The sequence below is a fragment of the Pseudomonas sp. B13(2017) genome, assembly GCF_002113245.1.
GTDB lineage: Bacteria > Pseudomonadota > Gammaproteobacteria > Pseudomonadales > Pseudomonadaceae > Aquipseudomonas > Aquipseudomonas putida_Z.
This window is the reverse complement of record NZ_NEJX01000010.1, coordinates 115,344-171,136: the sequence shown is the minus strand read 5'-3', so window position 1 is coordinate 171,136 and position 55,793 is coordinate 115,344. Positions and strand designations below refer to the sequence as shown.

The 55,793-nt window shown below is 62.0% G+C and carries 52 protein-coding genes, 1 tRNA gene and 1 pseudogene (2 of these 54 cut by a window edge); 32 read left to right on the top strand and 22 right to left on the bottom strand.

Features of this window, described 5'->3' with window-relative positions; translation table 11 throughout:
- Window positions 1-70, bottom strand: the beginning of a protein-coding gene (gene efp / locus CAG44_RS15220) for an elongation factor P (RefSeq protein ID WP_013971530.1). The gene continues 500 nt to the left of window position 1, outside the view; the window shows 70 of its 570 coding nt (coding positions 1-70); the start codon lies at window positions 68-70; the stop codon falls past the left edge of the window.
- A 48-nt stretch (window positions 71-118) separates the two neighbouring features.
- On the bottom strand, window positions 119-1,246 hold the full coding sequence (gene earP / locus CAG44_RS15215; RefSeq protein WP_085692437.1) for an elongation factor P maturation arginine rhamnosyltransferase EarP: 1,128 nt from the start codon (window positions 1,244-1,246) through the stop codon (window positions 119-121).
- Window positions 1,247-1,376: 130 nt separating this feature from the next.
- Here earP and CAG44_RS15210 point away from each other — a divergent pair, with 130 nt between their 5' ends.
- Together CAG44_RS15210 and CAG44_RS15205 are read left to right on the top strand one after the other, a co-directional pair.
- Complete coding sequence (locus CAG44_RS15210; protein ID WP_085590087.1) at window positions 1,377-1,775, top strand: hypothetical protein; 399 nt, start codon at window positions 1,377-1,379, stop codon at window positions 1,773-1,775.
- Between the two features lie 2 nt (window positions 1,776-1,777).
- Window positions 1,778-2,248, top strand: a complete 471-nt coding sequence (locus CAG44_RS15205) for a GreA/GreB family elongation factor (protein ID WP_085692436.1) — start codon at window positions 1,778-1,780, stop codon at window positions 2,246-2,248.
- A 115-nt stretch (window positions 2,249-2,363) separates the two neighbouring features.
- On the opposite strand, the gene CAG44_RS15200 is transcribed toward CAG44_RS15205, so the two are convergent.
- Window positions 2,364-3,302, bottom strand: coding sequence for a LysR family transcriptional regulator (locus CAG44_RS15200; RefSeq protein ID WP_075044101.1), 939 nt, complete (start codon window positions 3,300-3,302; stop codon window positions 2,364-2,366).
- A 118-nt stretch (window positions 3,303-3,420) separates the two neighbouring features.
- Here CAG44_RS15200 and CAG44_RS15195 point away from each other — a divergent pair, with 118 nt between their 5' ends.
- From CAG44_RS15195 to CAG44_RS15180, 4 genes are all read left to right on the top strand, one after another.
- A complete protein-coding gene (locus CAG44_RS15195; RefSeq protein ID WP_075044100.1) occupies window positions 3,421-4,170 on the top strand; it encodes a 3-oxoacyl-ACP reductase family protein in 750 nt (249 codons plus the stop codon).
- Window positions 4,171-4,330: 160 nt separating this feature from the next.
- Window positions 4,331-5,518, top strand: coding sequence for an MFS transporter (locus CAG44_RS15190; RefSeq protein WP_085692435.1), 1,188 nt, complete (start codon window positions 4,331-4,333; stop codon window positions 5,516-5,518).
- Window positions 5,519-5,738: 220 nt separating this feature from the next.
- Complete coding sequence (locus tag CAG44_RS15185; RefSeq protein ID WP_085692434.1) at window positions 5,739-6,119, top strand: hypothetical protein; 381 nt, start codon at window positions 5,739-5,741, stop codon at window positions 6,117-6,119.
- A 202-nt stretch (window positions 6,120-6,321) separates the two neighbouring features.
- Window positions 6,322-8,454 (top strand): TonB-dependent siderophore receptor, encoded by a 2,133-nt coding sequence (locus CAG44_RS15180; protein WP_085692433.1) that lies wholly within the window; start codon window positions 6,322-6,324, stop codon window positions 8,452-8,454.
- Between the two features lie 170 nt (window positions 8,455-8,624).
- Here the strand turns inward: CAG44_RS15180 and CAG44_RS15175 are convergent.
- Window positions 8,625-8,714: transfer RNA gene (locus CAG44_RS15175), tRNA-Ser, on the bottom strand.
- A gap of 198 nt (window positions 8,715-8,912) precedes the next feature.
- Between CAG44_RS15175 and CAG44_RS15170 the strand changes: the two genes are divergently transcribed.
- The 3 genes from CAG44_RS15170 to CAG44_RS15160 all read left to right on the top strand — a co-directional run bounded on the left by CAG44_RS15170 (window position 8,913) and on the right by CAG44_RS15160 (window position 11,539).
- Complete coding sequence (locus CAG44_RS15170) at window positions 8,913-9,602, top strand: crotonase/enoyl-CoA hydratase family protein (RefSeq protein ID WP_085590072.1); 690 nt, start codon at window positions 8,913-8,915, stop codon at window positions 9,600-9,602.
- A 181-nt stretch (window positions 9,603-9,783) separates the two neighbouring features.
- Entirely contained in the window at window positions 9,784-10,503 is a 720-nt protein-coding gene (locus tag CAG44_RS15165) for a 1-acyl-sn-glycerol-3-phosphate acyltransferase (protein WP_025338167.1), read from the top strand.
- A gap of 64 nt (window positions 10,504-10,567) precedes the next feature.
- On the top strand, window positions 10,568-11,539 hold the full coding sequence (locus tag CAG44_RS15160; RefSeq protein ID WP_085590070.1) for a magnesium and cobalt transport protein CorA: 972 nt from the start codon (window positions 10,568-10,570) through the stop codon (window positions 11,537-11,539).
- A gap of 132 nt (window positions 11,540-11,671) precedes the next feature.
- Here the strand turns inward: CAG44_RS15160 and CAG44_RS15155 are convergent, their stop codons facing one another.
- The gene (locus CAG44_RS15155) at window positions 11,672-12,403 is read right to left on the bottom strand and encodes an amidotransferase (RefSeq protein ID WP_085692432.1); all 732 of its coding nucleotides are present in this window, start codon (window positions 12,401-12,403) and stop codon (window positions 11,672-11,674) included.
- A gap of 219 nt (window positions 12,404-12,622) precedes the next feature.
- On the opposite strand from CAG44_RS15155, the gene CAG44_RS28040 reads away from it, so the two are divergent.
- Window positions 12,623-12,865, top strand: coding sequence for a hypothetical protein (locus tag CAG44_RS28040; RefSeq protein WP_128637193.1), 243 nt, complete (start codon window positions 12,623-12,625; stop codon window positions 12,863-12,865).
- Window positions 12,866-12,931: 66 nt separating this feature from the next.
- The gene (locus CAG44_RS15150) at window positions 12,932-13,732 is read left to right on the top strand and encodes a cytochrome c (protein WP_085590066.1); all 801 of its coding nucleotides are present in this window, start codon (window positions 12,932-12,934) and stop codon (window positions 13,730-13,732) included.
- Between the two features lie 115 nt (window positions 13,733-13,847).
- Here CAG44_RS15150 and CAG44_RS15145 read toward each other — a convergent pair whose 3' ends face one another.
- The 4 genes from CAG44_RS15145 to CAG44_RS15130 all read right to left on the bottom strand — a co-directional run bounded on the left by CAG44_RS15145 (window position 13,848) and on the right by CAG44_RS15130 (window position 17,309).
- Window positions 13,848-14,180: a ribonuclease E inhibitor RraB gene (locus tag CAG44_RS15145; RefSeq protein WP_003260395.1), complete on the bottom strand. Its 333-nt coding sequence runs from the start codon at window positions 14,178-14,180 to the stop codon at window positions 13,848-13,850.
- A gap of 176 nt (window positions 14,181-14,356) precedes the next feature.
- Window positions 14,357-14,593 carry a hypothetical protein gene (locus CAG44_RS15140; protein ID WP_025338164.1) on the bottom strand — a complete coding sequence of 79 codons (237 nt, stop codon included), beginning with the start codon at window positions 14,591-14,593 and terminating at the stop codon, window positions 14,357-14,359.
- A gap of 207 nt (window positions 14,594-14,800) precedes the next feature.
- A complete protein-coding gene (locus tag CAG44_RS15135) occupies window positions 14,801-16,876 on the bottom strand; it encodes an LTA synthase family protein (RefSeq protein ID WP_025338163.1) in 2,076 nt (691 codons plus the stop codon).
- A 241-nt stretch (window positions 16,877-17,117) separates the two neighbouring features.
- Complete coding sequence (locus CAG44_RS15130) at window positions 17,118-17,309, bottom strand: PLDc N-terminal domain-containing protein (protein ID WP_012271091.1); 192 nt, start codon at window positions 17,307-17,309, stop codon at window positions 17,118-17,120.
- A gap of 124 nt (window positions 17,310-17,433) precedes the next feature.
- Here CAG44_RS15130 and CAG44_RS15125 point away from each other — a divergent pair, with 124 nt between their 5' ends.
- The gene (locus CAG44_RS15125) at window positions 17,434-18,372 is read left to right on the top strand and encodes a ZIP family metal transporter (protein ID WP_085590062.1); all 939 of its coding nucleotides are present in this window, start codon (window positions 17,434-17,436) and stop codon (window positions 18,370-18,372) included.
- A 122-nt stretch (window positions 18,373-18,494) separates the two neighbouring features.
- Here CAG44_RS15125 and CAG44_RS15120 read toward each other — a convergent pair whose 3' ends face one another.
- The gene (locus CAG44_RS15120) at window positions 18,495-19,025 is read right to left on the bottom strand and encodes a hypothetical protein (RefSeq protein WP_075044091.1); all 531 of its coding nucleotides are present in this window, start codon (window positions 19,023-19,025) and stop codon (window positions 18,495-18,497) included.
- A gap of 60 nt (window positions 19,026-19,085) precedes the next feature.
- Complete coding sequence (locus CAG44_RS15115) at window positions 19,086-19,610, bottom strand: ankyrin repeat domain-containing protein (protein WP_085590060.1); 525 nt, start codon at window positions 19,608-19,610, stop codon at window positions 19,086-19,088.
- A gap of 265 nt (window positions 19,611-19,875) precedes the next feature.
- On the opposite strand from CAG44_RS15115, the gene CAG44_RS15110 reads away from it, so the two are divergent.
- The gene (locus CAG44_RS15110) at window positions 19,876-20,148 is read left to right on the top strand and encodes a DUF3509 domain-containing protein (RefSeq protein WP_025338158.1); all 273 of its coding nucleotides are present in this window, start codon (window positions 19,876-19,878) and stop codon (window positions 20,146-20,148) included.
- A 123-nt stretch (window positions 20,149-20,271) separates the two neighbouring features.
- Here the strand turns inward: CAG44_RS15110 and CAG44_RS15105 are convergent, their stop codons facing one another.
- The 3 genes from CAG44_RS15105 to aroC form a co-directional block, all read right to left on the bottom strand.
- Complete coding sequence (locus CAG44_RS15105; protein ID WP_085590058.1) at window positions 20,272-20,808, bottom strand: oxidase; 537 nt, start codon at window positions 20,806-20,808, stop codon at window positions 20,272-20,274.
- Entirely contained in the window at window positions 20,808-21,962 is a 1,155-nt protein-coding gene (locus CAG44_RS15100) for an MFS transporter (protein WP_085692431.1), read from the bottom strand. The genes CAG44_RS15105 and CAG44_RS15100 overlap by 1 nt, the downstream gene beginning before the upstream one ends.
- 132 nt (window positions 21,963-22,094) lie before the next feature.
- On the bottom strand, window positions 22,095-23,186 hold the full coding sequence (gene aroC / locus CAG44_RS15095; RefSeq protein ID WP_025338155.1) for a chorismate synthase: 1,092 nt from the start codon (window positions 23,184-23,186) through the stop codon (window positions 22,095-22,097).
- 236 nt (window positions 23,187-23,422) lie between these two features.
- Here aroC and CAG44_RS15090 point away from each other — a divergent pair, with 236 nt between their 5' ends.
- Entirely contained in the window at window positions 23,423-24,385 is a 963-nt protein-coding gene (locus tag CAG44_RS15090) for an alpha/beta hydrolase (RefSeq protein ID WP_085692430.1), read from the top strand.
- Window positions 24,386-24,585: 200 nt separating this feature from the next.
- Entirely contained in the window at window positions 24,586-25,368 is a 783-nt protein-coding gene (locus CAG44_RS15085) for a hypothetical protein (protein ID WP_085665305.1), read from the top strand.
- Between the two features lie 123 nt (window positions 25,369-25,491).
- Here CAG44_RS15085 and prmB read toward each other — a convergent pair whose 3' ends face one another.
- On the bottom strand, window positions 25,492-26,400 hold the full coding sequence (gene prmB / locus CAG44_RS15080; RefSeq protein ID WP_015269350.1) for a 50S ribosomal protein L3 N(5)-glutamine methyltransferase: 909 nt from the start codon (window positions 26,398-26,400) through the stop codon (window positions 25,492-25,494).
- Window positions 26,401-26,580: 180 nt separating this feature from the next.
- Here prmB and CAG44_RS15075 point away from each other — a divergent pair, with 180 nt between their 5' ends.
- The 5 genes from CAG44_RS15075 (at window position 26,581) to CAG44_RS15055 (ending at window position 29,349) form a co-directional block, all read left to right on the top strand.
- On the top strand, window positions 26,581-27,171 hold the full coding sequence (locus CAG44_RS15075) for a cysteine hydrolase family protein (RefSeq protein WP_025338152.1): 591 nt from the start codon (window positions 26,581-26,583) through the stop codon (window positions 27,169-27,171).
- An 86-nt stretch (window positions 27,172-27,257) separates the two neighbouring features.
- Window positions 27,258-27,578, top strand: a complete 321-nt coding sequence (locus CAG44_RS15070; protein ID WP_024086500.1) for a hypothetical protein — start codon at window positions 27,258-27,260, stop codon at window positions 27,576-27,578.
- A gap of 163 nt (window positions 27,579-27,741) precedes the next feature.
- Window positions 27,742-28,302 carry a Smr/MutS family protein gene (locus CAG44_RS15065; protein WP_024086499.1) on the top strand — a complete coding sequence of 187 codons (561 nt, stop codon included), beginning with the start codon at window positions 27,742-27,744 and terminating at the stop codon, window positions 28,300-28,302.
- A 70-nt stretch (window positions 28,303-28,372) separates the two neighbouring features.
- Window positions 28,373-28,918, top strand: coding sequence for a GTP cyclohydrolase I FolE (folE, locus tag CAG44_RS15060; RefSeq protein ID WP_013971502.1), 546 nt, complete (start codon window positions 28,373-28,375; stop codon window positions 28,916-28,918).
- Between the two features lie 59 nt (window positions 28,919-28,977).
- Entirely contained in the window at window positions 28,978-29,349 is a 372-nt protein-coding gene (locus tag CAG44_RS15055) for a glutaredoxin (protein ID WP_003260822.1), read from the top strand.
- A gap of 130 nt (window positions 29,350-29,479) precedes the next feature.
- Here CAG44_RS15055 and CAG44_RS15050 read toward each other — a convergent pair whose 3' ends face one another.
- A complete protein-coding gene (locus tag CAG44_RS15050; protein ID WP_061302973.1) occupies window positions 29,480-30,082 on the bottom strand; it encodes a glutathione S-transferase family protein in 603 nt (200 codons plus the stop codon).
- A gap of 145 nt (window positions 30,083-30,227) precedes the next feature.
- Here CAG44_RS15050 and CAG44_RS15045 point away from each other — a divergent pair, with 145 nt between their 5' ends.
- On the top strand, window positions 30,228-31,418 hold the full coding sequence (locus tag CAG44_RS15045) for a benzoate/H(+) symporter BenE family transporter (protein ID WP_084785075.1): 1,191 nt from the start codon (window positions 30,228-30,230) through the stop codon (window positions 31,416-31,418).
- Between the two features lie 144 nt (window positions 31,419-31,562).
- Here CAG44_RS15045 and CAG44_RS29315 read toward each other — a convergent pair whose 3' ends face one another.
- From CAG44_RS29315 to CAG44_RS15035, 3 genes and pseudogenes are all read right to left on the bottom strand, one after another.
- A complete protein-coding gene (locus tag CAG44_RS29315; protein ID WP_371858040.1) occupies window positions 31,563-32,426 on the bottom strand; it encodes a methyl-accepting chemotaxis protein in 864 nt (287 codons plus the stop codon).
- Window positions 32,424-32,951 (bottom strand): annotated as a pseudogene (locus CAG44_RS29310) (HAMP domain-containing protein); the annotation flags it as partial. The pseudogene CAG44_RS29310 and the gene CAG44_RS29315, both read right to left, overlap by 3 nt.
- A 668-nt stretch (window positions 32,952-33,619) precedes the next feature.
- On the bottom strand, window positions 33,620-35,017 hold the full coding sequence (locus CAG44_RS15035) for a PLP-dependent aminotransferase family protein (protein ID WP_085692428.1): 1,398 nt from the start codon (window positions 35,015-35,017) through the stop codon (window positions 33,620-33,622).
- Between the two features lie 226 nt (window positions 35,018-35,243).
- On the opposite strand from CAG44_RS15035, the gene CAG44_RS15030 reads away from it, so the two are divergent.
- Window positions 35,244-36,419: an MFS transporter gene (locus CAG44_RS15030; protein ID WP_085692427.1), complete on the top strand. Its 1,176-nt coding sequence runs from the start codon at window positions 35,244-35,246 to the stop codon at window positions 36,417-36,419.
- Between the two features lie 59 nt (window positions 36,420-36,478).
- On the opposite strand, the gene CAG44_RS15025 is transcribed toward CAG44_RS15030, so the two are convergent.
- Window positions 36,479-37,240, bottom strand: coding sequence for an SDR family oxidoreductase (locus tag CAG44_RS15025; protein WP_025338144.1), 762 nt, complete (start codon window positions 37,238-37,240; stop codon window positions 36,479-36,481).
- Between the two features lie 175 nt (window positions 37,241-37,415).
- Here CAG44_RS15025 and CAG44_RS15020 point away from each other — a divergent pair, with 175 nt between their 5' ends.
- Together CAG44_RS15020 and CAG44_RS15015 are read left to right on the top strand one after the other, a co-directional pair.
- Window positions 37,416-38,417, top strand: a complete 1,002-nt coding sequence (locus CAG44_RS15020) for an NADP-dependent oxidoreductase (RefSeq protein WP_085692426.1) — start codon at window positions 37,416-37,418, stop codon at window positions 38,415-38,417.
- Between the two features lie 470 nt (window positions 38,418-38,887).
- Window positions 38,888-39,163, top strand: coding sequence for a DUF3077 domain-containing protein (locus CAG44_RS15015; RefSeq protein WP_085692425.1), 276 nt, complete (start codon window positions 38,888-38,890; stop codon window positions 39,161-39,163).
- Between the two features lie 188 nt (window positions 39,164-39,351).
- On the opposite strand, the gene pyrF is transcribed toward CAG44_RS15015, so the two are convergent.
- Window positions 39,352-40,053, bottom strand: a complete 702-nt coding sequence (gene pyrF / locus CAG44_RS15010) for an orotidine-5'-phosphate decarboxylase (RefSeq protein ID WP_010952851.1) — start codon at window positions 40,051-40,053, stop codon at window positions 39,352-39,354.
- Window positions 40,054-40,234: 181 nt separating this feature from the next.
- Here pyrF and CAG44_RS15005 point away from each other — a divergent pair, with 181 nt between their 5' ends.
- Window positions 40,235-40,402, top strand: a complete 168-nt coding sequence (locus CAG44_RS15005) for a DUF2897 family protein (RefSeq protein WP_010952850.1) — start codon at window positions 40,235-40,237, stop codon at window positions 40,400-40,402.
- A gap of 247 nt (window positions 40,403-40,649) precedes the next feature.
- On the opposite strand, the gene CAG44_RS15000 is transcribed toward CAG44_RS15005, so the two are convergent.
- Complete coding sequence (locus CAG44_RS15000) at window positions 40,650-40,985, bottom strand: ComEA family DNA-binding protein (protein WP_085590160.1); 336 nt, start codon at window positions 40,983-40,985, stop codon at window positions 40,650-40,652.
- A gap of 691 nt (window positions 40,986-41,676) precedes the next feature.
- On the opposite strand from CAG44_RS15000, the gene wecB reads away from it, so the two are divergent.
- From wecB to CAG44_RS14965, 7 genes are all read left to right on the top strand, one after another.
- Entirely contained in the window at window positions 41,677-42,819 is a 1,143-nt protein-coding gene (wecB, locus tag CAG44_RS14995) for a non-hydrolyzing UDP-N-acetylglucosamine 2-epimerase (RefSeq protein WP_085692424.1), read from the top strand.
- Window positions 42,816-44,078 carry a UDP-N-acetyl-D-mannosamine dehydrogenase gene (gene wecC / locus CAG44_RS14990; protein ID WP_085692423.1) on the top strand — a complete coding sequence of 421 codons (1,263 nt, stop codon included), beginning with the start codon at window positions 42,816-42,818 and terminating at the stop codon, window positions 44,076-44,078. Before wecB ends, wecC begins: the two co-directional genes overlap by 4 nt.
- A gap of 13 nt (window positions 44,079-44,091) precedes the next feature.
- On the top strand, window positions 44,092-50,172 hold the full coding sequence (locus tag CAG44_RS14985; protein WP_085692422.1) for a glycosyltransferase: 6,081 nt from the start codon (window positions 44,092-44,094) through the stop codon (window positions 50,170-50,172).
- A 166-nt stretch (window positions 50,173-50,338) separates the two neighbouring features.
- The gene (locus tag CAG44_RS14980; protein ID WP_256575283.1) at window positions 50,339-52,549 is read left to right on the top strand and encodes a heparinase II/III family protein; all 2,211 of its coding nucleotides are present in this window, start codon (window positions 50,339-50,341) and stop codon (window positions 52,547-52,549) included.
- Window positions 52,550-52,566: 17 nt separating this feature from the next.
- Window positions 52,567-52,950, top strand: a complete 384-nt coding sequence (locus CAG44_RS14975) for a hypothetical protein (RefSeq protein WP_085692421.1) — start codon at window positions 52,567-52,569, stop codon at window positions 52,948-52,950.
- Window positions 52,951-52,998: 48 nt separating this feature from the next.
- Complete coding sequence (locus CAG44_RS14970; protein WP_085692420.1) at window positions 52,999-54,762, top strand: hypothetical protein; 1,764 nt, start codon at window positions 52,999-53,001, stop codon at window positions 54,760-54,762.
- A protein-coding gene (locus tag CAG44_RS14965) for a glycosyltransferase family 4 protein (protein ID WP_085692419.1) crosses the window boundary here: on the top strand, window positions 54,750-55,793 show its 5' portion. Its footprint extends 201 nt past the window's final position; the window shows 1,044 of its 1,245 coding nt (coding positions 1-1,044); it begins with the start codon at window positions 54,750-54,752; the stop codon falls past the right edge of the window. The genes CAG44_RS14970 and CAG44_RS14965 overlap by 13 nt, the downstream gene beginning before the upstream one ends.

Below are 55,793 nucleotides of genomic sequence, written 5' to 3'. Positions count from 1 at the left end.
TTTGAACCAGCCACGGGTCGTTGTCGATCCGCAGGACGGTACCGGGTTTCAGTTCTTTACCAGTTTTCATTACGAAGTATCCGAATCTGGATGGATTTATAAAAATCGAGGCCGCGTATCATAGCGAATTTCGGTAAAAGTGTACTAGCGCTGTGGCAAGGTCCGGCTGAGCGGCCTGTCGCGCTGCCCAAAGCCGGGCATGCTGCTGCAGTTCCGGCCAGTGCTGGCGGGCCGCCTGCCAGGCCTGGCCCATGTCGCGGTCCATGTTCCAGGCACGCCACAGGCCAAGCAGGGCGGCATCGGCATCGCCTGACAACCCCTGTCGATAATGCGCGAGAAACGCTTCGAGCTTTTCCCAATGGGCATTCTCGTCCTGCACGTAGATGTGCCACAGCATCGGCTGCCCGGCCCACTGCGCGCGCACGAACGAATCTTCGCCGCGCACGGCATTGAAATCACAGCTCCACAGCAACCGGTCGTAGTCGTCCTGGCTGACGAAAGGTAGCACCTGCACGGTCAGCGCCCCTCGCTTGCGCACGCTGCCCACTTGCAGGGCCGCCTCGCCAAGCCACTGGCCGAGCCCCGCGACAACGCGCCCTTGCGGCACCAGCAGGTGGCAAGGTTGCTCGCCTGAGGCCAGGGCATCAAGCCAGTTGCCCAGTTGCGGGTTTTCGTAGGCGAACAGGGAAATCAGCAATGTCCCCGCTTCAGGGTTTACGCCAAGCCCCTGCAAGAAGGCCTGCCGTGCCCCTTGCTGGAACGCATCACGCCGCGCCAGCAGCGAGCCCTCGCGCAGCAGGCCACCGGTCTTTTCGGTAAAGCCGGGAAAGAAAAACACCTTGCGCAAGCCATTGGGCTGCGGCGAAGGCAAGCCATGGCAGCCCTCCACCCAGTCCTCGGCACTGAGGTATTCGAGGTTCAACCACAGCGGCGGCGTGGCGCGAGCGCGCATTGCCTCTACATAAGCTACTGGCAACTGGCAGGCGAAGGCACCGATTACCACATCAGCCGGCGCCACCGGCAACCAGGTCACCGGCCACTGGCGCACTTCCACACCGTGTTGCCACTGCTGCGGGGCGGTGGCATCGGCCCCGGGGCACATGGGCGTGAACGCATTGAGGTCATCCACCCACAGGCGCACTGCCAGGCCGTGCTCGGCCACCAGCTGCCGGGCCAGGCGCCAGGTCACGCCTATATCGCCGTAGTTGTCGACGACGCTGCAGAAGATGTCCCAGGTGGCTTTCATGTGCCCTGCCCTCGCCCAGCGGAAAAACCGCGCATTCTGCGCATAAATTGTCGCTGACAAAAGCACCTGCACGGAAAAATGCCCAGGCGCATGCGACAATGCACCCCGAACACCCTGCCAGGAGGCTGCCATGCCGCGCCACCGTGAACTGAAGATCACCCTCAAGCCGCTGCCGTTGATCGCGTGCGTTGCCTTTGGCCTGTGGCTGGGCGCCGTGGCGATCGCCGCCAGCCTGTGGCTGGCCCTGCAACTGTGGCCACAGCAGGTACAGCCACTGGCCCAGGCCGTGGCCCCCGCCGCGTACCGGCCTGCCGCGCCGCCAGCGCCAGCCCCTGCGGCGGATGCCCAGGCGGAAATGTTCGAACGCTACAAGGACATCCTGCACAAGCAGGAGCTGCAACAGGCCGCCGAGGCCGCCCAGGGCAACCCGCGCAACCTCAACAGCCCCAAGTGCCAGTTCTGGCTGCAGCAGAACCGCACCGCGCCCACCGACAAAAGCCAGGCCAACGTGCTGGAGTTCTGTTACTGACCATGGACAAGCCCAGCCTGCTGGCGCAGATCGTCGCCACCCTCGAGCATGACCTGGATGTGCTGACCCGCGCGGCGCAAACCGCGTACGAAGCCGCCACTGCCGAAGAGAACATCGCCGAGAACAAGTACGACACCCTGGGCCTGGAAGCCTCGTACCTGGCTACCGGCCAAGCCCGCCGCAGCGCCGAGATCCGCAAGGCGCTGGTGACCTACCAGCAACTGCTGCTGCGTGATTACGACCCGACACGCGGGGTGCAGGTGAGCAACCTGGTAACGCTGGAGGATGAAGATGGCGGGCAACGCCGACTGTTCCTCGGGCCCGAGGCGGCGGGGTTGAAGATTGGCGAGGGGGATGGGCTGGTGACGGTGATTACCCCGCGCTCGCCGCTGGGGCAACAGTTGGTCGGCAGGAAGGTTGATGATGAGGTGAGCCTGGGGGCACAGGCATTGTTCATAGTCGATGTTGTCTGAACCGGCCCTATCGCCGGCAAGCCGGCTCCCACTAGTGCAGCGTTGATCTCGGGGTTGTCGCTGTACCTGTGGGAGCTGGCTTGCCGGCGATAGGGCCGCTACAGGCAATACACCTCTAAAGGGTTTGCAAGGCATCGAACCGCCGCGCCAACCCCTGCTCTTCGAACTGTTCCACCACAAAATCGATAAACGCCCGGGTCTTGCCCGGCAACAGCTTGTGCTCGGCGAAATACAGGCTGATATGCCCATCGTCCACGTACCAGTCCGGCAGCACCCGCTGCAGCCGCCCGCCTTCCAGGTACGGCACTGCAAACGGCAGGCTCACCAAGGCAATCCCCAAGCCCTGCTCGGCCACCGCGCAAGCCGCATCCGAATCGCTCATGGTCATCGTCTGGCGCAACTGCAATGGCTGCTGCACCTGCCAACGGCTGGTCAACGGCCATGAACGCACCCGCCCGGTCTGCGGCGAGCGGATCAGGATACCGTCATGCCGTTGCAATACCTGCGGGTCGTCAATCGGCGCGTGCCGGCCCAGGTACGCCGGCGCCGCCACCAGCACCCGGTGCGCCGGGGTCAGCTTGCGCGCCACCACCCCCGGCGGCAGATCGAAGCCACCACCAATCGCCGCATCGAAGCCCTGGCCGATCAGGTCGACCTGGCGGTTGTCGAAATGCCAGTCCGGGGTAATGGCCGGGTAGCGACGCAGGAACTCGGCCAGCAATGGCAACACATACAAGCGCCCGAACACCGTGCCCATGCTCACCCGCAACAACCCGGCCGGCTGGCCTTCGCTGCTGGCCAGGTTGGCCACGGCGTACTGGATGGTGCGGAAGCTGTCACTGACCTCCCCCAGAAATCGCTGCCCGGCCTCGGTCAGGGTCAGCTTGCGGGTACTACGCTGGAACAACCGCACCCCCAGGCGCGCTTCCAGCTGGGCAACATGCTTGCCCACGGCAGCCGGGGTAATGCTGAGGCGCCTGGCGGCCTCGGCAAAGCTGCCGACTTCGGCACTGCGGATGAAGCATTCCAACGCGTTGAACGATTCCATGGCCATGATTGGCAACCAAAGGTTTACTCTGCTGATAGTGATTGCCATCTTATCAGCAGGTAATCAAGCGCCGATACTGCGCCCATCCAAGGCATTCCGGCCTGGCTTCCAGCAGGAGATCAGCATGTCCAAGCAACACACCCTCGAAGGCAAAGTAGCCCTGGTACAGGGCGGTTCCCGCGGCATTGGTGCAGCCATCGTGCGACGCCTGGCCCGCGAAGGCGCACAGGTGGCCTTCACCTATGTCAGTTCCGCCGGCCCGGCGCAGGCGCTGGCTGAGGAAATTACCGAAAACGGCGGCAAGGCCCTGGCCCTGCGGGCCGACAGCGCCGACGCGGCGGCCGTGCAACTGGCCGTGGATGACACTGTGAAGGCCTTCGGCCGGCTGGATATCCTGGTCAACAACGCCGGTGTGCTGGCGGTAGCGCCGGTGACCGAATTCGACCTGGCCGACTTCGACCACATGCTGGCGGTGAACGTGCGCAGCGTATTCGTCGCCAGCCAGGCCGCGGCACGCTACATGGGCCAAGGTGGGCGCATCATCAACATTGGCAGCACCAATGCCGAACGCATGCCGTTTGCCGGCGGCGCCCCCTATGCCATGAGCAAATCGGCGCTGGTCGGCCTGACCCGCGGCATGGCCCGTGACCTGGGGCCGAAAGGCATTACCGTGAACAACGTGCAGCCAGGGCCGGTGGACACCGACATGAACCCGGCCAGCGGCGAGTTCGCTGACAGCCTGATCCCGCTGATGGCGATCGGGCGCTATGGCGAGGCGGATGAGATTGCCAGCTTCGTGGCTTACCTGGCGGGCCCTGAGGCGGGGTATGTCACTGGGGCCAGCCTGACGGTCGATGGCGGGTTTGCAGCCTGAATGAAGGGTTGCCTGTGCTGGCCTCTTCGCGGGCGCGCCCGCTCCCACAGGTATCCCACCGGCCTCAAACCCTGTGATAATCCTGTGGGAGCGGGCAAGCCCGCGAAGGGGCCGGCACAGGTTGACCCCGCTCCTACCTCCCGTCTGCCACGAGAACCCCATGAATACCCCCACGCTCAGCCGCGCCCTGATCCTGCTGATGGCCACCGCCACCGGCCTGGCCGTGGCCAGCAACTACTATGCGCAACCACTGCTGCACAGCATCGCCCAGCAGTTCGGCCTGAGCACCGCCAGTGCCGGCAGCATCGTCATTGCCGCGCAACTGAGCTATGGCGCCGGCCTGTTGCTGCTGGCGCCGCTGGGCGACCTGTTCGAGCAGCGCCGGCTGATCACCGTGATGACCGCCATTTCCACTTTGGGCCTGATGATCAGCGCCTGCGCACCGAGCCTGCCCTGGCTGATCCTTGGTACGGCGCTGACCGGGCTGTTCTCGGTGGTGGCGCAGATCCTCGTGCCCATGGCCGCGACCCTCAGCGAGCCACACCAGCGCGGGCGCGCGGTCGGCACGTTGATGAGCGGGTTGCTGCTGGGCATCCTGCTGGCACGTACCGCCGCCGGGTTCATGGCCGAACTGGGTGGCTGGCGCAGCATCTACGTGCTGGCTGCAGTGCTGATGGCCATCACCGCCGTGGCGCTGTACCGCAGCCTGCCGCAACACCACAGCCATGCCGGGCTGAAATACCCGGCGCTGATCGGCTCGGTGTTCCGCCTGTTCGTCGAAGAACCGGTGCTGCGCCTGCGCTCGCTGCTCGGCCTGCTGGCATTCAGCCTGTTCGCGCTGTTCTGGACGCCACTGGCGTTCCTGCTGGCGAAAGGCCCGTACCACTATTCGGACGCGGTGATAGGCCTGTTCGGCCTGGCCGGTGCAGCGGGTGCGCTGTCGGCCAACTGGGCCGGGCGCCTGGCCGACCGTGGCAAGGGTTCGCTGGGCACCACCGTGGGCCTGGTGGTATTGCTGCTGTCGTGGGTGCCGCTGGGCTTTGCCGAGCAATCGTTGCTGGCCTTGCTGCTGGGCGTGCTGATGCTCGACCTGGCAGTGCAACTGATGCACGTGAGCAACCAGAACGCGGTGATTGCCCTGCGGCCCGAGGCGCGCACGCGGCTGAATGCCGGGTATATCACCTGCTACTTCATTGGCGGGGCATTGGGGTCGTTGCTGGGCACGCAGTTGTTCCAGCGCCAGGGCTGGATGGGGATTGTGGTGGCCGGGTTGGTGATTGGCGGGCTGGCGTTGCTGGCGTGGGGTTTGGCCGAGCGCAAGCGCAGGAACGCTTTGCAAGCGGCCTGAAAAATCTTTGTTGGATTCTTCGCGGGCACGCCCGCTCCCACACGTTTGTCACTGGCATGAAGCATGTGATGTACCTGTGGGAGCGGGCGTGCCCGCGAAGAGGCCATCAGCCATGGCGACAATGCACCGCACGACCCTCCGTCGCATGGCCGTTGACTTGCCTGCCCGGGCAGCGCTCAGTAGGCGCTGGTCAATGCCCTTTCCCTGACAGGACGACGTTATGACAAGACTCACGGTGCAATCCGGCGATTTCTTGCAAGGCGAAGGCGAGTATCGCAATGGATCGCTCACACTCAAGACCCCGCGCAGCCCCTCCCCGGGCGAGCGGATTTCCCTGGCACGCATCAGCGAGCTGCGGCTGGCCAGCCTGGAATCCAGCCGTAGCCTGGGCAGTGCCCTGGGCTGGGGCATGGCCGGGGCCCTGGTGGCCGGGCCGGTGGGGTTGCTGGCCGGGCTGTGGCTGGGTGGCAAGGAAGAGGAAGCCACCTTCCTGGCCACCTTCAAGGACGGGCGCAAGCTCATGGCCATTACCGATGGCAAGACCTGGTCGAAGATCGATGACAACTGGCGGCAGCACAGGCGGCCTGCCCGCAAAGGCTGACTGGATATCGCAGGGCCCGGATCGTTTTATGATGAAGGCGGCTGTAAGATGCCGCCTTTTTCATGGCCTGTGCCGGCCTCTTCGCGGGTGAACCTGCTCCCACAGGGATATCACTGCACCTGAGGATAGTGATTTTCCTGTGGGAGCGGGTTCACCCGCGAAGAGGCCGGCTCAGGTGTCGCGCATCCAGGAGCCCCACCGCATGCCCCCGCGTCACCCCCGCCTGCCCCTGAGCCTGCTCAGCCTGGGCCTGGCCCTGCATTGCCCCCATGTGCTTGCCGAAGACAGCGTGCTACTGGCCCCGCTGCAGGTGTCCGACACCTACACCAACGACGGCTACCAGGCACGCCAGGCAGCAGTAGGCGGCTTCCAGCCCGCGCCCCTGCTCGACACCCCGGCCTCGATCAGCGTGTTCAGCCAGCAACTGCTGGAAGACCGCCAGGTGCGCCAGCTCAGCGAGGTGCTGCAAAGCGACGCCTCGGTGGGTGAAAGCTATGCCCCCATCGGCTACTACGAAAACTTCAACGTGCGCGGCTTCGAGCTGAATGCCACCAGCAGCTACCGTATCAATGGCCAGACCATCGCCGGCGAGCAGAACGTGGCCCTGGAGAACAAGCAGCAGGTGGAGCTGCTCAAGGGTTTGTCCGGGCTGCAGAGCGGCGTGTCGGAGCCGGGCGGCCTGATCAACTACGTGACCAAGCGCGCCGAAGACGTGCGCAGCGTCACGGTCTCGACCAACGAACAAGGCGAGCGCTACCTGGCCACCGATCTGGGCGGCTGGTTCGGCAGCGAGCGGCAGTTCGGCCTGCGGGCCAACCTGGCCCATGAAGACATCCGCTCCTACGTCGACCACGCCGACGGCAAGCGCGACTTCGCCTCGCTGGCCTTCGACTGGCAGATCAACCCGGATGCCACCCTGCAGCTGGATGCCGAATACCAGCACCGCGAACAGCGCTCGGTGCCGGGTTACCAGCTGCTCGGTGGCAGCGAAGTACCCCATGGCATCGACCCCGACGACCGCCTGGCCTACCAACACTGGGCCAAGCCGGTGCAGAACGATTCGCTGAACCTGGGTGGGCGCTTCGAGTACCGTTTCAACGAAGCCTGGACCGGGACCTTGAGCGCCTCGCGCAGCAAGGTGGTTATCGATGACTACAGCTCGTTTGCCTGGGGTTCGAGCGAAGGCGCGTTCTTCGGCAGCAACGGCGACTACGACATCTACGACTTCCGCAGCCCCGACGACACCCGCCGTACCGACGAGGCGCAGGCCATGCTCAACGGGCGTTTCGATGCGCTGGGCGTGGGGCATGAGCTGACCGTGGGCACCAGTGCGCAGCGGCGCACGCTGGATCAGCGCCCCAGCTATATGGAATGGGTAGGTACAGGCAACATCTACACGGGTGCACCGGCCTTTGATCCATCCGACAAGCCCATCAGGTCTAGCGAACGTCGCCTGGACAGCCGCCAGTACGGGTTGTTCGTGAGCGACCGCATCAGCTTCAACGAGCACTGGCAGACCGTACTGGGTGCCCGTGAAGTACGCCTGGACGAGAAAACCTGGAATGAGGACGGCGTTGCCGGTCGCCATACCCGGCAGTACGAGTTGCTGCCCAACGCCGCGCTCATCTACAAGCCGCAGCCGGATACCACGGTATATGCCAGTTATTCCAAAGGCCTGTCGGCAGGCGGCACCGCACCGTGGTTCGCCGAGAACAAATTCGAAATCCTGGCACCGACGACCTCGCACCAACTGGAACTGGGCCTCAAGCATGACTGGCAAGGCCTGAGCTTCAGCGCCGCACTGTTCCAGATACGCCAGGCATACCAGTACGCCCGCCCGGACGGCGCCGGCCACTTCACCTACGTGCAGCAAGGCCAGCAGAAGAACACCGGCCTGGAACTGGGCGCCAGCGGCTGGGTGACCTCGAACCTGCAGGTGCAGGCCAGCGCTGCGGCGATTCGGGCGCGGGTGCAGAACAGCGATACCGATGCCTATGAAGGCCACCAGGCGATCAACGTGCCCAGGTTCCGGGCGGCGCTGCAGGCGGAATACACCCTGCCGGTACCGGGCTTGGCACTGCTGGGCGGGGCGCGCTACAGCGCCAGCAAGTATGCGAGCCAGGCGGGGAATGTGGAAGTTGGTGGGTATACGGTGTTCGATGTGGGTAGCCGCTACCGCACGCGTATCGGGGGGTATGACACGGTGCTGCGGCTGACTGTGGATAACGTGTTCGACAAGCGTTATTGGCGCGATGTGGGGGATTACCTGGGGGATAACTACCTGTTCCAGGGGGCGCCGCGGACGGCTCGGCTTTCGGCTTCGGTTACCTTCTAGATTTTTTGGGGCTGCTTTGCAGCCCTTTCGCGACACAAGGCCGCTCCTACAGGAGACCGCGCACGCTTGTAGGAGCGGCCTTGTGTCGCGAAAGGGCCGCAAAGCGGCCCCCAAAGGCCCCAAAAACAAAAAGCCCCCGGCTTCTCAGCTCGGGGGCTCTTCGTAGAATGTGGCGGTGAAGAAGGGATTTGAACCCTTGATACGATTTCTCGTATACACACTTTCCAGGCGTGCTCCTTCGACCACTCGGACACTTCACCGTTTCTCTTCAAGCCTTGCAGCCTGTCGAGGTGCGCTAATTTAGTGAAAGACCTTCCCTTTGGCAAGCATTTTTTTCAATTTTTTCATGCATTTGCATTTGAGCCCCGGCGAACGCTGACCGACCAGTCAGCCTTACTGCTTTACCTCGCCCCTGGCGCTGGGTAACGTCGTCGCCACGCCAACAAAAGGACTCTGCCATGAGCGAGCTGATTACCTACCACGCCGAAGACGGCATCGTTACCCTGACCCTGAACAACGGCAAGGTCAACGCCATCTCGCCAGACGTCATCGCCGCCTTCAACGCCGCGCTAGACCGCGCCACGCAGGAGCGTGCGGTGGTGATCATCACCGGGCAGCCGGGCATCCTGTCTGGCGGCTACGACCTCAAGGTGATGACCAGCGGCCCCAAGGAAGCAGTCAGCCTGGTCACCGCCGGCTCCACCCTCGCCCGCCGCCTGCTTTCGCACCCGTTCCCGGTGGTAGTCGCCTGCCCGGGCAATGCCGTGGCCAAGGGTGCCTTCCTGCTGCTGTCGGGCGACTATCGCATTGGCGTCGAAGGGCCGTACAAGGTGTGCCTGAACGAAGTGCAGATCGGCATGACCATGCACCATGCCGGTATCGAACTGGCCCGCGACCGCCTGCGCCGCTCGGCCTTCCACCGCTCGGTGATCAATGCCGAGGTGTTTGACCCGCAGGGCGCGGTGGACGCAGGCTTCCTCGACAAGGTCGTGCCGGCCGAGCAGTTGCAGGAAGCGGCACTGGCGGCGGCGCGAGAGCTGAAGAAGCTGAACATGCTGGCGCACAAGAACACCAAGCTGAAGGTGCGCAAAGGGCTGCTGGAAGCGCTGGACAAGGCGATCGAACTGGACCAGCAGCATATGGGTTAGCCGGGCCGGCCTCTTCGCGGGCTTGCCCGCTCCCACAGGGACAGCGCCAGAGCCGAGGGCAACGCTGTACCTGTGGGAGCGGGCAAGCCCGCGAAGAGGCCGCAGCAGGCTTGCACCAGGGTTTGCCCCAACCAGTGCACATCCGTACACTGCCCGACGACTGTCTGGTGTGAGTCGTACCATGCTTTATTCATTGCGCATGTTCCTGCTGGCGCTGCATTTCCTTGTGGTTGGTACCCTGGGCCTGGTCATTGGCCTGTGCCGTCCCTTCAACCCCGACAACAGCCGCCTGTTCGCCCGCCTCTACAGCCTGCCGGCCACCTGGCTGATGCGCATCAGGGTCAAGGCCGAAGTCGGTCCGCTGTGGGATCAGCCGCCAGGCTGCGTGATCGTCGCCAACCACCAGTCCAACTTCGACCTGTTCGTGCTAGGCCAGGTGGTGCCGCAGCGCACCGTCGCCATCGGCAAGAAAAGCCTGGGCTGGATCCCGCTGTTCGGCCAGCTGTTCTGGCTGGGTGGCAACGTGCTGGTCGACCGCAAGAACGCCTACCAGGCACGCAAGGCCATGCAGAAGACCACTCGGGTGCTGCAGGACGATACCTCGATCTGGATTTTCCCCGAAGGCACGCGCAATCCCGGCGAGCACCTGCTGGCCTTCAAGAAAGGCGCGTTTCACATGGCCATCGAGGCCGGTGTGCCGATCGTGCCGGTATGCGTCAGCCGCTATGCCGGGCGCCTGAGCCTGAACAGCTGGCGCCAGCGCACGGTGATCGTGCGCTCGCTGCCACCGATCGCCACGGCGGGCATGACCCTGCAGGACCTGCCGGCGCTGATCGAACAGTGCCGGGGGCAGATGCAGCAATGCATCGACCGCATGGAAGGGGAACTGGCCAAGCGCTAGGTTGCTCTTGAGCCCACTACAGCCCAAGCTGTAACCCGTGTCCAACCGGAATAAGCGAACAACCATGGGTCGAGTCGTGGCATCGGCGGTGTACAGCGCCGGCAGAAAGGTCACCAACATCAGCATCGATGAAGGCAGCGAGTGGGCGCGCAAGCCGGGGCACTTTGTATGGATCGGCCTGGAAGAGCCCAACGCAGAGGAGCTGGCCAACCTGCAGTGCCAGTTCAACCTGCACGAACTGGCTATCGAAGACGCCCTGGAAAAGCACAGCCGGCCCAAGCTGGAAACCTTTGGCGACGCCCTGTTCATCGTCACCTATTCGCCGGTGCGCCACGAAGGCAAGCTGGAGTTCATCGAAACCCACATCTTCGCCGGCAACGGCTACATCATCACCTGCCGCAACGGCCACTCGAAATCCTATGCCCTGGTGCGCCAGCGCTGCGAGGCGCGGCCGTTGCTGCTGGAGCACGGCGAAGACTTCGTGCTGTACGCCCTGCTCGACTTTGTCACCGAGAACTACCAGCCGGTCAGCGAGGCCATTCATGGCGAGATCGAAGAGCTGGAGCAGAGCGTGCTTGGCGGTTCGCTGCAAGAGGACGATATCCGCCGCTTGCACAGCCTGCGCCGCGACATCCTGCGCCTGCGCCGCTACGTGGCACCGATGGTGGAAGTGAGCGAGGAACTGCAGCGCCTGAGCTTCCCGTTCATCGACAAGAACATGCGCCCGTACTTCCGTGATGTGCAGATCCACGTGACGCGGCAGATGGAGGACCTGGCAGGCATCCGCGACATCGCCAGCCAGACCATCGAGATCGGCATGCTGCTGGAGTCGTCACGGCAGAGCATCGTGCAGCGCAAGTTTGCAGCCTGGGCGGCGATCCTGGCGTTCCCCACGGCAATTGCCGGGGTTTACGGGATGAACTTCGAGAACATGCCGGAGCTGGGGTGGCACTATGGGTACTTCGGGGTGCTGGGGGTGATTGCGGCGGGGTGTTCGGGGTTGTATGCCAGCTTCAAGAAATCGGGCTGGCTTTGAGATTGTCGGGGCGCTTTGCGGCCCTTTCGCCGGCAAGCCAGCTCCCACAAGGACCGCACAAGTCTCAGGCCTGTGATGCCCCTGTGGGAGCTGGCTTGCCGGCGATTGGGCTGCGAAGCAGCCCCCGGCCCCTCACGCCGCGTCGTGTTTGCTCACCGGTTGCTGGATAAACCGCAACATCCACTCCCCCACCAGGTCGCCCTGGTGCTCGGTGGCCAGGCTGGCCACGGCCTTGTGGTACACCTCATCACCCAGATACTGCTGGCGCGCATCGAGCAGTGCGCGGGAGTAGTCGTGCACGAACTCGGGGTGCCCCTGGAAGCACAGCACCTGGTCACGAATGTGGTACGCAGCGTTCGGGCAGAAATCGCTGGAGGCGATCACCGTGGCGCCTTCCGGCAGCTCGGTCACCTGGTCCTGGTGGCTGATCAGCAAGGTCAGCTCCGACACCTCCGGGTCCATCCACGGCGCATGGGCCGCCAGCGAATAGCGGTGGATACCCACGCCCCAGCCCTGCTCGGCACGCTCGGCCTTGCCACCCAGGGTCAACGCCAGCAACTGGTGGCCGAAACACACACCCAGCAGCTTCTCGCCACGCTCGTACAACTTCAGCAGGTAGACCTTGAGGGTCTGGATCCACGGGTCGGTACCAAACGAGTCGGCCTTGCTGCCCGTCACCAGGTAGGCATCGAACACTTCGTTGTCGGCGGGGTAATCGCCATTCATCACGTTGTACACACGAAATTCGGCTGCGATCGGCTGACGCGAGAAGAGCTGCTCGAACATCCTGCCGTAGCCCTGGTACTGCGCGGTCAACTCCGGTCGCAGGACATCGGTTTCAAGGATGCAGATGCGTAACGACATAGGGGTAGTCCTGAACGACATGGGTGGGAATCTGCTGTAGAGACTGACGCGAAAGGCACGTACAAGCAAGTAGGCCGCACTGACGAACGGTCACATTTCGTCGGTGCCCTGCTGGCACTTGCGCCACCGTCTAGCCAGAGCATGCCAGCTGGCTGGCACTTGGCCTCATAGCCAGACGAAATCAACGAACTACAGTATTAGAACAAAGGGTTCTCAAACATGGATGACGCACACCCTACTGTTGGTTGTATATCCACTTTCAAGAGGCAGGCAGTTCAGGCGTCACGCAACGCCACTGCGATCGACCCGAAGCGCGACAGGGAAGCCAACGGGTATTCAGGAATAACAACAAGAAGGCGGTCCGCCATGTTCAGACAATCGAAAATTCGCCAAGCTGGGCTCATTCTCTTCGCCACGACTTTGCTGCTGATCCTGCCGAACCTCACACGTTTGTTCGGCTGACTGCCGCTGTGGCGCCAACAGGCAACGCACAGGTAACCTGCTGGCCTTGATGGTCGGAGATTATCCATGCGCCACTGCCTTGCACTGTTAGTGTTGCTTCTGAGCCTGCCGCTGTCGGCGGCGCAACTGCACCTTGAACTGGGCTCCACGACGCGCCAGTGGAGCAGTGCCGAACTGCTCGACCACCCGCAGGCCCGGGACATCAGCATCGACCAGGACGTTTCCTACAAGCAGCCCATGCATTATCGGGCGGTGCCGCTGGCCGCGCTGCTGGATGGCGTGAACGCCAGCGACCACCTGCAGGCGGTGGCGCTGGACGGTTTTGCCGCCGAAATGCCGGCGGCGCCACTGTTGCAGCACGGGCCGGCACAGGCCTGGCTGGCGGTGGAGGAGCCGGGCCGGCCGTGGCCACCACTGGGCCAGGGCAAGCCGAGTGCGGGGCCGTTCTACCTGGTGTGGACTGCACCGCAGGCAGGCGGCATCCGCCCGGAGCAGTGGCCGTTCCAGATTTCCACGATTCGCAAGCTGGCTTCTGTCGAGGCGCGTTTTCCGGCGCTGCTGCCCGACCCGAAGCTGCCGGCCGACAGCCCGGTGCGCCGGGGCTTTGCCTTGTTCCAGCAGAACTGCCTGGCGTGTCACCGGCTGAACGGCGCGGGGGATGCCCAGGTGGGGCCGGACCTGAATGTGCCGCATAACCCGACCGAGTATTTTCGGCCTGAATATCTACGCCAGCTGATTCGTGACCCACAGAGCCTGCGGCAGTGGCCGCAGGCGAAGATGCCGGGGTTTGCAGAAAGTGTCTTGAGTGAAACGGAGCTGGATGAATTGCTGGCCTATTTGAGGCATATGACTGGGCGCAGGCCTTGAGGGCCGTGTGTGCTTCTTCGCGGGCTTGCCCGCTCCCACAGGATCACCACAGGCTTGAAGGCCGTGAGATACCTGTGGGAGCGGGCAAGCCCGCGAAGAAGGCAACACAAAACTCTCAGGCTATGGGCCGCTCCTGCTTGACCCCCCACCCTTCCACCTCACCGCCATAAGGTGTCACCAGCTGCTCGAAGGCCTCTTCGAAGTCGCCAATCCCGCCATGGGTGGCATACATGACCTTGCTCAGCTCCAGATGCCAGGCACCGTCGCCCAGCTCCTTCACCTGGGCATTCAGCGATTCACCGCGAAACTGCCCGGCCGCGCGGCGGGCCCCTGCTTCGTCGGGGAATATGGCGTAGAACTCGATGGGGTGGATCTGGGTGAAGTCGAAACCGCCTGCCTTCATCTGGCGCAGGACGTTGCTGCTGATATCGTCGTTCTGGCTGCTCATGAAACGTCCTCCTGAATAATGCGATGGATAGACTTTCCGTGCACTACGCACCTGCCGGCAGCGGCCGGGCAGTTCGAGCTGATGCAAGACGCGAAGGGATGCGGTGCCGACCCGCAGAATAGGCCGGCACCTTCTTGCAGCGTAGTGCCTGCCAGGGCACCACGCAAACGTGTGGTTCAGGGCGTTTCGTGGATGCTGGTGATGGTCACGCCACTCTGTTCCTTGAGCCAGCGTGCGGTGGGTGAAACAGTGCGGTCCTGGAAGTCGTTGAGGTCCAGCTCGTCCATCACCGGGAACAGGTGCGAACGGATGGCCCGCGCGGCGTCCTCCTCGCTGGGGCACTGGTCGCCGTGCAGCGTCAGGGTGGTGAGCACGCCCTTCTGGTCGGCAAAGATGACTTCCCACTCTTTCATTGAACGAACCCTCTAAGTCAACGAACACCGGGTGTGTGATGCCTGAAACAAGTGACCTTGAGGTGGGGAGAATGTTCAGTCTGAGGGATTTGTGTTGGGCCCATTCGCGGGCACGCCCGCTCCCACAGGGCCACCACAAGGTCCGAAACCTGTGCTGTACCTGTGGGAGCGGGCGTGCCCGCGAATGGGCCGTGAAACGGCCCCGATCTACTTCGGCGTGCCGTGCACTACACCGGCAGTGTTATCCAGCAAGCTCTTGGTCGCGGTCTGGATATACGCTTCCAGCTTCTTCAGCATTTCCGGCTGGTCCGGGCTTTCGATCAGCTCGGCCTTGAACTCGCTGCCCAACTGGTAGCGGTACATGCGCGGGGTCATGTCCTTGGACTCGATCAGGATGCGGTCGCCCTGCACCAGGCCGACGATCTGCTCGCTGCCCGATGGCTTGATCATGCCCACGCCCTGGTCGCCCTCAGGCAGGTTGAGCAGGTCGCGACCCCAGCACTGGTGACGGGCCTGGCCACCCAGGCGGCCCATGATGGTCGGCACGATGTCGACCTGGGTACCCACGGTGTGGTTGACCGCACCGAACTTCTCCTGGATGCCCGGGGCAATCAGCAGCAGCGGCACGTTGAAGCGGCCCAGATCCAGCTCGGTGACCTGCTGGTGGTTGCCAAAGCCATGGTCGCCAACGATGACGAACAGAGTTTCCTTGAAGTACGGCTCCTTGCGCGCCTTCTCGAAGAACTGCCCCAGCGCCCAGTCCGAATAGCGCATGGCGGTCAGGTGCTCGTCCAGGCGGCCCTGGCCGGTTACCGGCTCTACCGGCAGGTCCTTGGGCAGCGCGTACGGGGTATGGTTGGACAGGGTCTGCAGCAGCGCGTAGATCGGCTTCTTGCCATCGTGCTTGGCCAGCTCTTCGGCGCCGCGGTCGAACATGTCCTGGTCGGACACGCCCCAGGTCGGGTCGGAGAACACCGGGTTGACGAAGTCGTTACGGCCAATGAAGGTGGTCATGCCTTGGTTGCCGAAGAACCCGGACTGGTTGTCCCAGGCAAAGTCGCCGTTGTAGACGTACACGTCGTCGTAATCGCGGGCGCTGAGCAAGGCTGGCAGGCCGGACAGCTTGTGGCCGCCTTCCGGGGTCTGCATCAGGTATTCGAAGCCTGGCAGGTTGGGGAAGCAGGCCATGGTGGCGAACATGCCCTGGTGGGTATGGGTGCCGTTGGAGAAGAAGCGGTCGAACAGCAGGCCCTCTTTGGCCAGCTTGTCGAAGTACGGGGTGATGTTGTTGGGGCTGCCCAGCGCGCCCACCGAGTGGCCGGCGAAGCTTTCCATCAGGATCACCACCACGTTCTTGATCGGCAGGGTGCGCTCGGCCGGCGGCACGAAGTCGCGGCGGATGGCAGCCTCGTCGGCATCGACCAGGGTGTCGTTGGCGGTCAGCAGCTGCTCGCGCACGCTCTGCGTGGCCACGTCCTGCTCCAGCACCGGCTTCCAGATGTTGGCGCGGTCTTCGCCGAAGCGGCTCTTGGCAGCATCGATCAGGGTCAGGGTGCCGTTCAGGCCCAGCTGGTTGACGAAGTTGGAATCGGTGGTGAAGGCATCACCCCAGCGCATCGGCGGGCCCTGGCGCAGGGTGCCACGGGCGGCGACCACGGCCACCAGCAGGATCACCATGAACACCGCCAGGCGGTTGTACCACGGCGCCGCGCGGCGCTGCAGAGTGACCTCGCCGTCGCCATTGCCACGGGTCATGCGGTCGATGCCCTTGAACAGCAGGCTCAGCAGCCAGGTGCCGAACAGCCAGGCCAGCAGGTAGCGCACCACCGGGAAGCCGTACCAGAGCATGCTCAGCACGGTTTTCGGGTCTTCCTTGATGTACTGGAACACCAGGCCGTTGAGGCGCTGGTGGAACTCGCGATAGAAGTCCATCTCCATCAGGCCGAGGAACATCACCACGCTCGACGTGATGGTCAGCCAGAAACGGAACAGGCCACGCCGGGCCATGGCCCAGGGGCTGAGGATGGCCAGCAGCAGCGGAATGCTGATGTACACCACCACCCGCAGGTCGAAGCGCAAGCCGTTGAGGAAGCCTTCGGCGACGGTCGCGTTGGGGGTATCGCCGATCATGTCGCTGTTGTAGACCAGCAGCGCCAGGCGCACGAGGCTGAGCATCAGCATGATCACCAGGCCGCTGAGCAGCGTGTAGGCCAGGTGGGATTTCAGGGTGGGCGAGAACGACGCTCGCGCGCCCCGTTGCTTCAAGGCGTCCGGGTTAGCCATGAATGGGAAGGTCCTAGGATTGCGGGTTTGCGGAGATGGCGCAGGTGTATACCAACGCAGCATTGTGCGGGTGCGGATTCTGTTTAAACCAATGTGAAAATTTTGTCACGGGGGTGTTGCCGCTTTTGTCTGTTACGGCCTCTTCGCGGGCACGCCCGCTCCCACAGGGGGATCACTGCCCTCGGTGCCGGTGATATCCCTGTGGGAGCGGGCGTGCCCGCGAAGAGGCCAGCACAGCCATTCAGATCCGCACATTCCCCCGCGGCCCGGCGATCGCCCAGATCACCAGGCCCACCACCGGTAGCAAGGCGATCAGCAAGATCCACAACACCTTGATGCCCACTTCGCTGCCACTCTTGATCACATTGAGGATGGCCCAGATATCCAGCGCCAGGATGATCAGCCCGACAAGGCTGTTGAACGTCGACCCCATGCCTAAACTCCTGTCCAGAGGCTTTGCCACAGCATAGCCAGCTATCACGTCGATAGAAGGGAATCCTTGGCCGTTTGCGCGGGTCACTGCTTAAACTGCTGTATCCATCGATTTCGAGGTTGCCATGCCCCCCGCTCATACCCACCCCGTTGCCCTGCCCTCGCCCGTCAGCGCCTGGCGCCAACAGATGCACGACAATCCATGGATAGGCGCCGGCCTGGCCCTGAGCCTGCTGGTGGTACTGGTGCTGCTGGGGGCAAGCCTGTGGAACGCAGTGAACGGCGACCACGCCGAGAACCTGCACCTGGCCGCACTGGGCGGGTTGTCCGGCTTTGGCGCCACGGCGCTGGGCGCGGTGCTGGCGGTGGTGCTGCGCGATGTCAGGGCGCGCACCCAGGATGTGATGCTGGGTTTTGCCGCCGGCATGATGCTGGCGGCCAGTTCGTTTTCGCTGATTCTGCCGGGCCTGGATGCCGCCCGCGAAATTACCGGCAACGGCCCGGCCGCGGCCTTTACCGTGGTGCTGGGCATGGGCCTGGGCGTGCTGCTGATGCTGGGCCTGGACCGCTTCACCCCGCATGAACACGAAAGCACCGGCCCGTGCGGCCCGGAGGCCGAGCGCATCAGCCGGGTGTGGTTGTTCGTGCTGGCGATCACCCTGCACAACCTGCCTGAGGGCATGGCCATTGGCGTGAGCTTTGCCAATGGCGACATGAACATCGGCCTGCCGCTGACCAGCGCCATCGCCATCCAGGACATCCCCGAGGGGCTGGCCGTGGCGCTGGCCTTGCGCGCTACCGGGTTGTCGAACCTGAAGGCTGCACTGGTGGCGATCGGGTCGGGGCTGATGGAGCCGCTGGGTGCGGTGATCGGCCTGGGGATTTCAACCGGCTTTGCCCTGGCCTACCCGGTGAGCATGGGGCTGGCGGCGGGGGCGATGATCTTTGTGGTTAGCCACGAGGTGATTCCCGAAACCCACCGCAATGGGCACCAGACAGCGGCGACCCTGGGGTTGATGGGTGGGTTTGCGGTGATGATGTTCCTCGATACCGCGCTGGGCTGAAGTTCTGGGCTGACTGTACCGGCCCTATCGCCGGCAAGCCAGCTCCCACAGGTACAGCACAGGTTTCGAACTCTGTGGTGATCCTGTGGGAGCTGGCTTGCCGGCGATAGGGCCATCAGCCTTTAGATGTGTACAGCCACTTTCAATGCCTCCAGGGCAGGCTCGACCTTGATCCCCACCTCTGCCCCCAGCTCCAGCACCCGCGCCAGGTCTTTCTGCCCCACCATCACCATCTGCAGCTCGTCATCCAGCAACTGGCTGAAGTTGAGCAGCACATAACCACCGGCCTCTTTGTTCAGAGCGCCCATCTGCACCTGGATGCGGTTGAGTGCGGTCAGCGGCTCGGTGCGGGCCAGTTGCTTGGGCTTGAGGGTGAACGGCACACTCTGGTCGAACGAATCGCTGATCTGCTGGAACAGGTCCTGGTAGCTGTCGGCCTGGAACACCACGGTGTCCGGCAGGCTGCCCAGCACCACCCATTCGCCCAGCGGGATGGGGAAGCTGTCGTCGTAGTTGATGTCGGGGTTGGCGGCCAGGAAGGCGGCGGGGTCGGCGTAGGCCTGGGCGGCCTCGTCGGCGATGCGCTCGATGTCTTCCTCGCGCATGCAGCCAGCGCCAATGAGGCTGATGAATTCGAGCAACTGAGTTTTCATGAAAGGGGGCCTGCGACGGGTGAAAAGTCGCCAAGGATAGCCGCAAATGCCCCCTTGCGGTTAGCCGGCCAGCACTTGCAGGCGCGCTGCGGCGTCCACGGCCCCCATGGTTTGCGCTGCCATCAACGCGGTGGTACCACGGGCATCCTGACGGGCCGGGTCGGCCCCCTGGGCCAGCAGGTAGTCGAGGATTTCGCTGCGGTTGAACATGGCCGCCAGCATCAGCGCGGTGCGGCCATCCTGCGCGGCGGCGTCCACCGGTACGCCGTGCTCCAGCAACAGGCGGATCATGGCCAGGTCGCCCTTGAACGCGGCACCGGCGATGGGTAGCTGGCCGTTATCGTTGGCAATCAGCGGGTCGGCGCCATGCGCCAGCAGCACGCGCACTGCGTCGTGGTGGCCGTGGTAGCTGGCCAGCATCAGCAGGGTGTCACCCTTGTGGTTGCGCAGGTTGGCCGGCATGCCGCTGGCAAGCAGGCGCCCGAGCATCTCGGCATCGCCTTGGCGAGCACGTTCGAACACCTGCTCGGCGAAGGCGGCGGTTTCGTCGTCAGTCATGGTGGCAGGCGTGGGTTGGCTGGACATTTGGAACCTCCTGGCAGAAATCGTTGCCCAAGTCTTTGTCAGGCAAGGCTGCCGGGTCAAAGGTTCAGTTTCTATCGGGCCGATAGCTGGCCACGGGTCGTGCAATATGCACTGTGCAAAATGCACGACCGTGCAGCTTGCACGACAGCGTTTTGGAAAAAAATGCGTAAACAACTGAATTTAAAGGGATTTTTCAGAAAAAAATTCCTGGCACGGTCACTGCAACAATCAACTCACGTCTGCCACGCAACAGCCAGGAGTTGATATGGACCTCATCCAGGAAAAGTTCGTTTCGGTATTTTCGGCCTACCAGGTAAATACCCAGGCCCGGCCCGACGGCGGTGTGCTGCTGACCCTGCGCGCAGCTGATGGCAAGGTCACCCGCCGGGTACTGACCTATACGCAATTGCACAGTGCCGAACAGCTTTCGTGGGCGATCAGTGCGATTCGCCGGGATCTGGCCGAACAGGCCAGTGAACTGCCGGTGATTTCGATGCTGCAGAGCCAGCAGCGGTTTGCCTTGCCGACTTATCGCTGAGTTTTGTGTTGGTTTATCTGGCCTCTTCGCGGGCTCACCCGCTCCCACAGGCATAGCGCGGCCCTCAGGCTCGGCGATATACCTGTGGGAGCGGGCGAGCCCGCGAAGAGGCCAGCAAAGCCATCACAACTCATCAATGCCCAGAAACGCGCGCGCAGTCACATCCCCGGTAAACCTCGGCTGCATCCCCTGCTCGCTGCCATACAACCGCAACGCCAGGCAAAACGGCGCATCGCCCAGCTCGACCCAGCGCCGGGTCCCCGCTGGCACCACCAGCTGGTCACCCTTCTCGCACAGCACCGAATACACCCAATCCCCCAAACGCAGGCCAACCTGCGCCCGCCCGCTGATCACGGCAAACACCTCGTCGGCGTCATGCACATGCTCATCGCGCACATCCACCTGCGCCGGGGCCTCGCCGTCACGGTTGAGCACCACGAAGGCTTTGCTGCCATGCGCCGTCATCAACTGGTCCAGGTGCCCGCGGCAGGCCTCCAGCACCTCGTCCTGGGCCGTGCCCGGGCGCACCCGCAGGCCATGCTCGGCCTGGGTAAAGCGCACGCCCTGCTCGGCCAGGGTGGCGGCGATGTCGTCGTGGTGGGTCAGCACCTTGTTCGGCAGTTCCGGGCTGGAGGGGTGGAAAACGCTGAGAATGCTCATCAGGGGCGGGTCCTGGTCGGTTGCGAACAAAGGGCAATGATAACGGCTGCAGCCAAGGCTGCGGCACTGGCCATACCAAAGGTGAAGGTGGGCCCCAGCAGTTTCCAGCTGTAACCCGAATACAACGCCCCCAGCGCACCGCCAGTGCCCGACAGCGCCGCATACAGCGCCTGGCCCTGGCCCTGCTGGCGGGCGCCGAAGCTTGCCTGGACGAAAGCGATGCTGGCGGCATGGAAGCAGCCGAAGGTGGCAGCATGCAGCACCTGGGCGAACACCAGCACCGCCGGCTCACCGGCCAGGTTGCCCAGCAACAGCCAGCGCAGCGCCGCCAGCACGAAGCTGGCCAGCAGCACCTGCTGCACCGAAAAGCGCGCGAAGATGCGGCTCATGGCCATGAACACCAGTACTTCGGCCACCACCCCCAGTGCCCACAGCAAGCCAATGGCACCCCGGGCATAGCCCAGGTGTTCCAGGTGCAGGGTGAGGAAGGTGTAGTACGGCCCGTGGCTGAGTTGCATCAGTGCCACGCAGGCGTAGAACGCGATCACCCCGGGCGCCCGCAGCTGCTGCAGGAAGCCGCCCGCGCCGCTGCGCTCGCCCTGCTCCACCGGCTGGGCATTGGGTACCCACAGGCTGGCGGCGACGATGCCGGCCATGATCGTGACCAGCGCCACCGGGTAGATATCCAGGCTCAGCCACTCGAACAGCCGGCCCAGGCCGACCACGGTAAGGATGAAGCCGATCGAGCCCCACAGGCGCACCTGGCTGTAGCGCGCGGTTTGCCCGTGCAGGTGGGCCAGGGTGATGACCTCGAACTGCGGCAGCACCGCATGCCAGAAGAACGCGTGCAGGGCCATGACCAGCGCCAGCCAGGCGTAGCTTTTGCCTAGGAAGATCAGGGCGAAGGTGGCCAGGGTCGACAATGCGCCCAGGCGCACGATCAGCAGGCGCTGGCCGGTGCGGTCACCCAGCCAGCCCCACAGGTTGGGGGCGATGCAGCGCATGAGCATGGGGATGGCCACCAGCTCGCCGATGCGTGCTGGAGAGAAGCCCAGATGGTCGAAGTACAGCGCCAGGAACGGGGCGGTGGAACCGAGCAGGGCGAAGTAGAACAGATAGAAGCTGGACAGGCGCCAGTAGGGGATTGGTTGCATGGGGTGGCCTATGGGGTTGCCGGTACTGGCCCTATCGCCGGCAAGCCAGCTCCCACAGATACCCCACAATGTTCAGGCTTGTGGTAATCCTGTGGGAGCTGGCTTGCCGGCGATAGGGCCAGTACAAGCGAATCAGAGCTGGCCCAGCACCGGGGTATTCACCTTCACATCGGCATTCTGCGCGCGGTGGCGCAGCAGGTGGTCCATCAGCGCGATGGCCATCATCGCCTCGGCGATCGGCGTGGCGCGGATGCCCACGCACGGGTCGTGGCGGCCTTTGGTGATGACGTCCACCGGGTTGCCGTCGATGTCGATGGAGCGGCCCGGGGTGGTGATGCTGGAGGTCGGCTTCAGCGCCAGGTGGGCAACGATCGGCTGGCCCGAGGAAATACCGCCGAGGATGCCGCCAGCATTGTTGCTGAGGAAGCCTTCCGGGGTCAGCTCGTCACGGTGCTCGGTGCCGCGCTGGGCCACGCTGGCGAAGCCGGCGCCGATTTCCACGCCCTTGACCGCGTTGATGCTCATCAGCGCGTGGGCCAGTTCGGCGTCGAGGCGGTCGAAGATAGGCTCGCCCAGGCCCGGCATGACGCCTTCGGCGACCACGGTGATCTTGGCACCCACCGAGTCCTGGTCACGGCGCAGCTGGTCCATGTAGGCCTCCAGCTCCGGCACTTTGCTCGGGTCAGGGCTGAAGAAGGCATTCTGCTCCACCGACTCCCAGGTCTTGAACGGGATTTCGATCGGGCCCAGCTGGCTCATGTAGCCGCGCACGGTAATGCCCTGGGTGGCCAGGTATTTCTTGGCGATGGCACCGGCGGCCACGCGCATGGCGGTTTCGCGGGCCGAGCTGCGGCCACCGCCGCGGTAGTCGCGGATGCCGTACTTGTGGTGGTAGGTGTAGTCGGCGTGGGCCGGGCGGAACAGGTCCTTGATCGCCGAGTAGTCCTTGGACTTCTGGTCGGTGTTGCGGATCAGCAGGCCGATCGAGCAGCCGGTGGTGCGGCCTTCGAACACGCCGGAGAGGATCTCCACCTCATCGGCTTCCTGGCGCTGGGTGGTGTGCCGGCTGGTGCCGGGCTTGCGCCGGTCGAGGTCGTGCTGCAGGTCGGCGAGGGAAATTTCCAGGCCCGGTGGGCATCCATCGACAATGGCGACCAACGCCGGGCCATGGCTCTCGCCAGCGGTGGTGACAGTGAACAGCTTGCCGTAGGTATTGCCGGACATGGACGCTCCGCGAGATCTGCCTGAAGTGAACGAAAGCGGCAGTATACAGATGGATTGATCGCCTGTGCTGGCCTCTTCGCGGGCTCGCCCGCTCCCACAGGTACCCCACACGACTCAGGCCTGGGGTAAACCTGTGGGAGCGGGCGAGCCCGCGAAGAGGCCGAACCTGCCAGGCAAGGCCCAAGAACCTTCCCGCAAACACTGGGTCAAACCCTCATCTCCCCATGTAGTACCGCATGATGTCGCGCCTCGTCGCCCTCTTCTTCCTGCTGTGCACCGGCCTGGCCCAGGCCGCCGCCCCCACCGTGCTGCAACGCCCGATCGACCTCGACACCGGCCAGGGCGTGCTGCACGGCAGCCTGCTGCTGCCGCAACAGCCCACCCCGCCACCGGTGGTGCTGATCATCGCCGGCTCCGGCCCCACCGACCGTGACGGCAACAACCCGGCGTCAGGCCGGGTCGACAACCTCAAGCGCCTGGCCCTGCTGCTGGCCAACGAGCACATCGCCAGCGTGCGCTACGACAAACGCGGGGTGGCCGCCAGCCAGCCGGCCACGCCCGACGAGCGTGACCTGAGCGTGGAGCGCTACGTGGCCGACGTGGTCGCCTGGAGCCACAAGCTCAAGGCCGACCCGCGCTTCGGCCCGTTGATCCTGATCGGCCACAGCGAAGGCGCGCTGATCGCCAGCCTGGCCGCCGAGCAGGCCGGCGCCAGCGCGGTGATTACCCTGGCCGGCAGCGGCCGGCCGCTGGCCGAGGTGCTGCGTGAACAGCTGGCCCAGCGCCTGCCGCCGGCACAACTGGCCGATGGCAGCGCCCTGCTCGACCGCCTGCAGGCCGGGCAGACCAGCCTGGAGGTGCCGGCGCCGCTGCGCCAGGTGTTCCGCCCCAGCGTGCAGCCCTACCTGATTTCGCTGTTCCAGCAGAACCCGGCGGCGGCCTTTGCCCGCCTGCCCATGCCCGCGCTCATTGTGCAGGGGCGCAACGACGTGCAGGTGGGCGTGGTCGACGCCGAACGGCTGAAGGCTGCCAAACCGGATGCCCAACTGGTGCTGATCGATGGCATGAACCACATGCTGCGCATCAGCCCCAAGGCGATGAGCCAGCAGCGCGACAGCTATCTCAACCCTGAACTGCCGCTGGCAAGGGAGCTGGGCGAGCAGATTGTGACGTTTATCCAGCATTTGCCTTCTGCCTGACCCTCAGGTCTTGGCCGGTACGGCCGATATTTCAGTATTAGCGGAATTTTGGGGCCGCTGGCGCGCCCCATCGCCGGCAAGCCAGCTCCCACAGGAACACAATAGGCCTGAATGCCCTGCGGTCCCTGTGGGAGCTGGCTTGCCGGCGATGGGCTGCGCAGCAGCCCCTGCCGCCTGCCCGTACCCAAGGACAAGCCCTGATGACAACCGCCCCCGCCGCCGTAGAGCCGGCCGAAGAGCCCGAGGAAAGCACCGCCCTGCCCTGGGCCGAGCTGGCCGCCGAACATTTCCAGCTGTTGCGCCTGGCCGCCCTGCCCACCGACCGCAACACCGGCGCACGGCCGCTGCGCTTTGTGCAGTTCGGTTATGCCGAACGCCACGACAAGGCCCACAGCCTGTTGCGCATGGAAATCCAGCTGCCCGGGCAGAAGGTGCACAAGGAACAGAACCGCCTGGACATTCGCGTCGACCACACCGCGCGCCTGGTGCGCATTGGCAATGAACATGGCCTGCAACTGGAGCCGCTGAACCGTGGCATTGGCCGCTTCCTGCTGGCCCAGGCCGCGCAGTGGCTGCAGCGCAAGTGGTCGCACTACCAGATCGAGGGCATGGCGCTGCCGAGCAAGGATGCGCTGAACGAAGACTCGCGCCTGCGTCGTGACCACTGTCTGCGCGGGATGGGTATCGAGGTGGAGTACGAGGACAGCCAGCATCTGAAGGGCCGTACCGTGGAAATGACGGTGGGCCAGCTCAAGGGCGCGTGGAACAGCGAGCGCTTGCAGCGAGTGGGGATACTGGATGCCGCCGGCCTGCTGCAGCAGGCTGACCAGCAGTTGCAGGAAAAGGAAGGGCAACTGCGTGAGCGGGATGAACGGGTTGCCAAGTACCAGCGTGAAGACAGCGGGTTGCGCTTTACCATCACCTGCCTGGTGGCGTTTGCGGTGTTCCAGGCGGGGTTGCTGATCTGGATTGCCACGCGCTGAGACCGCGTTGCGGCCATCGCCGGCAAGCCAGCTCCCACAAGTCCACCACAATGCTCGGGCCTGTGATATTCCTGTGGGAGCTGGCTTGCCGGCGATTGGGCTGCAGAGCAGCCCCTTTCAGGTTCAGACCCGGGCCTTGAACAGTTCCTGATGCTGGCGGCACTGCTCGGCAGTCAGCATGAACACCCCATGCCCGCCGCGCTCGAACTCCAGCCAGGCAAAGTCCACTTCGGGGTACAGCGCCTCGACATGCACCTGGCTGTTGCCCACCTCGACAATCAGCAAGCCCTTGTCAGTCAGGTGATCCGCCGCTTCGGCCAGCATGCGCCGCACCAGGTCCAGGCCATCGTTGCCGCAGGCCAGGCCCAACTCGGGCTCGTGGTGGTATTCGGCCGGCATGTCGTCGAAGTCTTCGGCATCGACATACGGCGGGTTGGACAGGATCAGGTCGAAACGCTGCCCCGGCAAACCGCCAAAGCCGTCGCCCTGCACGGTATACACGCGCCCGTCCAGGCCGTGGCGTTCGATGTTCTGGTTGGCCACTTCGAGCGCCTCGAACGACAGGTCGGCCAGCACTACCTCGGCCTCGGGGAACACGTCGGCGGCAACGATGCCGATGCAGCCAGAACCGGTGCACAGGTCGAGAATGCGCGCCGGCTCGCTCGCCAGCCACGGCTCGAAGCGTTTCTCGATCAGCTCGCCAATCGGCGAACGTGGCACCAGCACGCGCTCGTCGACGATGAACGACATGCCGCAGAACCAGGCCTCGCCCAGCAGGTAGGCGGCCGGCACGCGTTCTTCGATACGGCGCTTCAGCAGGTGCTGCAGGCGTACCCGCTCGTCGTCCTCGAGCATGCAGTCCAGGTAGCTGTCGGCCACCTCCCACGGCAGGTGCACCGCCCCCAGTACCAGCAGGCGGGCCTCGTCCCAGGCGTTGTCGGCACCGTGGCCGAAGAACAGGTCGTGCTCGTGGAAGCGGCTGACCGCCCAGCGGATGTAGTCGCGCAGCGTGCGCAGGCGGGATGTGATCACGGGGTACTCCTAATTCAGACCGGACAAAAGTCTAACAGCCCCACCCGCACATTTGTTCCTTTGCCTTACCCAATGGCTAGCCACAAGCCAGTAACCATGCCGCTTGCGTTGTCAACCATTCCCATTGGCGCCAAGGCAGGGGAGAATAGGTATACAAAAGCCCTATCCAAGGAGCCCTTGATGTCCGTTCCAACCACGATGTTTCGCCTCACTGGCCGCGACTACCCGCCGGCCAAGCTGAGCCACGCCAGCCTGATCATCATCGATGCGCAAAAGGAGTACCTCAGCGGGCCCCTGGCGCTGTCGGGCATGGACGAGGCCGTGGCCAACATCGCCAGGTTGCTCGACGCCGCGCGCAAGAGCGGCCGTCCGATCATCCACGTTCGCCACCTGGGCACTGTCGGTGGCCGCTTCGACCCACAAGGGCCGGCCGGCCAGTTCATTCCGGGGCTGGAGCCGCTGGAAGGCGAAATCGTCATCGAAAAACGCATGCCCAATGCATTCAAGAACACCCAACTGCATGAGACCCTGCAGGCGCTGGGCCACCTGGACCTGATCGTCTGCGGCTTCATGAGCCACTCCAGCGTCAGCACCACGGTACGCCGCGCCAAGGACTATGGTTACCGCTGCACCCTGGTGGAAGACGCTTCGGCGACCCGCGACCTGGCATTCAAGGATGGGGTGATCCCGGCCGCGCAGATCCACCAGTGCGAAATGGCCGTGATGGCCGACAACTTCGCTTGCGTGGCCCCCACCGCCAGCCTGATCTGATCGGCTGGGTACAACCGCCCGGCAGCCGGGCGGAACCCGATGGGCGGCTCCAGGTCGAATTCCGGATATCCACAGAGGAGAGCGGAATGAAGCTCAAAGGCAGTTTCGACGCCAAGCGCCTGCGCCCGCGCGAACCGCGTAACTGGGGCGCCCGCCTGGCGGCCGGCCTGTCGGCCATGCTGGCGACCCTTGGCGTGCTGCTGGCGATGGCCGGGGTCGCCGGCCTGCTGGGCAACTACCCTGCCCTGGCGGAGCTCAATGCCAACAAACCGCTGGCCGGCATCCTCACCGTGGCCGGCCTGCTGCTGCTGTGGCTGGGCGTGCGCTTCTGGCGGCGCAGCCGCATTCGCCTGCGCCGCGGGCGGGAACTGAACCTGTCGCCGCACCTGATGAAGAAGCATGACTGAAACCTGTGCCGGCCCTATCGCCGGCAAGCCAGCTCCCACAGGTACCCCACAAGTCCTCAGGCCCTTGGTAATCCTGTGGGAGCCGGCTTGCCGGCGATAGGGCCCACACAGGCTGCACAAGGCCCCACAGTCGCGTAAACTACGCCGCCCACGTGGAGGCATCATGCAAGACGACGATTTTTCCCTGTTCAAGGCCGAAGTGCGCGGTGTCAAACCGATCACGCACGACCGCGCCGAAGTCGGCAAGCCCAAGGCCGACCGCCAGAAGCTGGCCGGCCTGCGCCAGGCGGCGACCGTGCGCAGTGACAAGGCGCTGGTGATCGACGGCATGTCCGACCAGTTCGTCATCGACGTTGGCGCCGAAGACGAGCTGCTGTGGCGCCGCGATGGCGTGCAGGAAGGCCAGCTGCGCAAGCTGAAGCTGGGGCAGATCCCGTTCGAGGGCAGCCTCGACCTGCATGGCATGACCGTGGAAAAGGCCCGCGAAACCCTGTGGGACTTCATCGCCGAAGCCACCAAACTGGAAGTGCGCTGCGTGCGGGTTACCCACGGCAAGGCCGCGCGCCTGGACGGCAAGCGCCCGATGATCAAGAGCCACGTCAACACCTGGCTGCGCCAGCACCCGCAGGTGCTCGGTTTTGCCTCGTGCAACGCCCGCCACGGCGGCACCGGCGCGGTGTATGTGATGCTCAAGCGAACCATGCTCGAAGGCCGCGACGAGTAACGCCGCGCTTGCAGCGCCGCCCTCACCGCCGTACCCTTCGTTTTTGCGATTTTTTCCCACAGGTAGATCCATGTCCCTGGAACAGAACTACACCGAGATCCTCAGCCAGATTGGCGAGGACGTCTCCCGTGAGGGCCTGCTCGACACGCCCAAGCGGGCTGCAAAGGCGATGAAGTACCTTTGCCGCGGTTATGAGCAAACACTGGAAGAAGTCACCAACAACGCGCTGTTCAGCTCTGACAACAGCGAAATGGTGCTGGTCCGGGACATCGAGCTGTATTCGATGTGCGAACACCACATGCTGCCGTTCATCGGCAAGGCGCACGTGGCCTACCTGCCCAAGGGCAAGGTACTGGGCCTGTCGAAGGTGGCGCGCATCGTCGACATGTACGCTCGCCGCCTGCAGATCCAGGAAAACCTCAGCCGCCAGGTTGCCGAGGCCGTGCAGCAGGTAACCGGCGCCGCCGGTGTTGCCGTGGTCATCGAAGCCAAGCACATGTGCATGATGATGCGCGGTGTCGAGAAGCAGAACTCGACCATGATCACCTCGGTGATGCTGGGTGAGTTCCGCGAAAACGCCGCCACCCGCAGCGAGTTCCTCAGCCTGATCAAGTGATTGGCTGCTGACCCCGAGCCGACCCTGCCGGGTCGGCTTTTTCATTTCAGGAGTTGCCCATGATCGTCAAAGCCCTGCGGGTTGGCCTCGGCCAGCTCATCGTGTTCGGCGACTGGATCAGCCGCCCGGCCAAGCGCAAGCGCGACGCCGCCGCCCAAGCCCGCGTCGAGCAAGCGGCCCAGGGCCTGGCGCTGTACCAGTTCCACGCCTGCCCGTTCTGCGTCAAGACCCGCCGTACCCTGCACCGTTTGAACGTGCCGGTGGCGCTGCGCGATGCCAAGAACGACCCGGTGCACCGCCAGGCCCTGCAGGAAGGTGGCGGCCGGGTGAAAGTGCCGTGCCTGCGCATTGAAGAAGCGGGCAAGGTGACCTGGATGTATGAGTCCAAGGCGATCATTGCCTACCTGGATGAGCGGTTCGCTTCGGCCTGACCGTTTGCAGGCGGCCTGTACTGGCCCTTTCGCGGGCACGCCCGCTCCCACAGGTTCACCACAGGGCTGAATATTGTGGAATACCTGTGGGAGCGGGCATGCCCGCGAAGAGGCCGGCACAGGCTAGAAACTAGCCCACCATCGGCACATGCCGTGGATGGCTGCTGACCCGCTCCAGCCAGGCCCTCACTGCCGGGTAGTCGGCCAGGTCGAACCCGCCCTGCTGCGCCACATGGGTGTAGGCATACAACGCCACATCGGCAATCGAATACTGCTCGCCGACCAGATACGGCGTCATCTGCAGCTGCCGCTCCATCACCCTCAGGGCCTTGTAACCGCCCTTGTGCAGCTTGCGGTACTCCTCCAGGCGCTCGTCTGGCAACCCCAGGTAGAACTGGATGAAACGCGCCACGGCAATGTACGGCTCATGGCTGTACTGCTCGAAGAACTGCCACTGCAACACCTGGGTGCGCAGGCGTGGCTCGGTGGGCAGAAACTCGCTGCCATCGGCCAGGAAGTTGAGAATGGCATTGGACTCCCACAGGTAGCTGCCGTCTTCCAGCCCCAGCACCGGCACCTTGCCGTTGGGGTTCATCGCCAGGAACTCGGGCGTTTCGGTCTCACCCTTGAGGATGTCCACCGGGTGCCATTCATATGGCCGGCCCAGCAGGCTCAACATCAGCTTGACCTTGTAACAGTTGCCCGACTGGTAGTCGCCATAGACCTTGTACATCACCCCTCCACTCCCAAGCAGTTCTGCATTTGCGCCCAATAGTTGGCGACTGTACGGCTAAAAGCAATGGCCGCTGTATGGCAAGGATCAACCTTGCTCGCTGTAGTCTGAAAAAACTGCTTACACCTTTACAAGGATTTTGTTCATGACCGATGCCACTTCCGCACGCCTTCGGCCCCTGGCAGACAGCTCCCCGTCGGCGGTGGTCGCCGGCTTCATCGCCATGCTCACCGGCTATACCAGCTCGCTGGTGCTGATGTTCCAGGCCGGCCAGGCTGCCGGGCTGACCAGCGCGCAGATTTCGTCATGGATCTGGGCGTTGTCGATCGGCATGGCGGTGTGCAGCATCGGCCTGTCGCTGCGTTACCGCACACCGATCACCGTGGCCTGGTCCACCCCCGGCGCCGCCCTGCTGATCACCAGCCTGGGCGGGGTCAGCTATGGCGAGGCGATCGGCGCCTACATCACCTGCGCCGTGCTGGTGCTGATCTGTGGCCTGACCGGCAGCTTCGAGCGCCTGGTCAAGCGCATCCCGGCCTCGCTGGCCTCGGCGCTGCTGGCGGGCATCCTGTTCAAGATCGGCAGCGAAATCTTCGTTGCCGCCCAGCACCGCACCTTGCTGGTACTGGGCATGTTCTTCAGCTACCTGCTGGTCAAGCGCCTGTCGCCGCGTTACTGCGTACTGGCCGCGTTGCTGGTGGGCACGGTGCTGTCCGGCGCCCTCGGCCTGCTGGACTTCAGCGGCTTCCGCCTGGAAGCGGCCACGCCGGTGTGGACCACGCCAAGCTTCTCGCTGGCGGCGACCATCAGCATTGGCATTCCGCTGTTCGTGGTGGCGATGACCTCGCAGAACATGCCGGGTGTGGCCGTGCTGCGCGCGGACGGCTACCAGGTGCCGGCCTCGCCGCTGATCTCGGCCACCGGCTTTGCCTCGCTGCTGCTGGCACCGTTCGGCTCGCACGGGGTCAACCTGGCGGCGATCAGCGCGGCGATCTGCACCGGGCCACATGCCCATGAAGACCCGGCCAAGCGCTATACCGCGGCGGTGTGGTGCGGGATTTTCTATGGCATTGCCGGGGTGTTCGGCGCGACCTTGGCGGCGTTGTTTGCGGCGCTGCCGAAAGAGCTGGTGCTGTCGATTGCGGCGCTGGCGCTGTTTGGCTCGATCATGAACGGGCTGACCGTGGCGATGAGCGAAGCGCGGGAGCGGGAGGCGGCGGTGATCACCTTCATGGTTACCGCTTCGGGGCTGACCTTGTTCTCGATCGGCTCGGCGTTCTGGGGGATTGTGGCGGGGGTACTGGCCTTGATGATCCTCAACCCGCGCAGGGCCTGAAGGTATTTGTTGCCTGTACTGGCCTCTTCGCGGGCACGCCCGCTTCCACAGGTACACCACTGCCCTCAGGTTCAGTGATATCCCTGTGGGAGCGGGCGTGCCCGCGAAGAGGCCGGTACAGGCAACACAAGGCCCAAGCCCAGATCACAACCTGAAATGCCCCACCATCCCCTTCAGATCAGTACCCAACTGCGCCAGCTCGATACTCGACCGGGCATTGTCCTGCATTGCCAACGCCGCCTGATCGGCACTACCACGGATCTGCGTGACGCTGCGGCTGATCTCTTCCGCCACCGAACTCTGCTGCTCGGCCGCCGCGGCAATCTGCTGGTTCATCTGCTGGATCAATGACACCGCCGCCGCGATACTGCCCAGCGCGCTTTCGGTCTGCAGCGCATCGGCCACCGCCAAACGCACCAGCTCGGTACTGCCGCGAATCTGCGCCACCGACTGCTGGGCATTGCCACGCAGGCTGGCGACCAGGGTCTCGATCTGCTCGGTAGACTGCCGGGTACGCCGCGCCAGCGCACGCACCTCATCAGCGACCACGGCAAAACCACGGCCCTGCTCACCCGCCCGGGCGGCTTCGATAGCAGCATTCAGCGCCAGCAGGTTGGTCTGCTCGGCCACGCTCTTGATCACTTCCAGCACGTCGCCAATGGTGTGGATCTCGGCACTGAGGCTGTCGATGCCGGCGCTGGCCGTCTCCGCCGCCGACGCCAGTTGCTCGATGCGCTGCATGCTCTGGCGCACCACCTGCTGCCCGGAATCAACCTTCTCGTCCGCAGCCTGGGCTGCCTGCGCCGCCTCTTCGGCATTACGCGCCACATCGTGCACCGTGGCGGTCATCTGTTGCATGGCGGTGGCCACCTGCTCGGTCTCTTCCTTCTGGCTGCCCACCTCGCGGTTGGTCTGCTCGGTCACCGCCGACAGCGCCTGCGCATTGCCGGCCAGTTGCTCGATGCCCTGCTGCAAACCGCTGACAATGCCCGACAGGCCCGCCGCCATCTGCTGCATGGCCTGCATCAGCTGCCCTACTTCGTCACGCCGTGGAGCCTGGGCGTCAAAGCTCAGCTCGCCGGCAGCGATGCGCTGGGCGCGGGCAATCACATGCTTGAGCGGCCCGACCACGGCGCGGGTGATCAGCCAGGCGGCCAGCACACCTACCAGCAGCGCCAATGCCGTGGCCAGGCCGATGGCCACGGCATTGCGTTGCAGTTCGCCCTGCAGGGCCTGCTCTTGCCCCAGGTAGGCCTGGTCGACCCGACTGGTGACTTGCTCGGCACTGGCCTGCAACTGCGCCTTCAAGCCCTGCTCGCGGGCCAACTGGTCAGTGTATTCGTTGAGCTTTTCCGAGAAGCTGCCAATGTGCCCCGCCACTTCGCCCAGCACACTCTGGTAGCCGGCATCGCTGACAGCGCCCTGCAACTGGCTAACCAGGCTGGCGGCCTCGACGGTCTGGGCGATGCGGTCCTGGCTGACGCCCTCTTCGCCCTTGCGGCTTTTTTCCAGGCGTACCCGCGCTTCGTCCATGGCCTGCAGCATCAGCCGCGACACCTGCGCCACCTGCCCGGCCTGCTCGAGGAACGCGCCGCCCTGCTGGCCCTGGGACTGCTTGAGGGTATACACGCCGTCGTCAGCCAGGCCGGCCTGCAGCACATCGAGGTTGTTGGCCACGCTGGACACCGACCAGCTGGCCATGTCCAGCGCCAGCTCCTTGGCCTGCACCGCTTCGACAAAGGCCTCGAATGCCTGGCCATAGGCGGCCAGGTCGGTTTCCGCCGCCGCCAGCGCCGGCAGGCCACGGGCGCGTTCGGCCAAGCCCTGCAGGCCGCTGCGCAAGGCCTCGGCCTGCTGCAGGTCGGAGCGCAGGGCAAAGGCCTGCTCGTGCTGGCGCAAGCGCAGCAGGTCGGTATTGAACTGGGCCAGTTGGCGCAAGCTGTCGAAGCGCTGGCCAACGCTGTGCAGCGCGGCAATGCCAATGGCCGCCACCGCCAAGGTCAGCACCAGCACCAGGGCAAAGCCCAGGCCGAGTTTGCGGGCCATGCCCAGGTTGGCCAGCACACCGTGCTTGCTCGTGCCCATGCCGATTCCCCTTCTGCGTGCGAGGTTATCCCGAAGGCCAAGGGTGGCAACGTTGCCAGCCGATGAACAAGGGCCTGGCGTCAGAATAGTGTCAAATAGCTATGAGCGTGTCGCTATCAGCTTGGCAGAGGTCGCCCTGCGTGCTGAAGGAAGGCCTGGGCGCGAGAGTCCTGCCCGTAGGCGACATTGATGCGCAGCCAGTCGCTGGCCGTGCCCTGGTAATCGAAGGCGCTGCCGGGGGTGAGCAGCACATCGTGTTCCAGCGCCAGGCGCTCCAGGCTGGCGAAATCCCGGCCCGGCACGCAGGCCCAGACGAACATGCCGCCGTAGGGCTCGCAGAACACCTGCCAGCCCGCCTGTTCCAGCTGGCCGAGCAGCCTGGCCATGTGCTGCCCCAGGCGCACACGCAGCCGCTGCACGCTCTTGCGGTAGCTGCCGTTGGCCAGCATCTGCCCCACCACCTGCTCGGCAAAGCGCGAGGTGCCGATGCCGCTGACCATCTTCAACTCGGCCAGGCGCGCCAGCAATGCCGGGTCGGCGACCAGGTAGCCGACCCGCAACGAGCTGCTGAGGGTTTTCGAGAAGCTGGCCATGTAGATTACCCGCTGCTCGCTGTCGAGGGTGGCCAGGCGGGTGGCAGGTCCTTCCTGGAAGTCGGCGTAGATATCGTCCTCGATTATGCGCAAGTCGTGCTCGCGGGCCAGCTCCAGCAGGCGATACGCCACCTTGGGCGTCAGGCTGGTGCCGGTGGGGTTTTGGTACAGGCTGTTGATGAACAGGCAGCGCGGCTTGTGCGCCGCCAGCAGGGCTTCGAGGGTGGCCAGGTCCGGGCCTTCGGCGGTGCGCGGCACCGGCAGCATGTGCACTTGGTGCTGGCGCAGCAGGTTGTACAGGTTGTAGTAGCCGGGGTTTTCCACCAGCACCGTGTCGCCCGGGCGCAGCAGGGTGCGCACCAGCAGGTCGAGGCCGTGGCTGGCGCCGTGGGTGGTGAGGATACGTTCGGGGCCGGCGGCGATGCCCAGCTGCGCCAGGCGCTTGTGCAACTGCTGGCGAAGGCTGGCCAGGCCCAAAGGTGGGCAATAGTCGAACAGGTCCTGTGGGTTGCCGCGGCTGACCTGGCGCACTGCCTGGGCCAGTTCGGTGGCGGCGCGCCAACTGCTGGGCAACCAGCCGCAGCCCAGCTTGAGCAACTCGTCATGGCCCTCGCGAAACTGCCGCCAGCTGCCGTCGCCGGCCTCGCCCCAGGGTTGGGCGTCTTCCACGGCCAGGCCGTGTTTGCGCTCGGCGACGAAAAAGCCAGTGCCGTGGCGGGCCTCCAGCCAGCCGCTGGCGACCAGGCGGTCGTAGGCTTCGATCACACACGACGCACTGACCGCCTGGCTGCGGGCCAAGGCCCGGATCGACGGCAGGCGCGCGCCGGGGCGCAGGCGTTGCTGGTCGATCCAGGTTTGCAGGTGGTCGGTGAGTTGCTGTACCAGCGGGGTGGTGCTGGTGCGGTCGAGGGGCAAGTGCATGGGGCAAGTGTTCGCTGGTTTTGAGCGAACAGTTAAGCATAAAAGGGGTGGCGGTGTGTCTGGTGATGGGAATGGGCTGACATCAGAGTGGGCAGGCCCGGCCCTTTCGCGGGTGAACCCGCTCCCACAGAGATCGCACCCAACCCGAGAGCGGTGCAGTACCTGTGGGAGCGGGTTCACCCGCGAAAGGGCCGGTACAGCCACTACAGAACCAGGATCCCTACCCATGCCCTCCGCCCCGGCCCGCCTGGCCTTCGCCCTCTGCCTGATCACCCTGGCCGTCAACCTGCAGGCCCCGCTGTACATCACCTACGCCGACCTCTCCGGCCAAGGCGCCGCCGCCACCGCAGTGGCCTTCTCCGGCTATGTGCTCGGCGTACTACCCGTGCTGCTGGCCCTGGGCGGGCTGGCCGACCGGGTTGGGCGCCGGCCATTGGTGCTCGCCGCACTGGCCTTGTCGATGGTCGCCACCGTGCTGATGCTGCTGGCCCCCAGCCTGCAAACCCTGGGCCTGGCGCGACTGTTCCTCGGCCTGGGCACCGGTCTCGCCTCGGCCACGGCCACCGCCTACATGGGTGAACTGATGGGCGGCGCAGACAACACCCGCGCCGCCAATTGGGTTACCGCCAGCACCTCGCTGGGCTTTGGCCTGGGCGCGGCGCTGACCAGCCTGTTCCTGCTGCGCGGCCCCAGCCTGACCCCAGGCAGCTTCCACCTGCAACTGCTGCTGGCGGCGCTGGCCATGCTGCTGGTGTGGCGCCTGCCGGACCCACGCCCGGCAGCACGCAACCCCATGCTGCGCCTGCCCTGCTACCCCCGTGGCAGCGTGGCCTATGGCCTGGCCATTTTGCTGGCGTGGGCCTGCGTGGGGCTGGTGATCGCCCTGCTGCCGGGCATCCTGCGCCAGCATGGGCTTAGCGCCTGGTCGGGGTTCTCGACCTTTTGCGTGATCAGCTGCGGGTTGTTGTTCCAGCCCATGGCACGGCGCCTCAGCAGCCGTACGGCCACGTTGCTGGGGCTGGTGATATTGCCGTGCAGCTATGCCGTGCTGGCTTGGGGTGCGGACAGCGGCCAGCTGGGCGCGGTATTGCTGGGTGCGGTGGCGGCCAGTAGTGCGTGCTACGGGTTTATCTACCTGGGCGGGCTGGCGGCGGTGAACGAGCTGGCCGGCAGCGAGAAGACACGGGCCAGTGCCGGATTCTTCCTGCTGGCGTACCTGGGGTTCAGCCTGCCGGTGATCTTTACCGGGTTGTTGAGCGACCGGCTGGGATCACGATTGGCGTTGCTGGTATTTGGTGGGGTGTTGATGGTGGGGTGTGTGGTTGTAGGGCTGGCATTGTGGTGGTCTGCCAGGGCCTCTTCGCGGGTAAACCCGCTCCCACAGGGACATCACAGGACCTGAGGGCAGCGGGGTACCTGTGGGAGCGGGCAAGCCCGCGAAGAAGGCCACGCGGTTTCGGCTCAGATCGCCGTAGCCCCACCATCCACCGCCAGGCAATGCCCAGTAGTGAACGCTGCGCCATCACTGCACAGGTACAGCACGGCACTGGCAATTTCCTCGACCTTGCCAATGCGCCCCACCGGATGCATGGCAGCGGCAAACTCGGCCTTGCGTGGGTCGGCCTCATAGGCACGGCGGAACATGTCGGTGTCGATCACCGCCGGGCACACCGCATTCACCCGGATGCCCTTCTTGGCGTACTCGATGGCCGCCGACTTGGTCAGGCCGATCACCGCGTGCTTGGAGGCGCTGTAGATGCTCATCTTCGGCGCCGCGCCCAAGCCCGCCACCGAAGCGGTATTGACGATGGCCCCACCGCCCTGGGCCAACAGCAACGGCAGCTGGTACTTCATGCACAGCCACACACCCTTCACGTTGACGCCCATGATGGCATCGAACTCCGCCTCGCTGCCCTCGGCCAAGCGGCCCTGCTCTATCTCGATACCTGCGTTGTTGTAGGCATAGTCCAGCCGGCCGTAGGCAGCGATCAGGCGCTCGTGCAGTTGGCGCACCTCGGCGTCACGGGTAACGTCGCAGGCAATGAACAGCGCCTCCCCGCCCGCAGCGTGGATCAGGGCCACAGTGGCCTCGCCACCGGCCGGGTCGAGGTCGGCCACCACCACCTTCAGGCCCTCCCGGGCGAAAGCCAGGGCGGTTGCCCGGCCGATGCCGGCGGCGCCGCCAGTGACCAGGGCTACCTGGCCGGAAAAGGTCATGCTCATCGCGTGCTCCAAAGCGTGCTTGGTGGGGTTCAGAGCATAGTCAGCCACCACCCGCCCGGGCAGCATCATCACCCCACCGGTTGGGCTACCATGCTTGTCAGTGATGTTAAGGACCTGCCTACATCAACAGGGTAGATTTGACGCCTCCCCCTTCCATTGCCCACAAGGACCCGCCATGACCAACACCAACCGCCGCTTCCTGCTCGCCAAACGCCCGGTCGGCGCCGTGCGCCGTGACGACTTCAGCTTCGAGACCGTGCCCGCCGAACAACCCGGCGAAGGCCAGGTGCTGGTGCGCAACCTGTACCTGTCACTGGACCCGGCCATGCGCGGCTGGATGAACGAAGGCAAGTCCTACATCCCGCCCGTGGCCCTGGGCCAGGTGATGCGTGCGCTGGGTGTTGGCGAAGTGGTTGCCTCCAACCACCCTGCCTACAAGCCGGGCGACCATGTAAGCGGCGCCCTTGGCGTGCAGGACTACTTCACTGGCGAACCCCAGGGCCTGCACAAGATCGACCCCAGCCTGGCGCCCCTGCCGCGCTATCTGTCGGCGCTGGGCATGACCGGCATGACCGCCTACTTCGCCCTGCTGGACGTCGGCCAGCCCAAGGCCGGTGACACCGTGGTCATTTCCGGCGCGGCCGGCGCGGTGGGCAGCATTGTCGGGCAAATTGCCAAGATCAAAGGCTGCCGCGTGGTCGGCATTGCCGGCGGCGCCGAGAAGTGCCAGTACCTGAAGGACGAACTGGGCTTTGACGGGGTGATCGACTACAAGGCCGAAGACGTGCTGGCCGGCCTGAAGCGCGAATGCCCCAAAGGCGTGGACGTGTACTTCGACAACGTCGGCGGCGACATCCTCGACGCCGTGCTGACCCGCATCAACTTCAAGGCACGTATCGTGATTTGCGGCGCGATCAGCCAGTACAACAACAAGGAAGCGGTAAAAGGCCCGGCCAACTACCTGTCGCTGCTGGTAAACCGAGCGCGCATGGAAGGCTTCGTGGTGATGGATTACGCCAAGGATTACGGCAAGGCCGCGCTGGAGATTGCCGAGTGGCTGGCCAGCGGGCAGGTGAAGAGCAAGGAGGATGTGGTGGAAGGGCTGGAGACCTTCCCCGAGACCTTGCTGAAGCTGTTCAGTGGGGAGAACTTTGGCAAGTTGGTGCTCAAGGTTTGAGATTGAGGTAGCCAACACTGGCCTCATCGCCGGCAAGCCAGCTCCCACAGGTATAGCGCCACCCTTGAGCCCGACGCTGTACCTGTGGGAGCTGGCTTGCCGGCGATTAAGCCGCACAGCGGCCCCGGCGATAACTGCAGCACCGCGTTCGCAGCGCGTCAGACTTTCCTGAACCTTGCTCTCACCGCTTCAGCTTGAAGCAACAAGTGAACTATCCTACGCAGCGGTCGGAAGCAGCTGAATTGTCGGGGAAATCCCTCAGGGATAACTTCACCGGGTCGCCATGTTGGTGACCGGGTGTGAGAACCTGTTGCGAGTTAGCTGGCTTGCCTGTCATGGCGGTCGTACGCGGGCAGACCTCGGTCTGGCCGAGCTTTGAAGCTCCCTCGGTTTCTCACCCCGTGTACGACTGCCGCCCAGGTCCGTGAGAAAGATCCGCGTGGCAGTTCCACTTGTCAGGAGCTACTACCATGAAAAAGAACACCCCCTCCCCCATCCTCACCGCAGGCCTGGAAACCTTCCTGGAAGCCGGCAACCCCACCCTGGACCTGCTCCGCGTACAACCCGGCATACCGATCGATGATGCCTACGAGCACGTTTCAGTCCTGCTGGGCTACATCAAGCACCTTGTACGCGAAGGCGACATGGAAGATGACCACAAGCTGCTGGGCTCCGCCGATTACCTGCTGGCCATGGCCAAGGCCCTGATGAACGACATCGAACTGGCCAAGAACAAGCTGCACTGACAGGCTTTGAGGGAACAACCCAAAATCCAAAAGCTGACTCACCCGCTCCCACAGGTCCAGCTCTGCCTGTGAGGCTGCGCTCTTCTGTGGGAGCCGGCTTGTCGGCGATCACCGCCAAAGGCGGTGCCATGTACCAAACAAAAAAGGCCAGCACTCTCATGCTGGCCTTTCTCTACAACGCGGGCTACTTACCCACGAATCTCCGCCACCACCGCAGCCAACGCCTGCGCCGGATCGGCAGCCTGGCTGATCGGCCGGCCGATCACCAGGTAATCCGAACCCGCATCCAGTGCCTGGCGCGGGGTGAGGATACGGCGCTGGTCATCCTGCGCACTGCCCGCCGGGCGAATGCCTGGGGTCACCAATTGCAGCGACGGGTGCGCCGCCTTCAGCGCCGGGGCTTCCAGCGCCGAGCACACCAAACCGTCCATGCCAGCCTTCTCGGCCAGCGCCGCCAGGCGCAGCACCTGCTCTTGCGGGTCGACATCCAGGCCGATGCCGGCCAGGTCTTCACGCTCCATGCTGGTCAGCACGGTCACACCAATCAGCAACGGCTGCGGGCCGCTGCGCTTGGCCAGCTCTTCACGGCAGGCCGCCATCATGCGCAGGCCACCGGAGCAATGCACGTTCACCATCCATACCCCCATCTCGGCGGCAGCCTTCACCGCCATCGCGGTGGTGTTGGGGATGTCGTGGAACTTGAGGTCCAGGAACACTTCGAAGCCCTTGTCGCACAGGGTTTCGACAATGCCCGAAGCACTGCTGGTGAACAGCTCCTTGCCAACCTTCACCCGGCACAGCGCAGGGTCAAGCTGGTCAGCCAGCTTCAGGGCGGCCTCACGGGTAGGGAAATCCAGGGCGACGATCAGGGGCGTCTGGCAGGCGGACATGGGCAGGGTCTCTTGGCAAGTCGAAAACGGCGCGCATTGTAAACGAAGTGGCACAGGCTTTGGGGCCCGCGGGTCACGGAATTGGCCCGACAGTGGCTGGCTCCTATAATTGAACCAACGGAACGGGCAATTGCTCAACATTTGTACAAGCGCTGCCCATCACCAGCAAAGGAGAACGACAATGCCCTGGTATGCCTGGCTGATACTCATCATAGCGCTCGGCTCGATCGTCGGCGGGCTGATGCTGCTGCGCGACACGGCAAAGAAACTGCCACTGACCGAAGAACAGCTGCGCAAGGTGCATGAGCGCAATGCCGAAGCGGATGCCAAGGATGCGCAGGACCGCTAGCGCACCCCGGTCGCTGGCGCTGCCACGATCTGACCGGCTGTTACGGTCGATGTAGGAGCGGCCTTGCGTCGCGAAAGGGCCGCAAAGCGGCCCCCGGGGTTCAGCGGCACTGCAGGAATAGCTGGGGCTGCTTTGCAGCCCTCTCGCGACGCAAGGCCGCTCCTACAGGGGGCGCGTCAACCAGCCAATTAGATCCCTACTTCATGAAAGTCAGGGCCAGGACACAAACCCCAGCCCCCTCCCCCCCCTATTCCACCATCACCTTGTCCCGGTTGCGCTCCAGCAACGCATTACCAATCCCCTTGATCTCCAGCAGCTCATCCACCGAGGCAAACGGCCCATTGGCCTCCCGGTAGGCCACGATGGCCTCAGCCTTGGCCTTCCCTATCCCGTTCAGCTCCTTCTGCAAAGTAAGCGCGTCAGCGGTGTTCAGGTCCAGCCGCTGCGGCTGCTGGGCCTGCTGCTGGCTTACCACCGGGACCGGCTCGGGCACCGCCGTGGCGCTGGCCGGGGCAGCGCTAAGGGAAAAGGACAGGCTGGCGAACAGCGGCAGTAGCAGGTACGACAGAACGTTGTTACGCATGGTGAACACTCCTGGGTTGGTCATTTTCCAGCAGCCGTTTTCCTTCGGCTGCGCAATCAACCCTAGCGGCTCTGCCATTTTGCAAAAAGGCTCTTGACCTGGTTAATCGTTACCGAATCCGACATTAAAAAAAGCAACTTCGCCCACCCAAAAGCAATGGCGTTACGCCATATTTCAGGATAAGTTCATGAAACAAAGGCGATAGCAAATCGCCGCCAGGTAAATTCCCGTTTAACCTAGGTTTCATTCAGACCAAAAGCTGTTGTTTTTCCCACAAGCCTTGCCGGACAAGGCCCCATCCCATTCGTCGTATGCCTCGGTTGTATTGACTTTATTGGCATGATGCCTGAATAACATCAAACAATCGTTTTTCTTGATGCAACTTTCAAAAATAGGATCCAATCATCCGATAGATAGAGGCAAATTCGGACGATCAGGGGAAAAAAACGTGCCATACGGGATGTCATCTTGATGACGAAATGATAAATTTGCGGTCATTGGACAACCGCTATGCTTGAAGGATCCGAGCCACATGAATTTTTCTTCACCACCTTCAAAGCCCCCCGTTCGCGCTTGCGTGTGTGGAGCCCCCTAGGCCACTCCCCCCGGCCGATTTGCGTAATACCTGTGATCTGCACCCCGTAACACCAGATCCAATCGCCTTTACATCAATACACAGAAGACCGTCGCCGTGTCCCTCAAGACCCTCACCGTATTTGGCACCCGCCCAGAGGCCATCAAAATGGCTCCCCTGGCCCTCAACCTTGCCCAGGACGACCGTTTCGAGTCGCGTGTCTGCGTAACTGGCCAGCACCGCCAGATGCTCGACCAGGTATTGGAGCTGTTCGAGATCACGCCCGACTACGACTTGAACATCATGAAGCCCGGCCAGGATCTGACCGATGTGACCACTGCCATCCTGCAGGGTCTGAAGCCTGTGCTGGCCGAGTTCAAGCCCGACGTGGTACTGGTGCACGGCGACACCGCAACAACCCTGGCCACCAGCCTGGCCGCCTACTACCAGCAGATTCCGATTGCCCACGTGGAAGCCGGCCTGCGCACCGGCAACCTGTATTCGCCATGGCCGGAAGAAGGCAACCGCCGCCTGACCGGGGCACTGGCCGCCCTGCACTTCGCGCCCACCTCCACCTCCCAGGACAACCTGCTGCGTGAAGGTACGGACGCCGCGACCATCTACACCACCGGCAACACCGTGATCGACGCGCTGCTGGAAGTGGTCCGCAAGCTGGAAAGCCCCGAGCTGAAAAGCCAGTTCGAAAACCAGTTCAGCTTCCTGAACCCTGAGCGCCGCATGGTGCTGGTCACCGGCCACCGCCGCGAAAACTTTGGTGGCGGCTTCGAGCGCATCTGCCAGGCCCTGGTGCAAACCGCGCGTCAATTCCCTGATGTGGACATCGTCTACCCGGTACACCTCAACCCGAACGTGCGCGAACCGGTCAACCGCCTGCTGGCCGACGTCAACAACATTCACCTGATCGAGCCGCTGGACTACCTGCCGTTCGTCTACCTGATGACCCGTTCCTACCTGATCCTGACCGACTCCGGCGGTATCCAGGAAGAAGCCCCAGCCCTGGGCAAGCCGGTACTGGTCATGCGTGACACCACCGAGCGCCCGGAAGCCGTGGCTGCCGGTACCGTCAAGCTGGTGGGCACCGACGTGGAATCGATCACCGAAAACCTGGCGAAACTGCTGACCGACGATGCGACCTATCGCGAGATGAGCTTCGCCCACAACCCCTACGGCGATGGAAAAGCGTGCGCGCGAATCCTCGACGCACTTTCCAACTTCTCCCGTTCCGAGGAAGTAGCATGAGCTTCAACAAGATTTCCGTCGTAGGCCTGGGCTATATCGGCCTGCCAACGGCCGCCGTTTTCGCCGCCCGCAAGAAGCACGTGATCGGTATCGATGTAAACCAGCACGCAGTCGACACCATCAATCGTGGTGAAATCCACATCGTCGAGCCTGAGCTGGACATGGTGGTACACGCTGCCGTGACCGAGGGCTACCTGCGCGCCTCCACCGTTCCGGAAGCTGCCGACGCCTTCCTGATCGCCGTGCCAACCCCGTTCATGGATGACCACCAGCCGGACCTGAGCTACATCGAGTCCGCCAGCAAGGCCATCGCGCCCGTGCTGAAAAAGGGTGACCTGGTCATCCTGGAATCCACCTCCCCTGTCGGCGCCACCGAGCAGATGGCCTTCTGGCTGGCCCAGGCCCGCCCGGACCTGAGCTTCCCGCAAACCCACGGTGAAGACTCCGATATCCGCGTTGCCCACTGCCCTGAGCGCGTGCTGCCAGGTCACGTGTTGCGCGAGCTGGTGGAAAACGACCGCATCATCGGCGGCATGACCAGGAAGTGCTCTGAAGCTGCCGTACGCCTGTACCGCACCTTCGTTGAAGGCGAGTGCATCGTCACCAACGCCCGCACCGCAGAAATGTGCAAGCTGACCGAAAACAGCTTCCGCGACGTGAACATTGCCTTCGCCAACGAACTGTCGATCATCTGCGACAAGCTGGACATCGACGTGTGGGAGCTGATTCGCCTGGCCAACCACCACCCGCGCGTCAACATTCTGCAGCCAGGCCCAGGCGTGGGCGGCCACTGCATTGCCGTCGACCCATGGTTCATCGTCAGCCAGACCCCAGAGCAGGCGCGCCTGATCCGCACCGCCCGCGTGGTCAACGACAGCAAGCCTGAGTGGGTGATCGACAAGGTCAAGATGGCCCTGGCCAACTTCCTGATCAAGAACCCGGGCAAGTCAGCCCAGCAAGTGAAAATTGCCTGCTACGGCCTGGCCTTCAAGGCCGACATCGACGACCTGCGCGAAAGCCCTGCCCTGAGCATTGCCGAGCGCCTGGGCAACGAGCTGGAAGCCACCCTGCAACTGGTCGAGCCGAACATCGAAGCCCTGCCGCAGCGCCTGGCGCGCCACGAGCATGTGGACTTCGACTTTGCCCAGGACAGCGCCGACATCCACGTACTGCTGGTGAAGCACCGCGAATTCCGCGGCACCTTCAACGTGCGCGACGCGGCATTCGTGATCGACGCCGCCGGCGTTATCCAGGCTTGATGGACCCAACCGCATGAACAACCCCACGCTTGAGAAACTTACCGTGAACACAGAGCTGCCTTCACCATTGGCCGATATTCATGACCGCGTGATGGAAGCCTATTACGGCAAGCTGGGGGAGCAATTCATGCGGGAAACGCAGTCCCGCATCCATTGGATCTGCGCCCAGGTCAAAGGGCGCCGGATCCTGGATGTCGGCTGCTCGCAGGGCATCGTGCCCCTGCTGCTGGCACGTGAAGGCTGCCAGGTCACCGGTGTGGATACCAGCCCGCAGGCCATCGAAGAGGCCAAGGGCTACCTGTCTGCCGAACCGGCCCACATCCAGCAGAACGTCACGTATATCAATTCAGACTTCCTCGCGCTGGACACGCTCGAGGTTGAACCGGACACCGTTGTCATCAGCGAAGTGCTCGAGCACCTGGTACGCCCGGAGCTGTTCATCGAAAAGGCCCACGACCTGCTCAAGCAGGGTGGCCGACTGGTGATTACCGTGCCGTTCGGGGTTAATGACTTCATTGACCACAAACACACGTTCTACCTGATGGAACCGTTCCGGCTGCTGGCCGAACACTTGCAGATCATCGATGTGAAGATGCTCGGCAAGTGGCTGGGTATCGTTGCCGTGAAGAGCGAAGCGCATAAACCTGGCGTTATTGACTCGCTGACTATCGATCGCGTCCGTGAGCTTGAAAAGGCCTTCGAATCCATCGAGCGCGCCCTGCGCGAGAGCCTTGGCGCAATCGGTAAGCGACTGGAAGACACGAACAAGAAGTATCGCACCGCCAACGAACAGATTGCTCAACTCAAGCCCGAGGCCCAGAAGGCTGAAACGCTATCCAGAACGTTGCAAAACCGCGATGCCGACATTGCGGCACTGCAACAGGCCAACCGCGAAATGCTCGACGCCAAGGCAAAGCGGGTACAAGAACTTGAGGAAATCAAGGAGCGCCTGGATGACGCCAACAGAAAGTACCGGCTGACCACTGAACAACTTTCCCTGCTAAAGCCCGAAGCTCAGAAAGCCGAGGCCCTCTCGCGTCAGCTGCAGGATCGCGAATCACATATCAGTTCTATCGAGCAAGCGAGCCGGGAAGCCCTTGAGGCCAGCGCGCGCAGCATCCGGGCGCTCAATGAAGAACTTGATTCACTCAAGTCCAAGTTGGGCGAGGCGAATGAAAAGTGCCTCGCCACTGCGCAGCAGTATGCCCTGTTGGAACAGCGATTCGCGGCGCTTGAAGAAACCCAGGCGCAGACATGCCAGGAACTGACCGTAGCCAACGACGAACTGGAGCAGCGGAACCAGGAGCTGGAAACCCTGCAGCAATCCCTTCACAGCATCGAAGAACGATTGCTGGCCACCGATCAGCAGCGTGTGGCTGCTGAAGCGCTGGCAGCAAACGAGACGGCAGAGATAGCCGCCCTGCAGGCTCAACACGATGACCTGGAAAGCCGGCTTCAGCAAATGTTGGAGCTTCAGGCAAAGGACCAGCTCGACAATGCAAACCTGAATGAAAGCATGAGTGCGCTGCAGAAACAGCGTGACGAACTGGAGGCTCAGCTAGAGGCGTTGTCAGAGCAGCTTGTCCAAGCCCGGCAGATCAACGATGGTCATGTAGAAACCATCACAGTGCTTCGTGCACAGCAAGCCGCCTTGCAAGCCAGGCTGGAAAATCAGCGGCAGGCGGCAACCGAACTGCAGACCAAGGCCGAGCAGACCAATGCTGGCCATGTAGACACCATCACTGCCCTCCGCGCTCAGCAGGCAGCCCTGCAAGCCGCGCTGGAAAGTCAGCGGCAAGTATCGGCAGAGGCTCAGGCCCTGGCGGATCAGACAAGTGCTACTCATGAAGACACCATTGCCACCTTGCGCGAGCGCCTTGCGACTTTGGAGACCGCGCTGGAGAAACAGAAGGAGGCAATGAGCCAACTGCAAAACGAGAGCGATCAGGATATTGCCGAGAAGGATGAATGCATCACTACGCTGCGCATGCGCCAAGCGGAATTGGAAGCCGAACTTGAAAGCGAGTTGGAGTATATGAACGAATTGCAGGCCCAAACCCAACGGGCCGACGCTGCACAGGCCGAAACCATTGCCCTGTTGAAAGCGCGTCAAGCTGAACTGGAAAGCCAGTTGCAGGCGATGAGCGAAACACAGGCACGCAACGAGCGTGAGCATGCTGCCCAGGCCAACACCATCAATAAACTGGTCGACCTGCGCAATGGCCTGGAAGAGCAACTGCACGCAATGATGCAGGCCAATGCCCAAGCACAAGACACCCAGACAGAACAGGCAGAAACCATTGCCTCTCTGAATCAGGCCAAGGATGCGCTGGCCGAACAGTTGACGCTTGAGACTGCTAGCCGCCTGGCGGCGGAGGCAAGCCTTGCGGCCACCAATGAACAGTGGCAAGGCCTGCGCATGCAGCTGGAAAACGAGCTCAACTCGTCGAAAGCAGGCTTGGGTGCGGCAAACATGAAGTACCGCACCGTCAGCACTGAACAGATCCCGCAACTGAAGGCCAACCTCAATCAATTGCTAGAGCGCACTGCCGCGCAGCAGCGCAAGATCGACGAACTCAATGCGAATCTGGAACGTGCCAACACACAACGCCATCTAGCCGAACAGCGTTTGGTCAAGACACGCACCAGCATGACTTACCAGCTGGGCTACCAGATCAAGAACAGCGCAACCTCCTTGGGCGGGCTGGTCAAACTGCCCGTGCGCCTACTGCGCCTGTACCGCAAGGCCAACCAGCAACGCCAGCAGAGCGAACAGAAGCGGATCGCCAACGAACCGATGAAGGCCCTGCTGCCTCCTGCACCGATCGTTCAGGATGAGAACTACCTGAAGCTGCCGGAGGCCCTGCCTACCAGCGCGCAGAGCCGCTCTACGCTGTTGCGCCAGGCCGACCAACCTGTAAGCCGCCTGAAAGTGGCGTGCGTAATGGACGAGTTTACCTTTGGCTCGTACCGCTACGAATGCAACCTGATGCAGCTCACTCCTAGCAACTGGAAGGCAGAACTGGAAGGTTTCGGCCCAGAACTGCTGTTCATCGAATCTGCCTGGCGCGGCAAGGATGAACTGTGGGGTAGCAAGGTTGGCCACAACAGCCAGGAACTTCAGGACATTCTGTCTTGGTGCCGTCAGAACAAGGTACCAACCGTGTTCTGGAACAAGGAAGACCCGGTTCACTTCGAGACCTTCCTGACCACTGCCAAGCAGTTCGACCATGTGTTCACCACCGACATCGACTGCATTCACCGCTACAAGGGTGCGCTCGGTCACGATCGAGTTTACCTGCTGCCGTTCGCCTGCCAGCCAGCGCTGCATAACCCGATCGAGCTGTATGAGCGCAAAGACGCCTTCTGCTTCGCTGGCGCCTACTACGCCCGTTACCCGGAGCGTACCCGCGACCTCGGCAATTTCGTCTGCGAGCTGCCGAAGTTCCGCCCGCTGGAAATCTTCGACCGCAACTTCGGCAAGAACGATGCGAACTATCAGTTCCCCGAGGAATACCAGCCCTACATCGTCGGCACCCTGCCCTTCGAAAAAATCGACACGGCTTACAAGGGCTACCGGTATGCGATCAACCTGAACTCGATCAAGCAGTCGCAATCGATGTTCGCACGTCGAGTATTCGAGCTGCTGGGCTGCAACACCATCACCGTCAGCAACTTCTCGCGCGGTGTGCGCCTGTTGTTCGGCGACCTGGTCGTCACTACCGACAATGGCGAAGAGATGCTGCGCCGCCTGGAGCTGCTGGCCGAAGACCCGCTCAACAGTGACAAGCTGAAGCTCGCCGCCCTGCGTAAAGTGATGCAAGAGCACACTTACACTCAGCGCCTGGAATACGTGCTCACCAAGGTGACAGGCACCGTCAAGACCCAGCGCCTGCCGGAAATCGTAGTCGTCTGCGAAGCTCAGGATCGCCAGCAGTTCGACATGCTGCGCGCCCACCTGAACCGCCAGACCTACAGCCAGGTACGCATGGTCATCATCACCGATGCCTATCAGGGCAGCATCGTGAGTGATGACCCTCGTGTCGTGGTACTCAAACCAGCCCAACTGAAGAAATCCAGCCTTGGCGAGCTGGTTGGCAACACCCCGTGGGTTGCCGCGTTTGTACCGGGCGATTACTACGGCCCTAACTACCTGCTCGACCTGGCACTGGCAACGCGCTACAGCCGTGCACAGGTGGTTGGTAAAGCTGCTCACTTCACCTGCCAAGGGCAAGATGCCAAGCTGCAGTCGAATGAACTGGCATACCGTCCAGCTCAATCGCTGCGCGCACGGCGCTCGTTGGTCGCAACCGAAATCATTGCCGGCCAGCCATTGCTTAACTGGTTGAAGGGCCTGCCATCGCTGGAGTACGCACACGAGCAAGGCCTGGCGATCGACCCATTCAACTATTGCGAGAATGGCGCGGCACAGCACGACAAGATCAGCGCCAAGGTTGACGACCTGGACCTGAACCTCGGCATGACCATCGACCAGCTGCAGGCGCGGGCCCAAGCCATCGCGCCTCTGAAAGTCAGCCACGACTCACCGGAAATCACTGGCCGCGCCTTGGCCGAGATATTCGGAGTCAAGCACAACAAGTTCCTCGACCTGGCCGTCGATGTCGATAGCTGGCGCGTGAGCTCCAAGCTGGCAGATGGCAAGCACGAGTATGTGTATGCGCTGAATGAAGTCAGCCTGGACCAGCTGAATATCCAGGACCGAAAGCTCAAACTGTACCTCGACTGCACGCCTGGCCTGAACCTGCAATTGGTGGTGCTGTTCCTCGATGCCGAGAAGCAGCGGATCAGCCACGTGATGCAGCATGCCAACCGTAACCAGACTTCCGATGTGCCGCCGGAAGCCGCCTTCGTGCGCTTCGGCCTGCGTGCCTATGCTTCCGGCAACACCGAGATCAAGGCGCTGGTGCTCGGCCACCGCAACCTGCAGCCGTCGGAGATGCTGGGCCGTTCGCAACATCTGGTTGTCACCAACCATTACCCGGCCTATGAAGACCTGTATCGCAACGGCTTTGTGCATAGCCGAGTGATGGCGTATCAGGAGCAGAACCTGAACGTCGACATCTTCCGCCTGCGCAAGAACGAGGCTGTCAGCTATCACGAGTTCCAGAACGTGGATGTGGTAACCGGGTGCCAGACTACGCTCACCAAGATGCTTGAAAGTGGCCAGTACAAGAGCGTGCTGGTGCACTTCCTGGATCCCGATATGTGGGAGGTGCTCAAGCGCTTCACGCACCTGGTCAAGGTAGTGGTGTGGGTGCACGGCGCAGAGGTACAGCCTTGGTGGCGACGCGAGTACAACTACTCGGATGAACACCAGTTGGCGCTGGCAAAAGTCGAGAGCGAAAAACGCATGGCGTTCTGGCGCGAGACGCTGAGCAACATACCAGCCAACCTGAAACTCGTCTTCGTGTCTCGCTACTTTGCTGAAGAAGTAATGGAGGATGTGGGCTTCCGCATTCCTGAAGATCGCTACGAGATCATTCATAACCCGATTGATACGGAAACGTTCTCGTACCAGGCCAAGCCGGAAGCGCAGCGTATGAAGCTGCTATCCATCCGCCCCTATGCATCCGCCAAGTACGCAAACGACCTGAGTGTCAAAGCGATCGAGCTGCTGGCAGAGAAACCGTACTTCAAGGACCTTGAATTCCGCATGATTGGTGATGGCGTATTGTTTGAAGACACTCTCGCCCCGCTGCGCAAGTTCAGCAACGTGACAATTGAGCGCGGCTTCCTCAAGCATCAAGAGATTGCAGCACTGCACAAACAGTACGGCCTGTTCCTTTGCCCGACACGCATGGATGCACAAGGTGTCTCCCGTGATGAGGCGATGGCTTCCGGTCTGGTCGCCGTGACAAACGCCGTTACAGCGATCCCTGAATTCGTCGATGATGAATGTGGGATTCTTGCACCTGGCGATGACGCCCAAGCGATGGCAGACGGTATCGCGCGGGTGATCGAATCACCGGAACTGTTCCGTAAGATGTCCGCTGCGGCACGTGTACGTGTTGAAAAACAAACCGCCAAGCATTCAATCATCAACCGTGAAATCGAGCTGATTCGACAAGCATGATCCTGGTGCAGAGCCAACTGTTGGCACCCTTGGCACCCTTGGCAGCGCGGCAGCAGATCAGCTGCCGCAGCGTGCTCTGCGATCATCTTTCGGCGAACTGACTGAGCGCCTTGCAGCGCCATTGAGGGCTGCGCCCTTTTCACTATTCAGAAAACATTACAAAGACATGCTTAAGAAAATCCGCGATCACCTCTTCAAGGAAGACGAAATCGAGGCCACACCAGTACCCGTGGCAGATAAGCCTGCGTTGGACTTCCTCTCCGACCGGGCCATTCTGGACTACAGATCATTCTGCAACCACGGTAGCGAAATCGACGAGCCTTTCAACCTGCAGGGTTTCAGCGGCAATGCGCGCGCTGCAATGCTGGATGGCAATCCAGTATTTACCTTTACTGGAAACGCGAACGTCTACCAACTTCGCTTCAAGATGCCGCGTAGCTTCCACGGGAACGGCCTGCACCTGAGGTTCCGCATATCCGATTGGGAAAAGCTGAACTACATCGGCGTTGGCTACACATTCGAAGGCAGCTACCGCCATGTAAAGATCGTGAATGCCGCACGAGGTGAGTGGGTTGATTTCACTATCGGGCACAACGACCTGGCATTCGGTATTCAGAATGACTGGGCTGCCCCGCCCGCCTGCGATTTTGAGGAAATAAAGCTCTATTTCAAAGGACAGCCGCAAGAAGAAGGCTCCACCCTGGAGATCGAGCGCCTGACTTGCTGGCATGAAAACGACAAGCCCGCTGCCTGGCTGACCGAAGGTTTTGCAAGACAGCCTCTTCCCGAAGCACTTCTCGATTCTCTGTATGCTTACATGGAGAAGTGCTTCAAGGACGTGCCGACTCAAGCGAATGATTATCTGGAGAAAGGCGTCTGCCCACTCTATGGAAACATTGGCCTGGACTGGGACTGGCAACTGACCCTGCCAGACGAACTCGACGCTGTTGGCACCTATCGTTTTTCGTGGCATTCGCTGCATCCGGCAATCATTCTGATGCTGCATGCACGGCAAGAGAGCAGCGTTGCTCCTCTGTTCCCGGCACGCGAGTTCACCAGTAACTGGCTGGAACGAAGCTATTTCAATGCCGACGAGGACAGGAAGTTTGCCTGGTATGACCATGGCACCGCCGAGCGACTGCTAGCGTTCTTGATGATCTGGGATATTGGTGCAAAGCAGCAGTTCGATACCCGCTTCATGGTGCGCCTGCGCGCAGCCATCTTCAAACACGCCCAGCTGCTGGCTTCGGAGATGTTCTACGCCTCTCACCAAGCATCCCGCTACCACAACCATGCCTGGTTCCAGGATATGGCACTGCTGGCAACCAGCCTGGCCATGCCCGATTTCCCATGCTCCGAACGCTGGCAGTCGCTGGCCTTGTCACGCCTGACTGACCAGCTTGACAGGTTGATCGTTCGCGACAACGGTTACGCGGTGTTTGTCGAAAACTCCATCGGCTATCACCAAGGTGTGCAACGGCTGATCGCCTTCGCCGGCGAACTGGCGCAGCAGAGTTCCCACGTCACCACCATTCCAACGGTCGCTGAAGAACTACTCAAATTCTCTGACTTCTTGCGCTACCCGGATAATCGCTCCCCTGCCCAGGGCGACACGTTCCGCCGCGCTAATCCGGACCTGGAAACGGTACGCAATTGCAAGAATTATCCAACTACCTCCGCGACGATCCTTCCGACTGCAGGATACGCGATTATCAAGGGCAACCATGCACAGACCGCTTACATGCTGACCATGTTTGCAACTTCGCTGTGCAAAACACACAAACATCAGGACAACCTGTCTTTCACGTTGTTCATGGATGGTATTGAGTGGCTTATCGACCCTAGCTTCTATTCGCACGAGTATGTCAAGCCAATACAGAGCTTCCTGAGGGGCCCCTACTCGCACAACAATCCGGTTATCGGTGATGTGCCATATAGCATTGAACCAGGGCACGCTCAACTTGCAGGGGAGATCATTGGCAATGACTTTGCCCTGCATGGCTCGCATGACGCCTTTACCGACGCCATCGTAAAACGCAGCATCACAGGATATCTGGATCAACTGCAGCTTGATATCTGCGACGAGATCCATACAACACTGAAAGACAAGCCCATGTTTAGCCTGTTCCACTGCGGTGACGGCACGCGGGTGACAACAACTGAGGATGGCGTGGAAATTCGTCATCCGGCGTCCAGCTATCGAATTACCATCGCTTCGAACTGCCCTTGCACGGTCGTCACAGGCTGGAACGATGATCAACTGATAAAAGGCATCAGCGGAGTTGGATTCATGCAGCAGATTGACACGACGATGGTCGCATTTGAAATGAAGAACGCTATTAAAGCGCAATTCACTGTTACAGCCCACCAAAACTGAAGCATTTCGGAACAAACATGAAAAAGATTGCTCTGTATTCGATTCTAGCCCTTTTCCTGACCGCTTGCGATGCACCGAACACCGCCAACGTTAACCTTAAGGAAGGCCACAAGATCTCCTTAAATAATGTCAAGAGCACCAAAAGCTACCTGACAACCAAGGACGAGAAGGATCGTCAATTCCATTACTTCGAGACCACTGCTGACCTGAAGACTGTATACCAAGACTTCAGCCAAGCACTGGAAAAGAACGGCTACAACCCGACCATTAAAACTCAAGACGAGTCGACAATTCAGGTATACTTCAGGAAGCCGAACTCCGCGATGATTGTTGCAAACTTCAAACAGCCCAACCTTAACCAGGCAGCCACCCAAGCAGTACTTTCCTGGGCAATAAACTAAAGTAACGCCCCGGAAAACCCAGATACACTTGAAACAAGGCAAGTTATCATGAACGAAGCAAAAAGCGTAAACCCCAACTCAGGCCGCTGGATCTATTCCGTTGCTTCCAAGATAACTCGAAATATTCCGGGGCTAACCCTCACAATCATCATCTGCACTTTAGCCGCGCAGATCAGCTTGTTGGCAGCATCATATCTGCCCCTGAAGGCAATCATTCTTATTGGGTCACCTTCCATCCCCTCATACTTCCCCGAGTATTTCAAGGAATTTGAGCAGAAGAACTTGTTCGTAGGCCTCTGCATTGCAGCCATTGCATTCTACTTACTTTATCTTGCATCAGAATCGATAACAAAGAAGCTAACAGCCCTTGGCAGCGAAAAGCTGGTAAACAATAGCAGCAAGTTGATTGTCTTCGATGGGCAGGATGATGTAGCCCGCAAGGCATATCTTCGATTTACACGCAGTTTAGCTGCTGTAGTTTTTCTCGCACTAACCATCGCGGCACTTGGATTCATCTATTTAGAGCTGACTATCGCAGTCATCTCATTCTGGCTCTGCATGGGCGTCGCCGCCAAAGCTATATCTGCGTTAAAAAAAGGTAACTCATCATCGACAAACGAAGGCACGTACGAACTGATTAATTCGATGGGATCCTTTGGCTTCTTGGCTTCTTTTTCTTATCTCGCCTATGATCTACTTTCAGATACGCCACCAAGCTTGCTTCCAGCTATAATTGGAGTATTGCTCACACGTCAGATCATGCAGCGTGCGACCTTGCTCATACAGGATGTGATGCTGCTGAAAGAGCAGCGCCTTCAGATTTCAGCCCTGTTTTTTAACGGTCATAAATTAACAGGCGAAACAAAGTCTAAAGCAACAAAGTTCTGGAGCATTTTCACGCAAAGCCAGATCGACAATTGGGTGCCGGCTTTACTTAACGACGTCATGCAGAAGGCTTATACAGAGCATCATGTAAACTGGCATCAAAGTGGAGTGCACGATGTGTTCGCTCTCGAAGTCAGGTCAAAATGCATCCAGGGAACATCAGACACACATCTTATCAAGATCTTCAACACCACCCGAAGCACTTTGGCCATCAACGAAGCGACTTTACTTTCCGATCCGCACGTTCGGAACCTTTATACTCTTCCTTTCGTTCATGCAACTGTGCTAGATGGTTTTCACTGTCACATTTTCCGACCAGAGCACCTGAACAAAATACCCGCGGTTGAATTTGGTATATATCAACTTGAACTTACCAAACTCCTCATGAGAAGCACCCCATCTCAATCACTGGTACAGAAATATACCCGTTCCAGGCCGCTCCTGTGGGATCGCCTAAGTGATTCCGCACTGATCAATCTAGGCGAGGCGCTCGACGTCAGCCAATACAAAGCTGCATTCGAGGATTTCATGCGACATATAGAAAGCATTCGCTATCTGCTTCGCACCCTTCCTCTTCATGTTTGTAACTCTCAGGTAGGCAAGGACCAAATATTCATTTCCAACACTGGAGCCCTTACGGCCAGTTACTGGGGAAACTGGAGCCTCGAGCCCGTCGGAGCCAGCCTGCAAATATCCAAAAAACTGGAACCATTGCTTCCTGAACTGCTAATTGAACTCAAAGAGCAACGCGCAGATATGCAGGAGATTACGGTGCAGCACCTGCATTTTTCGGCCCTATGCTTCCAACTCGATCAGTTTCTCATGAGACAAAACTACATATCGGCTGCTGAAACCCTTCCTCAAATTTCAAATTTGGTAAGTGCACTCAACCAATCAGCTTTAGAGGTAGCCGTATGCAACGCGTAGCCATGATTGTTTGGAATGAATTCCTGAATGATGCTCGTGTTCTGAAAGAAGCCCAAACCCTCCAACGGGCAGGCTATAAAGTTAAAGTCTTTGCTTTGCATACTCCCGGCGTAACTAGCCAGCAGGAACAACTAAAGGATGGTATTGAAGTCTTCCGTGTTGCTCGTAGTCCGTTGTGGCATTGGCGTAAGGGCAGAACTGTGCCAAATGTGGCACCCCGCACGAGTAAACCTCAAGGCCCCATTGGCAAACTCACGTTCAAGCATCAACTTCTCCGCCTTATCGCCCGAACATGGACGCATACTGCTCTTCTTTGGCACATGGTCCGGTATCGCCCTCATCTTGTGCACTCCCACGATGTGAACACCCTACCCACATCCTGGCTAGCAGCCCGCTTCAGCCAAGCACGTTTGGTTTATGACGCCCATGAAATCAGCACCAGTCGCGAAGGTTATGAAAGCTTCCGCAGCCTAGTTGGCTTGGTCGAAAAGTTGCTGATGCCCAAAGTAGATGGCAGCATTACTACGACCGATGCAAGAGCGAAGTACTTTGCTCGCGCTTATGGAGTAGCACGCCCTACTGTTTTACAAAATCGTCCTCGGCTGACTCATTGTGAAACATCGAATCGCATTAGAGAAGAACTTGGTCTGGCAGCGCCTTGGCCGATAGTCATTTATCAAGGTGGCTTGCAGCAAGGTCGAGGGCTTGAAAAGCTGATCAAAACTGCCAAAGAGGTGCCAAATGCCTACTTTGTGCTTATCGGAGGCGGGCGCCTGACTCAAAACCTGATCCAGCTCTGCGAGGAACTCGGATTGCAGGAACGTGTTCACTTCATTCCCACGGTAGCTCTATCAGAACTGCCAAAGTACACAGCATCTGCTGACATTGGCGTGCAGCCAATCGAAAACACTTGTCTCAATCACTACACTACCGACTCCAACAAACTCTTCGAATATTTGATCGCTGGACTCCCTGTTGTAGCAACTGATTTCCCTGAAATACGTCGCATCGTGCGTAACAATGATGTAGGG

What these genes read in the sequence shown, in the direction of transcription:
- earP (WP_085692437.1), bottom strand. Translation starts at nt 1,246, where the DNA reads ATGAAAGCCACCTGGGACATCTTCTGCAGCGTCGTCGACAACTACGGC.
- CAG44_RS15210 (WP_085590087.1), top strand. Translation starts at nt 1,377, where the DNA reads ATGCCGCGCCACCGTGAACTGAAGATCACCCTCAAGCCGCTGCCGTTG.
- CAG44_RS15205 (WP_085692436.1), top strand. Translation starts at nt 1,778, where the DNA reads ATGGACAAGCCCAGCCTGCTGGCGCAGATCGTCGCCACCCTCGAGCAT.
- CAG44_RS15200 (WP_075044101.1), bottom strand. Translation starts at nt 3,302, where the DNA reads ATGGCCATGGAATCGTTCAACGCGTTGGAATGCTTCATCCGCAGTGCC.
- CAG44_RS15195 (WP_075044100.1), top strand. Translation starts at nt 3,421, where the DNA reads ATGTCCAAGCAACACACCCTCGAAGGCAAAGTAGCCCTGGTACAGGGC.
- CAG44_RS15190 (WP_085692435.1), top strand. Translation starts at nt 4,331, where the DNA reads ATGAATACCCCCACGCTCAGCCGCGCCCTGATCCTGCTGATGGCCACC.
- CAG44_RS15185 (WP_085692434.1), top strand. Translation starts at nt 5,739, where the DNA reads ATGACAAGACTCACGGTGCAATCCGGCGATTTCTTGCAAGGCGAAGGC.
- CAG44_RS15180 (WP_085692433.1), top strand. Translation starts at nt 6,322, where the DNA reads ATGCCCCCGCGTCACCCCCGCCTGCCCCTGAGCCTGCTCAGCCTGGGC.
- CAG44_RS15170 (WP_085590072.1), top strand. Translation starts at nt 8,913, where the DNA reads ATGAGCGAGCTGATTACCTACCACGCCGAAGACGGCATCGTTACCCTG.
- CAG44_RS15165 (WP_025338167.1), top strand. Translation starts at nt 9,784, where the DNA reads ATGCTTTATTCATTGCGCATGTTCCTGCTGGCGCTGCATTTCCTTGTG.
- CAG44_RS15160 (WP_085590070.1), top strand. Translation starts at nt 10,568, where the DNA reads ATGGGTCGAGTCGTGGCATCGGCGGTGTACAGCGCCGGCAGAAAGGTC.
- CAG44_RS15155 (WP_085692432.1), bottom strand. Translation starts at nt 12,403, where the DNA reads ATGTCGTTACGCATCTGCATCCTTGAAACCGATGTCCTGCGACCGGAG.
- CAG44_RS28040 (WP_128637193.1), top strand. Translation starts at nt 12,623, where the DNA reads ATGGATGACGCACACCCTACTGTTGGTTGTATATCCACTTTCAAGAGG.
- CAG44_RS15150 (WP_085590066.1), top strand. Translation starts at nt 12,932, where the DNA reads ATGCGCCACTGCCTTGCACTGTTAGTGTTGCTTCTGAGCCTGCCGCTG.
- CAG44_RS15145 (WP_003260395.1), bottom strand. Translation starts at nt 14,180, where the DNA reads ATGAGCAGCCAGAACGACGATATCAGCAGCAACGTCCTGCGCCAGATG.
- CAG44_RS15140 (WP_025338164.1), bottom strand. Translation starts at nt 14,593, where the DNA reads ATGAAAGAGTGGGAAGTCATCTTTGCCGACCAGAAGGGCGTGCTCACC.
- CAG44_RS15135 (WP_025338163.1), bottom strand. Translation starts at nt 16,876, where the DNA reads ATGGCTAACCCGGACGCCTTGAAGCAACGGGGCGCGCGAGCGTCGTTC.
- CAG44_RS15130 (WP_012271091.1), bottom strand. Translation starts at nt 17,309, where the DNA reads ATGGGGTCGACGTTCAACAGCCTTGTCGGGCTGATCATCCTGGCGCTG.
- CAG44_RS15125 (WP_085590062.1), top strand. Translation starts at nt 17,434, where the DNA reads ATGCCCCCCGCTCATACCCACCCCGTTGCCCTGCCCTCGCCCGTCAGC.
- CAG44_RS15120 (WP_075044091.1), bottom strand. Translation starts at nt 19,025, where the DNA reads ATGAAAACTCAGTTGCTCGAATTCATCAGCCTCATTGGCGCTGGCTGC.
- CAG44_RS15115 (WP_085590060.1), bottom strand. Translation starts at nt 19,610, where the DNA reads ATGTCCAGCCAACCCACGCCTGCCACCATGACTGACGACGAAACCGCC.
- CAG44_RS15110 (WP_025338158.1), top strand. Translation starts at nt 19,876, where the DNA reads ATGGACCTCATCCAGGAAAAGTTCGTTTCGGTATTTTCGGCCTACCAG.
- CAG44_RS15105 (WP_085590058.1), bottom strand. Translation starts at nt 20,808, where the DNA reads ATGAGCATTCTCAGCGTTTTCCACCCCTCCAGCCCGGAACTGCCGAAC.
- CAG44_RS15100 (WP_085692431.1), bottom strand. Translation starts at nt 21,962, where the DNA reads ATGCAACCAATCCCCTACTGGCGCCTGTCCAGCTTCTATCTGTTCTAC.
- aroC (WP_025338155.1), bottom strand. Translation starts at nt 23,186, where the DNA reads ATGTCCGGCAATACCTACGGCAAGCTGTTCACTGTCACCACCGCTGGC.
- CAG44_RS15090 (WP_085692430.1), top strand. Translation starts at nt 23,423, where the DNA reads ATGATGTCGCGCCTCGTCGCCCTCTTCTTCCTGCTGTGCACCGGCCTG.
- CAG44_RS15085 (WP_085665305.1), top strand. Translation starts at nt 24,586, where the DNA reads ATGACAACCGCCCCCGCCGCCGTAGAGCCGGCCGAAGAGCCCGAGGAA.
- CAG44_RS15075 (WP_025338152.1), top strand. Translation starts at nt 26,581, where the DNA reads ATGTCCGTTCCAACCACGATGTTTCGCCTCACTGGCCGCGACTACCCG.
- CAG44_RS15070 (WP_024086500.1), top strand. Translation starts at nt 27,258, where the DNA reads ATGAAGCTCAAAGGCAGTTTCGACGCCAAGCGCCTGCGCCCGCGCGAA.
- CAG44_RS15065 (WP_024086499.1), top strand. Translation starts at nt 27,742, where the DNA reads ATGCAAGACGACGATTTTTCCCTGTTCAAGGCCGAAGTGCGCGGTGTC.
- folE (WP_013971502.1), top strand. Translation starts at nt 28,373, where the DNA reads ATGTCCCTGGAACAGAACTACACCGAGATCCTCAGCCAGATTGGCGAG.
- CAG44_RS15055 (WP_003260822.1), top strand. Translation starts at nt 28,978, where the DNA reads ATGATCGTCAAAGCCCTGCGGGTTGGCCTCGGCCAGCTCATCGTGTTC.
- CAG44_RS15050 (WP_061302973.1), bottom strand. Translation starts at nt 30,082, where the DNA reads ATGTACAAGGTCTATGGCGACTACCAGTCGGGCAACTGTTACAAGGTC.
- CAG44_RS15045 (WP_084785075.1), top strand. Translation starts at nt 30,228, where the DNA reads ATGACCGATGCCACTTCCGCACGCCTTCGGCCCCTGGCAGACAGCTCC.
- CAG44_RS29315 (WP_371858040.1), bottom strand. Translation starts at nt 32,426, where the DNA reads ATGGCGGCGGGCCTGTCGGGCATTGTCAGCGGTTTGCAGCAGGGCATC.
- CAG44_RS15035 (WP_085692428.1), bottom strand. Translation starts at nt 35,017, where the DNA reads ATGCACTTGCCCCTCGACCGCACCAGCACCACCCCGCTGGTACAGCAA.
- CAG44_RS15030 (WP_085692427.1), top strand. Translation starts at nt 35,244, where the DNA reads ATGCCCTCCGCCCCGGCCCGCCTGGCCTTCGCCCTCTGCCTGATCACC.
- CAG44_RS15025 (WP_025338144.1), bottom strand. Translation starts at nt 37,240, where the DNA reads ATGAGCATGACCTTTTCCGGCCAGGTAGCCCTGGTCACTGGCGGCGCC.
- CAG44_RS15020 (WP_085692426.1), top strand. Translation starts at nt 37,416, where the DNA reads ATGACCAACACCAACCGCCGCTTCCTGCTCGCCAAACGCCCGGTCGGC.
- CAG44_RS15015 (WP_085692425.1), top strand. Translation starts at nt 38,888, where the DNA reads ATGAAAAAGAACACCCCCTCCCCCATCCTCACCGCAGGCCTGGAAACC.
- pyrF (WP_010952851.1), bottom strand. Translation starts at nt 40,053, where the DNA reads ATGTCCGCCTGCCAGACGCCCCTGATCGTCGCCCTGGATTTCCCTACC.
- CAG44_RS15005 (WP_010952850.1), top strand. Translation starts at nt 40,235, where the DNA reads ATGCCCTGGTATGCCTGGCTGATACTCATCATAGCGCTCGGCTCGATC.
- CAG44_RS15000 (WP_085590160.1), bottom strand. Translation starts at nt 40,985, where the DNA reads ATGCGTAACAACGTTCTGTCGTACCTGCTACTGCCGCTGTTCGCCAGC.
- wecC (WP_085692423.1), top strand. Translation starts at nt 42,816, where the DNA reads ATGAGCTTCAACAAGATTTCCGTCGTAGGCCTGGGCTATATCGGCCTG.
- CAG44_RS14985 (WP_085692422.1), top strand. Translation starts at nt 44,092, where the DNA reads ATGAACAACCCCACGCTTGAGAAACTTACCGTGAACACAGAGCTGCCT.
- CAG44_RS14980 (WP_256575283.1), top strand. Translation starts at nt 50,339, where the DNA reads ATGCTTAAGAAAATCCGCGATCACCTCTTCAAGGAAGACGAAATCGAG.
- CAG44_RS14975 (WP_085692421.1), top strand. Translation starts at nt 52,567, where the DNA reads ATGAAAAAGATTGCTCTGTATTCGATTCTAGCCCTTTTCCTGACCGCT.
- CAG44_RS14970 (WP_085692420.1), top strand. Translation starts at nt 52,999, where the DNA reads ATGAACGAAGCAAAAAGCGTAAACCCCAACTCAGGCCGCTGGATCTAT.